The sequence below is a fragment of the uncultured Brevundimonas sp. genome (assembly GCF_947305955.1).
Lineage (GTDB): Bacteria > Pseudomonadota > Alphaproteobacteria > Caulobacterales > Caulobacteraceae > Brevundimonas.
Genome location: NZ_CAMZFB010000009.1, coordinates 1 through 54,863 on the forward strand (window position 1 = coordinate 1; position 54,863 = coordinate 54,863).

General features: G+C 62.5%; 58 protein-coding genes (1 of these 58 running past the window's edge). 38 read left to right on the forward strand and 20 right to left on the reverse strand.

All coding sequences use genetic code 11. The features are described from left to right. A partial coding sequence (locus tag Q0Y42_RS03880; protein WP_297800384.1) for a NifU N-terminal domain-containing protein occupies window positions 1–218 on the reverse strand: 218 nt, incomplete at its 3' end. Window positions 219–323: 105 nt separating this feature from the next. Here Q0Y42_RS03880 and Q0Y42_RS03885 point away from each other — a divergent pair. From Q0Y42_RS03885 to Q0Y42_RS03930, 10 genes are all read left to right on the forward strand, one after another. Next, entirely contained in the window at window positions 324–902 is a 579-nt protein-coding gene (locus Q0Y42_RS03885; protein WP_297800386.1) for a helix-turn-helix transcriptional regulator, read from the forward strand. A 73-nt stretch (window positions 903–975) separates the two neighbouring features. Next, on the forward strand, window positions 976–1,344 hold the full coding sequence (locus Q0Y42_RS03890; RefSeq protein ID WP_297800388.1) for a helix-turn-helix transcriptional regulator: 369 nt from the start codon (window positions 976–978) through the stop codon (window positions 1,342–1,344). An 18-nt stretch (window positions 1,345–1,362) separates the two neighbouring features. Further along, window positions 1,363–2,055 (forward strand): tRNA (adenosine(37)-N6)-threonylcarbamoyltransferase complex dimerization subunit type 1 TsaB, encoded by a 693-nt coding sequence (gene tsaB / locus Q0Y42_RS03895; RefSeq protein WP_297800390.1) that lies wholly within the window; start codon window positions 1,363–1,365, stop codon window positions 2,053–2,055. After that, complete coding sequence (rimI, locus tag Q0Y42_RS03900; RefSeq protein ID WP_297800392.1) at window positions 2,055–2,465, forward strand: ribosomal protein S18-alanine N-acetyltransferase; 411 nt, start codon at window positions 2,055–2,057, stop codon at window positions 2,463–2,465. The genes tsaB and rimI overlap by 1 nt, the downstream gene beginning before the upstream one ends. A gap of 36 nt (window positions 2,466–2,501) precedes the next feature. Then, a complete protein-coding gene (locus Q0Y42_RS03905) occupies window positions 2,502–2,984 on the forward strand; it encodes a Fur family transcriptional regulator (RefSeq protein WP_297800535.1) in 483 nt (160 codons plus the stop codon). Window positions 2,985–3,063: 79 nt separating this feature from the next. Continuing rightward, complete coding sequence (miaB, locus tag Q0Y42_RS03910; RefSeq protein ID WP_297800394.1) at window positions 3,064–4,467, forward strand: tRNA (N6-isopentenyl adenosine(37)-C2)-methylthiotransferase MiaB; 1,404 nt, start codon at window positions 3,064–3,066, stop codon at window positions 4,465–4,467. A gap of 67 nt (window positions 4,468–4,534) precedes the next feature. After that, window positions 4,535–5,527: a PhoH family protein gene (locus Q0Y42_RS03915; protein WP_297800396.1), complete on the forward strand. Its 993-nt coding sequence runs from the start codon at window positions 4,535–4,537 to the stop codon at window positions 5,525–5,527. Continuing rightward, entirely contained in the window at window positions 5,527–5,976 is a 450-nt protein-coding gene (gene ybeY, locus Q0Y42_RS03920) for an rRNA maturation RNase YbeY (RefSeq protein WP_297800398.1), read from the forward strand. Before Q0Y42_RS03915 ends, ybeY begins: the two co-directional genes overlap by 1 nt. Before the next feature lie 11 nt (window positions 5,977–5,987). Beyond that, window positions 5,988–7,553 carry an apolipoprotein N-acyltransferase gene (gene lnt / locus Q0Y42_RS03925; protein WP_297800399.1) on the forward strand — a complete coding sequence of 522 codons (1,566 nt, stop codon included), beginning with the start codon at window positions 5,988–5,990 and terminating at the stop codon, window positions 7,551–7,553. A gap of 157 nt (window positions 7,554–7,710) precedes the next feature. After that, entirely contained in the window at window positions 7,711–8,139 is a 429-nt protein-coding gene (locus Q0Y42_RS03930; RefSeq protein WP_297800401.1) for a helix-turn-helix transcriptional regulator, read from the forward strand. A gap of 74 nt (window positions 8,140–8,213) precedes the next feature. Here Q0Y42_RS03930 and Q0Y42_RS03935 read toward each other — a convergent pair whose 3' ends face one another. Both Q0Y42_RS03935 and Q0Y42_RS03940 read right to left on the reverse strand, forming a co-directional pair. Further along, entirely contained in the window at window positions 8,214–8,747 is a 534-nt protein-coding gene (locus Q0Y42_RS03935) for a carboxymuconolactone decarboxylase family protein (RefSeq protein ID WP_297800403.1), read from the reverse strand. 184 nt (window positions 8,748–8,931) lie between these two features. Beyond that, on the reverse strand, window positions 8,932–9,486 hold the full coding sequence (locus tag Q0Y42_RS03940) for a peroxiredoxin (protein ID WP_297800405.1): 555 nt from the start codon (window positions 9,484–9,486) through the stop codon (window positions 8,932–8,934). 316 nt (window positions 9,487–9,802) lie between these two features. On the opposite strand from Q0Y42_RS03940, the gene katG reads away from it, so the two are divergent. The 3 genes from katG to acnB all read left to right on the forward strand — a co-directional run bounded on the left by katG (window position 9,803) and on the right by acnB (window position 15,731). Continuing rightward, window positions 9,803–11,995 (forward strand): catalase/peroxidase HPI, encoded by a 2,193-nt coding sequence (gene katG / locus Q0Y42_RS03945; protein ID WP_297800407.1) that lies wholly within the window; start codon window positions 9,803–9,805, stop codon window positions 11,993–11,995. A 100-nt stretch (window positions 11,996–12,095) separates the two neighbouring features. After that, window positions 12,096–12,983, forward strand: a complete 888-nt coding sequence (locus Q0Y42_RS03950; protein WP_297800409.1) for a hydrogen peroxide-inducible genes activator — start codon at window positions 12,096–12,098, stop codon at window positions 12,981–12,983. Between the two features lie 165 nt (window positions 12,984–13,148). Beyond that, a complete protein-coding gene (gene acnB, locus Q0Y42_RS03955; RefSeq protein ID WP_297800411.1) occupies window positions 13,149–15,731 on the forward strand; it encodes a bifunctional aconitate hydratase 2/2-methylisocitrate dehydratase in 2,583 nt (860 codons plus the stop codon). Between the two features lie 83 nt (window positions 15,732–15,814). On the opposite strand, the gene Q0Y42_RS03960 is transcribed toward acnB, so the two are convergent. From Q0Y42_RS03960 to acnA, 3 genes are all read right to left on the reverse strand, one after another. Continuing rightward, the gene (locus Q0Y42_RS03960; protein ID WP_297800413.1) at window positions 15,815–16,006 is read right to left on the reverse strand and encodes a hypothetical protein; all 192 of its coding nucleotides are present in this window, start codon (window positions 16,004–16,006) and stop codon (window positions 15,815–15,817) included. 1 nt (window position 16,007) lies between these two features. Continuing rightward, on the reverse strand, window positions 16,008–16,985 hold the full coding sequence (locus tag Q0Y42_RS03965) for a hypothetical protein (RefSeq protein WP_297800415.1): 978 nt from the start codon (window positions 16,983–16,985) through the stop codon (window positions 16,008–16,010). Window positions 16,986–17,215: 230 nt separating this feature from the next. Then, window positions 17,216–19,915: an aconitate hydratase AcnA gene (acnA, locus tag Q0Y42_RS03970; protein ID WP_297800418.1), complete on the reverse strand. Its 2,700-nt coding sequence runs from the start codon at window positions 19,913–19,915 to the stop codon at window positions 17,216–17,218. A gap of 184 nt (window positions 19,916–20,099) precedes the next feature. Here acnA and ccmA point away from each other — a divergent pair, with 184 nt between their 5' ends. Next, window positions 20,100–20,720 carry a heme ABC exporter ATP-binding protein CcmA gene (ccmA, locus tag Q0Y42_RS03975; protein WP_297800420.1) on the forward strand — a complete coding sequence of 207 codons (621 nt, stop codon included), beginning with the start codon at window positions 20,100–20,102 and terminating at the stop codon, window positions 20,718–20,720. After that, the gene (ccmB, locus tag Q0Y42_RS03980; RefSeq protein ID WP_297800422.1) at window positions 20,717–21,382 is read left to right on the forward strand and encodes a heme exporter protein CcmB; all 666 of its coding nucleotides are present in this window, start codon (window positions 20,717–20,719) and stop codon (window positions 21,380–21,382) included. Before ccmA ends, ccmB begins: the two co-directional genes overlap by 4 nt. A gap of 1 nt (window position 21,383) precedes the next feature. Here the strand turns inward: ccmB and Q0Y42_RS03985 are convergent, their stop codons facing one another. The 3 genes from Q0Y42_RS03985 to Q0Y42_RS03995 form a co-directional block, all read right to left on the reverse strand. Next, window positions 21,384–21,950 (reverse strand): Smr/MutS family protein, encoded by a 567-nt coding sequence (locus Q0Y42_RS03985; protein ID WP_297800424.1) that lies wholly within the window; start codon window positions 21,948–21,950, stop codon window positions 21,384–21,386. A gap of 71 nt (window positions 21,951–22,021) precedes the next feature. Next, window positions 22,022–22,252 carry a helix-turn-helix transcriptional regulator gene (locus tag Q0Y42_RS03990; RefSeq protein WP_297800425.1) on the reverse strand — a complete coding sequence of 77 codons (231 nt, stop codon included), beginning with the start codon at window positions 22,250–22,252 and terminating at the stop codon, window positions 22,022–22,024. 25 nt (window positions 22,253–22,277) lie between these two features. After that, complete coding sequence (locus Q0Y42_RS03995; protein WP_297800428.1) at window positions 22,278–22,871, reverse strand: DUF2975 domain-containing protein; 594 nt, start codon at window positions 22,869–22,871, stop codon at window positions 22,278–22,280. 422 nt (window positions 22,872–23,293) lie between these two features. On the opposite strand from Q0Y42_RS03995, the gene rdgB reads away from it, so the two are divergent. Together rdgB and hemW are read left to right on the forward strand one after the other, a co-directional pair. Beyond that, window positions 23,294–23,896, forward strand: coding sequence for an RdgB/HAM1 family non-canonical purine NTP pyrophosphatase (gene rdgB, locus Q0Y42_RS04000; RefSeq protein ID WP_297800430.1), 603 nt, complete (start codon window positions 23,294–23,296; stop codon window positions 23,894–23,896). Then, window positions 23,889–25,067, forward strand: coding sequence for a radical SAM family heme chaperone HemW (gene hemW, locus Q0Y42_RS04005; protein WP_297800432.1), 1,179 nt, complete (start codon window positions 23,889–23,891; stop codon window positions 25,065–25,067). Before rdgB ends, hemW begins: the two co-directional genes overlap by 8 nt. Window positions 25,068–25,070: 3 nt before the next feature. Here hemW and Q0Y42_RS04010 read toward each other — a convergent pair whose 3' ends face one another. Continuing rightward, window positions 25,071–25,931 carry a metallophosphoesterase gene (locus tag Q0Y42_RS04010; RefSeq protein ID WP_297800434.1) on the reverse strand — a complete coding sequence of 287 codons (861 nt, stop codon included), beginning with the start codon at window positions 25,929–25,931 and terminating at the stop codon, window positions 25,071–25,073. Then, on the reverse strand, window positions 25,931–26,872 hold the full coding sequence (locus tag Q0Y42_RS04015; protein ID WP_297800436.1) for a diacylglycerol kinase family protein: 942 nt from the start codon (window positions 26,870–26,872) through the stop codon (window positions 25,931–25,933). The genes Q0Y42_RS04010 and Q0Y42_RS04015 overlap by 1 nt, the downstream gene beginning before the upstream one ends. Window positions 26,873–27,008: 136 nt before the next feature. On the opposite strand from Q0Y42_RS04015, the gene Q0Y42_RS04020 reads away from it, so the two are divergent. The 3 genes from Q0Y42_RS04020 to Q0Y42_RS04030 all read left to right on the forward strand — a co-directional run bounded on the left by Q0Y42_RS04020 (window position 27,009) and on the right by Q0Y42_RS04030 (window position 30,141). Next, window positions 27,009–27,362, forward strand: coding sequence for a glycine zipper domain-containing protein (locus Q0Y42_RS04020; protein ID WP_297800438.1), 354 nt, complete (start codon window positions 27,009–27,011; stop codon window positions 27,360–27,362). A gap of 139 nt (window positions 27,363–27,501) precedes the next feature. Continuing rightward, on the forward strand, window positions 27,502–27,939 hold the full coding sequence (locus Q0Y42_RS04025; protein WP_297800441.1) for an OmpA family protein: 438 nt from the start codon (window positions 27,502–27,504) through the stop codon (window positions 27,937–27,939). Window positions 27,940–28,020: 81 nt separating this feature from the next. Further along, complete coding sequence (locus tag Q0Y42_RS04030; protein ID WP_297800443.1) at window positions 28,021–30,141, forward strand: thioredoxin family protein; 2,121 nt, start codon at window positions 28,021–28,023, stop codon at window positions 30,139–30,141. On the opposite strand, the gene Q0Y42_RS04035 is transcribed toward Q0Y42_RS04030, so the two are convergent. Continuing rightward, a complete protein-coding gene (locus Q0Y42_RS04035) occupies window positions 30,127–30,606 on the reverse strand; it encodes a hypothetical protein (RefSeq protein ID WP_297800445.1) in 480 nt (159 codons plus the stop codon). The genes Q0Y42_RS04030 and Q0Y42_RS04035 overlap by 15 nt on opposite strands. Window positions 30,607–30,725: 119 nt before the next feature. Between Q0Y42_RS04035 and pgi the strand changes: the two genes are divergently transcribed. Together pgi and Q0Y42_RS04045 are read left to right on the forward strand one after the other, a co-directional pair. Beyond that, complete coding sequence (gene pgi / locus Q0Y42_RS04040) at window positions 30,726–32,327, forward strand: glucose-6-phosphate isomerase (RefSeq protein WP_297800447.1); 1,602 nt, start codon at window positions 30,726–30,728, stop codon at window positions 32,325–32,327. Beyond that, window positions 32,324–32,704, forward strand: a complete 381-nt coding sequence (locus Q0Y42_RS04045; RefSeq protein WP_297800450.1) for a DUF4260 domain-containing protein — start codon at window positions 32,324–32,326, stop codon at window positions 32,702–32,704. The genes pgi and Q0Y42_RS04045 overlap by 4 nt, the downstream gene beginning before the upstream one ends. A 60-nt stretch (window positions 32,705–32,764) precedes the next feature. Here Q0Y42_RS04045 and Q0Y42_RS04050 read toward each other — a convergent pair whose 3' ends face one another. After that, window positions 32,765–33,184 (reverse strand): hypothetical protein, encoded by a 420-nt coding sequence (locus Q0Y42_RS04050; RefSeq protein ID WP_297800452.1) that lies wholly within the window; start codon window positions 33,182–33,184, stop codon window positions 32,765–32,767. 245 nt (window positions 33,185–33,429) lie between these two features. Between Q0Y42_RS04050 and groES the strand changes: the two genes are divergently transcribed. Both groES and groL read left to right on the forward strand, forming a co-directional pair. Further along, window positions 33,430–33,717 (forward strand): co-chaperone GroES, encoded by a 288-nt coding sequence (gene groES, locus Q0Y42_RS04055; protein WP_292052885.1) that lies wholly within the window; start codon window positions 33,430–33,432, stop codon window positions 33,715–33,717. A gap of 54 nt (window positions 33,718–33,771) precedes the next feature. Next, on the forward strand, window positions 33,772–35,418 hold the full coding sequence (groL, locus tag Q0Y42_RS04060; protein ID WP_297800459.1) for a chaperonin GroEL: 1,647 nt from the start codon (window positions 33,772–33,774) through the stop codon (window positions 35,416–35,418). A gap of 68 nt (window positions 35,419–35,486) precedes the next feature. On the opposite strand, the gene Q0Y42_RS04065 is transcribed toward groL, so the two are convergent. Then, window positions 35,487–36,428 (reverse strand): LysR substrate-binding domain-containing protein, encoded by a 942-nt coding sequence (locus tag Q0Y42_RS04065; RefSeq protein WP_297800462.1) that lies wholly within the window; start codon window positions 36,426–36,428, stop codon window positions 35,487–35,489. Window positions 36,429–36,746: 318 nt separating this feature from the next. On the opposite strand from Q0Y42_RS04065, the gene Q0Y42_RS04070 reads away from it, so the two are divergent. Beyond that, window positions 36,747–38,375 (forward strand): leucyl aminopeptidase, encoded by a 1,629-nt coding sequence (locus tag Q0Y42_RS04070; RefSeq protein ID WP_297800464.1) that lies wholly within the window; start codon window positions 36,747–36,749, stop codon window positions 38,373–38,375. 70 nt (window positions 38,376–38,445) lie between these two features. Here Q0Y42_RS04070 and greA read toward each other — a convergent pair whose 3' ends face one another. Next, window positions 38,446–38,925 (reverse strand): transcription elongation factor GreA, encoded by a 480-nt coding sequence (greA, locus tag Q0Y42_RS04075; RefSeq protein WP_297800467.1) that lies wholly within the window; start codon window positions 38,923–38,925, stop codon window positions 38,446–38,448. 46 nt (window positions 38,926–38,971) lie between these two features. Between greA and Q0Y42_RS04080 the strand changes: the two genes are divergently transcribed. From Q0Y42_RS04080 to Q0Y42_RS04090, 3 genes are all read left to right on the forward strand, one after another. Next, complete coding sequence (locus Q0Y42_RS04080; protein WP_297800470.1) at window positions 38,972–40,201, forward strand: TIGR03862 family flavoprotein; 1,230 nt, start codon at window positions 38,972–38,974, stop codon at window positions 40,199–40,201. Between the two features lie 65 nt (window positions 40,202–40,266). Then, window positions 40,267–41,913, forward strand: a complete 1,647-nt coding sequence (locus Q0Y42_RS04085; RefSeq protein WP_297800474.1) for a M28 family peptidase — start codon at window positions 40,267–40,269, stop codon at window positions 41,911–41,913. 71 nt (window positions 41,914–41,984) lie between these two features. Further along, window positions 41,985–43,124, forward strand: a complete 1,140-nt coding sequence (locus tag Q0Y42_RS04090; protein WP_297800536.1) for a serine hydrolase domain-containing protein — start codon at window positions 41,985–41,987, stop codon at window positions 43,122–43,124. Between the two features lie 26 nt (window positions 43,125–43,150). Here the strand turns inward: Q0Y42_RS04090 and Q0Y42_RS04095 are convergent, their stop codons facing one another. The 3 genes from Q0Y42_RS04095 to Q0Y42_RS04105 all read right to left on the reverse strand — a co-directional run bounded on the left by Q0Y42_RS04095 (window position 43,151) and on the right by Q0Y42_RS04105 (window position 45,816). Beyond that, the gene (locus Q0Y42_RS04095; RefSeq protein ID WP_297800477.1) at window positions 43,151–43,690 is read right to left on the reverse strand and encodes a nuclear transport factor 2 family protein; all 540 of its coding nucleotides are present in this window, start codon (window positions 43,688–43,690) and stop codon (window positions 43,151–43,153) included. Window positions 43,691–43,721: 31 nt separating this feature from the next. Continuing rightward, window positions 43,722–44,687, reverse strand: a complete 966-nt coding sequence (rarD, locus tag Q0Y42_RS04100) for an EamA family transporter RarD (protein WP_297800479.1) — start codon at window positions 44,685–44,687, stop codon at window positions 43,722–43,724. 82 nt (window positions 44,688–44,769) lie between these two features. Then, window positions 44,770–45,816, reverse strand: a complete 1,047-nt coding sequence (locus Q0Y42_RS04105; protein ID WP_297800482.1) for an aspartate-semialdehyde dehydrogenase — start codon at window positions 45,814–45,816, stop codon at window positions 44,770–44,772. Window positions 45,817–45,961: 145 nt separating this feature from the next. Here Q0Y42_RS04105 and zapE point away from each other — a divergent pair, with 145 nt between their 5' ends. Further along, entirely contained in the window at window positions 45,962–47,077 is a 1,116-nt protein-coding gene (zapE, locus tag Q0Y42_RS04110; protein ID WP_297800484.1) for a cell division protein ZapE, read from the forward strand. Window positions 47,078–47,210: 133 nt separating this feature from the next. On the opposite strand, the gene mdh is transcribed toward zapE, so the two are convergent. Next, window positions 47,211–48,173, reverse strand: a complete 963-nt coding sequence (gene mdh / locus Q0Y42_RS04115; protein ID WP_292052922.1) for a malate dehydrogenase — start codon at window positions 48,171–48,173, stop codon at window positions 47,211–47,213. Between the two features lie 142 nt (window positions 48,174–48,315). Between mdh and Q0Y42_RS04120 the strand changes: the two genes are divergently transcribed. The 9 genes from Q0Y42_RS04120 to Q0Y42_RS04160 all read left to right on the forward strand — a co-directional run bounded on the left by Q0Y42_RS04120 (window position 48,316) and on the right by Q0Y42_RS04160 (window position 54,584). Further along, complete coding sequence (locus Q0Y42_RS04120; RefSeq protein ID WP_297800487.1) at window positions 48,316–49,047, forward strand: EcsC family protein; 732 nt, start codon at window positions 48,316–48,318, stop codon at window positions 49,045–49,047. Window positions 49,048–49,050: 3 nt separating this feature from the next. Beyond that, window positions 49,051–49,488, forward strand: a complete 438-nt coding sequence (locus Q0Y42_RS04125) for an HIT domain-containing protein (RefSeq protein ID WP_297800489.1) — start codon at window positions 49,051–49,053, stop codon at window positions 49,486–49,488. Between the two features lie 116 nt (window positions 49,489–49,604). Beyond that, the gene (gene sdhC / locus Q0Y42_RS04130) at window positions 49,605–50,066 is read left to right on the forward strand and encodes a succinate dehydrogenase, cytochrome b556 subunit (RefSeq protein WP_297800492.1); all 462 of its coding nucleotides are present in this window, start codon (window positions 49,605–49,607) and stop codon (window positions 50,064–50,066) included. Continuing rightward, window positions 50,063–50,452 (forward strand): succinate dehydrogenase, encoded by a 390-nt coding sequence (locus tag Q0Y42_RS04135; RefSeq protein WP_292052932.1) that lies wholly within the window; start codon window positions 50,063–50,065, stop codon window positions 50,450–50,452. The genes sdhC and Q0Y42_RS04135 overlap by 4 nt, the downstream gene beginning before the upstream one ends. Before the next feature lie 6 nt (window positions 50,453–50,458). Continuing rightward, window positions 50,459–52,243, forward strand: coding sequence for a succinate dehydrogenase flavoprotein subunit (sdhA, locus tag Q0Y42_RS04140; protein ID WP_297800495.1), 1,785 nt, complete (start codon window positions 50,459–50,461; stop codon window positions 52,241–52,243). A 14-nt stretch (window positions 52,244–52,257) separates the two neighbouring features. After that, window positions 52,258–53,061, forward strand: coding sequence for a succinate dehydrogenase iron-sulfur subunit (locus Q0Y42_RS04145; protein ID WP_292052935.1), 804 nt, complete (start codon window positions 52,258–52,260; stop codon window positions 53,059–53,061). Between the two features lie 19 nt (window positions 53,062–53,080). Next, window positions 53,081–53,401 carry a 2Fe-2S iron-sulfur cluster-binding protein gene (locus Q0Y42_RS04150; protein WP_297800499.1) on the forward strand — a complete coding sequence of 107 codons (321 nt, stop codon included), beginning with the start codon at window positions 53,081–53,083 and terminating at the stop codon, window positions 53,399–53,401. A gap of 43 nt (window positions 53,402–53,444) precedes the next feature. Further along, window positions 53,445–54,209 (forward strand): kinase, encoded by a 765-nt coding sequence (locus tag Q0Y42_RS04155; RefSeq protein ID WP_297800502.1) that lies wholly within the window; start codon window positions 53,445–53,447, stop codon window positions 54,207–54,209. A 117-nt stretch (window positions 54,210–54,326) separates the two neighbouring features. Beyond that, entirely contained in the window at window positions 54,327–54,584 is a 258-nt protein-coding gene (locus Q0Y42_RS04160) for a hypothetical protein (RefSeq protein WP_297800505.1), read from the forward strand. Here Q0Y42_RS04160 and Q0Y42_RS04165 read toward each other — a convergent pair. Further along, a protein-coding gene (locus tag Q0Y42_RS04165; protein ID WP_297800507.1) for a haloacid dehalogenase-like hydrolase crosses the window boundary here: on the reverse strand, window positions 54,581–54,863 show its 3' end. 566 nt of this gene lie beyond the right edge of the window; the window shows 283 of its 849 coding nt (coding positions 567–849); the start codon falls outside the window, past its right edge — the gene reads right to left on this strand; its stop codon occupies window positions 54,581–54,583. The genes Q0Y42_RS04160 and Q0Y42_RS04165 overlap by 4 nt on opposite strands.

A 54,863-nucleotide genomic window follows, 5' to 3' on the forward strand; every position in this document is an offset into this window, starting at 1 on the left:
GACCATGCCGGACCGCGCTCGTGGCGGGTGACCGAGATATAGTCCTCGCCGAACATGACGCCGTCCACGCCTTCCAACTCGAACAGGGCTTCCGCCAGCGCCGAGGCGGCGGCCTCTTCGATGGTGCGGTATTCGATAGACGTCCCCGGGGCGACTTCGCGGCCCGGCAGGAACTTCAACGCGTTCGGGTTCGGAGTGGGTTCGGTCTGGATGAACATGATTGCCAGATGCCCCCTCGCCTGCCGAACCGCAAGGGTCCGGCGACTTAATGTTTCACATGAAACCCTCTCGTAAGGACGCCCGCATGGTGGCAAGCTCAGCTTATGAATGAACGTGAGGAAGCCATCCGGATGGGCGAGGCTCTGGCCCATCTGCGCCGTGCGCGCGGGTTAAGTCAGGCCGAGGCCGGATCGCGTATCGGCATGACCAGTCAGGGCTGGAGCCTTTATGAGTCCGGTCGCCGCGCCGGTATTTTCCGCCCCGACGTTCAGCGCCGGTTGACCCAGGCCTTGGATGCGACGCCGGAAGACCTCGCCTTCATTCTGGCCAATGACAATACGGTCGAGGCTTCCCCCGCTGCCGACGGGGTCGCGTCCAAGGGGCGCGGGTTCGACCATGGTGCACCTGCCAGCCCGTCGACCATCAAATTCCGTATGGGCTCCGACGACATGGCACCATGGGCCTTTGCCGATACGGTTATCGAATACGCCCCCGCCCGCCTTCCCCGCCAAGGCGCGGGCTGTGTGGTTGAACTGAATGACGGGCGCCGACTGGTCGGACTGTTTGTTCAGGCCGATGAAAACCACGTCGTTGTGGCCGATCCCGCCGGCCAGAGGGTGTCCCTTTCCGGCAAGCATGTGCGTGCCGTTTGCGCTGTCATCGCCCGTTACGACCCTGACTGAAACAAAAACGTTGCAACATACCTGAGGTTGTGCAACGGTATCGTTGCAAGTTGAGTGGGGCCAAGGGGGTGTCATGACGCGACAGGTTCAGGAAGTGGACGTCTGGGTAGGACGCGCCGTGGCGCAGCGCCGCCAGCATCAGGGCCTGTCGCAATCGGCACTGGCCCATCGACTGGGCATCAGTTTCCAGCAGGTCCAGAAATATGAGGCGGGGCAGAACCGCCTGTCCGCGGGGCGGCTGTTCCATCTGGCCGAGATACTGGACTGCGCGGTGGGCGAGTTCTTTCCGGCGCAACCGCCACTGCCTGCCACCACCCCCAAAGGCTTCAGCGATCCCTCCCCCGAGGCCCGCCATCTGGTCGCGGCCTTTGACCGTATCGAGGACAAACTTCTGCGTCGTTCCATAAGTCGTATTGCCGAGGCGCTGGCCCCTGCCTCCTGACGGCGCTAGGAGGGACGTATGAAACTTATGGTCATCGACACGGCGCTCGGCGCCTGCCTCGCAGGGTGCTTTACGGTTGAAGGCACACAGGTGCAGTCATTGGGTCTGCGCCGTGAAGAGATGACCAAGGGTCATCAGGAACGTCTGGGCGGCATGGCCCGTGATGCGGCCGCCGATGCGGGCGGCCTGTCGGGTGTGGAGCGCGTGGGCGTGACGGTCGGGCCGGGCAGCTTTACCGGACTGCGCGTGGGCCTGAGCTTTGCGCTGGGCCTAGGGGCTGCGCTGGGTGCCGATGTGATCGGCATATCGACGCTGGATGCCCTCGCCGCCTCTGTGCCTCGGGACGGTCGCGTCGTCGCAGCCATCGATGCACGGCGCGGTCAGGTCTATATCCGCCGCTTTAATAACGGTGTCGCTGTATCCGAGGCCGAAGCCTTGCCGATTGCGGATGCCATTGAGGCCATTCTGGCCGATGGGCCAGCCGATCAGGTGACGATTGTCGGCTCTGGCGCGCCGGTCCTGCTGGAGGCCGATGAGCGGCTTGGGGCGGCGACCTCTATGCCCTTGGTGGCCCCCAGTGCCGAGGCTCTGGCCCGTTTGACCGCGGAGCTTGATCCGCAGACCTCGCCGCCCAAGCCGATCTATCTGCGCGCGCCGGATGCAACGCCGCCGACGCGCCTGCCCGGCCAACCGCGCACGGCAGCTTCCTGATGGATGCCCAGCTTTTAGCGGAAATCCACGCCGAGGCCTTTGATACCCCGTGGGACGAGACGGCTTTCCGCGAGCTTCTGGCCAGTCCGGGGATTCAGGTGTCGGGTGATGACCGGGGTTTTATCCTGATCCGCACGGTTGGAGACGAGGCCGAGATTCTGACGGTGGCTGTCCGCCCTGCCCTGCGCCGTCAGGGGCTGGGACACCGTCTGGTTGAATCCGCCATTGTCGCCAGTGCGGCGCAAGGGGCCGAACGCATGTTCCTAGAGGTGGCCGAATCCAATCTTGCCGCCATTGCACTCTATAGTGCGAACGGCTTTGAACAGGTCGGGCTACGCAAGAATTATTACCGCCGACCGGACGGAAGTTCTGAACACGCCAAGGTGATGGTTCTGAACTTTTCTCAATAGCTTCCATAAATGGCCAGTCCGACCTATCCTCCGCGAATGGACCGGATTGAAAAACTTTGCGCCGATCGCGGCATGCGCATGACGGAACAGCGTCGTGTGATTGCCCGCGTGCTCTCGAACGCTATGGATCACCCTGATGTGGAAGAGCTTTACCGCCGCGCATCAGCGATCGACCCGCATATTTCGATCGCCACGGTCTATCGTACCGTCCGCCTGTTCGAAGAGGCTGGCGTCGTCGAAAAGCACGACTTCGGCGATGGCCGCAGCCGCTATGAAGAAGCGGGCGATGACCACCACGACCACCTGATCGACACCAAGACCGGTGAGGTCATCGAATTCTTCGATGCCGAGATCGAGCGTCTGAAGAACGAGATCGCGCGCAAGCTGGGTTTCGAATTGGTCGGCCACAAGCTGGAACTGTACGGCCACGCCATTCCGGGCGCTGAACCGACCGAGCGCGAGGGCCTGATCTTCAAGCGCGAGCGGGCTCCGGGCACGACCGAAGGCCCGTCCGAGTGACAAAGATTTTGCGGGGCATGGGGCGGACCAAAGCCGCCTGTGCCTTGCAGATGCCCAAAGACGGCATCATAAGCCGCCTATGACCGATACTCTCGATCCGACTGTGGCTGTGCCGGACGCCGTCCGTGCCGAAGGTGACGCGCCCAAGCGCCTCTTCATCAAGACCTACGGCTGTCAGATGAATGTCTATGACAGCGAGCGCATGGCCGATGTCCTGCGCCCGTTGGGTTATGCGACGACCGACACGCCCGAAGGCGCCGACTTCGTCATTCTGAATACCTGCCACATCCGCGAGAAGGCCGCTGAAAAGGTCTATTCGGAACTGGGCAAGCTGCGCCAGATGAAGGACGAGAAGGCCGCCAACGGTCATGGCTCGATGACCATCGCCGTGGCCGGCTGCGTGGCCCAGGCCGAGGGCGAGGAGATCATGCGCCGCCAGCCTGCGGTCGATCTGGTTGTCGGCCCGCAGGCCTATCACCAGCTGCCGGAGCTGCTGACCCGCACCGCCCGCGCCCGCGGCGAGCGCATCGGTGCCGACTTCGCGCCCAACGAAAAGTTTGACGCCCTGCCCGTCGCGCGTGGCACCGATGGCGTCACTGCCTTCCTGACGGTTCAGGAAGGCTGCGATAAATTCTGCACCTTCTGCGTCGTGCCCTATACGCGCGGTGCCGAATGGTCGCGTCCAGTCAAGGCCGTGCTGGAAGAGGCCCGCGCACTGGCCGACCGCGGCGTGCGCGAGATCACCCTGCTGGGCCAGAACGTGAATGCCTATGACGGTGAAGGTGTGGACGGAAAGCCGTTCACCCTCGCCAAGCTGGCCTATGCGCTGGCGGAAATCCCCGGCATCGACCGCATCCGCTATACGACCAGCCACCCGAACGACATGTCGGATGACCTGATCGCGGCCCACGGCGACCTGCAGGCCCTGATGCCCTATCTGCACCTTCCGGTGCAGTCGGGCTCGGACCGCATACTGCGCCTGATGAACCGCAAGCACGGTCGCCAGAAATATTTCGACCTGATCGACCGCATCCGCGAGGCGCGCCCCGACATGGCCATGTCGGGCGACTTCATCGTCGGCTTCCCCGGCGAGACGGACCGCGATTTCGAGGACACGCTGGATCTGGTGCGTCGCGTCAACTACGCCAGCGCCTTCTCCTTCATGTATTCGCCGCGTCCGGGCACCCCTGCGGCGACCATGGCCGCACAGGTGCCGGACGATGTGGCCAAGGCGCGTCTGCATGCGCTGCAATCGCTGTTGACCGAACAGCAGGTCGCCTTCAACCAGTCGCTGGCGGGCCGCGTCCTGCCGGTTCTGTTCGAGAAGAAGGGCCGCCACGGCCAGCAGGCGATTGGCCGTTCGCCCTATCTGCAATCCGTCCACGTCGAGGACGCCGATCACCTGATCGGCCAGATCGTCGAGGTCGAAATCCTCAGCGGTCAGCAGAACAGCCTCACCGGCAAGCTGATCCAAACCCGCTGATAGCCGTTTCCCTGAAAGCCTGCGCCGCCGTCCGGCGCGTGGCCTTAAGGGTTGAAAGGAAAGCCTGATGGCACGCGAGTCCGAGTTTCTGTCTCTGAGCGACAAGGCCCTGCGTGCCGTCATCGGCCCAGGCAGCCGTCACATGGCGCTGATCGAGGATGCCTTCCGCGTCCTGATCGAGACGCCCGGTGGCGGCGTGTCGATCAACGGCTCGCCGCGCGACCGCGCACAGGCCAAGCGCGTGATCGAAAATCTGGCGACCGCCGCCGATCGTGGGGCCGAGATCGGCGAGGCCGATATCCGCACCGCCGTAGGCCAGTCGGTCAAGGCCCCGCGTCCCGGTCAGGGTCGCACCGTCCCCGAGGCCGCTTCCCTCCCCGTAGGGCGCCGTGGGGCGATCGCACCCAAGACCCCGTCTCAGGCCCGCTATCTGGAACTGCTGGGCCGTTGCGAGCTGACCTTCGGTGTCGGCCCGGCCGGTACGGGCAAGACCTTCCTCGCTGCCGCTTACGGCGCCTCCCTGCTCAAGCGCGGACAGGTGGATCGTCTGGTTATCACCCGCCCCGCTGTCGAGGCCGGGGAGAAGCTGGGCTTTCTGCCGGGCGATCTGAATGAAAAGGTCGATCCCTACCTCGCCCCGATCTGGGAGGCGCTGAACGACATCCTCGGCGCCGATGACGTGGCCCGCCGCCGCGAGAAGGGCGAGATCGAAGCCGCCCCCATCGCCTTCATGCGTGGCCGCACCCTCAGCCACGCCTTTGTCATCGTCGACGAGGCCCAGAACACCTCGCGCATGCAGATGAAGATGGTCCTGACCCGTCTGGGCGAAGGGGCCAAGATGGTGGTGACGGGTGACCCGACGCAGATCGACCTGATGAACCCGCGTGACAGCGGCCTTGCCCATGCGCTGCGTATCCTCAACGGCGTCGAGGGCGTAGGCATCCACCAGTTCAAATCCGAGGACGTGGTGCGCCATGCCCTCGTCGAGCGCATCGTGCGCGCCTATGACAGTGACGCGGCCCGCAGCCGCCCGTTCAACGAGTTGGAAACCGAAGACTGATGATCGAAGTCGAGCTGGAAGCAGAGGCCTGGACCAAGGCCCTGCCCGACGTCGAGGCCATTGTGACCCGTGCCGCCACCGCGGCGCTGGGCAAGGCCGAGGGCGATGTGGTGATCCTGCTGGCCGACGATCCCACGGTTCAGGACCTGAACGCCCGTTTCCGCCAGAAGGACAGGCCCACCAATGTGCTGTCGTTTCCGGCGGCGGAAACGGCCTTTCCGCATCTGGGCGATGTGATCCTCGGCTATGACTATTGTGCCGCCGAGGCGGTAGCCCAGAACAAGACCTTGGCCGATCACCTTAGCCATCTGGTCGTCCACGGGGTTCTGCACCTTCTCGGCTATGACCATATCGAGGACGACGAGGCCGAAGAAATGGAAGGCGAGGAGCGGCTTATCCTCGCCGGAATGGGGATCGCCGATCCCTATGCCGCAGACCACCAAGCATAAGAGGGCGATCCATGGCACGGAATCCTGCGGACCTATGGGATAGGGGCTGGATCCGTATCCTCTGTGCCCTGTTGGCCGGTGTGGCGGCGGCCTTGGCCCATCCGCCCTTTGGCATCCTTCCCGGCCTTCTGGCCTATCCGGCCCTGATGATCCTGAGCGAACGGTCGCGTCGCCTGCGCGGCGGGTTCGCCATGGGGTGGTGGTTTGGCTTCGGCTATTTCCTCGTGGGCTGCTGGTGGGTGGCCGAGGCGTTCTTCGTCAATCCGGCGCAGGCGTGGATGGCCCCGATTGCCGTCTCTGCCCTCCCCGCCGGTATCGGCCTGTTCACCGGTATCGCCACCCTTCTCTATCGTTGGCTCAAGCCCCAAGGCGCGATGCGGTTCGTGGCCTTTGCGGTCCTGTTCTCGGCTCTGGAATGGACGCGGGGCCATGTGCTGACGGGCTTTCCGTGGAATCCGGTTGGAGCCAGCTGGCAGGCGGGATCGGCCATGTCGCAGATGGCGTCGGTCGTCGGCGTCTATGGGCTGGGGCTGCTGACCCTTGTGGCCGTCGCTGCGTTTGGTCCGTTGATGACGAACTGGCGCCAGCGCTCGGCACAGGTTTCGGCTCTGGTCGGCGCTGTGCTGCTGGCCCTTATGTTCGGCTATGGCACCGTGCGTCTGAACACCGTGAAGGTCGAGCCGTCCCCTGTGATGGCGCGGATCGTTCAGGCCAATGTCGCGCAGGAGACCAAATGGTCCGAGGACGCCTATAACGACATTGTCGAGCGCTATATCGCCCTGACCTCGGCACCCGCCGAGCGTGTGCCGGATGTGGTGATCTGGCCGGAAAGTGCCCTGCCCAACCTCGCCAATAATGTCCTCGCAGGACCTGAGGCCATGCGTATCGCAGGGGCCCTTCAATCCGGACAAACGTTGCTGGCCGGCTTGAGCCGCGCCGATCCGGCACCGGAGGGCGGCTTTATCTATTTCAACTCCCTGATAGAGCTGAACAGCCTTGGCCGCGACGGCATGGAGGTGGGCGGCATCTATGACAAATATCGTTTGGTGCCGTTTGGCGAGTACCTGCCCTTAGGGGAGCTGATGGGGCAGCTGGGTATCCGCAGTCTGGTGCAGATGCCCGAGGATCTGTCGGGTGGGCCAAAACCGCAGCCGCTGGTGCTGCGCTCCTTGCCCGCTGTGCAACCGCTGATCTGTTATGAGGGCCTGTTCCCCGGCTTTACCAAGGCGTCCGGACCCGAACGCCCGCAATGGATCGTCAATGTGTCCAACGATGCTTGGTTCGGACAGACTTCGGGACCGATCCAGCACCTCAATCTGGCCTCCTATCGCGCGATCGAGACGGGCCTGCCCATGGCGCGGGCTACGCCCACGGGCGTCAGCGCCATGATCGATCCGCTGGGCCGTATCGTAGAGGGCAGCAGAATATCGCACGGTGAAGCTCGATTTGTAGATGTAATGGTGCCTGCGCCTCTGCCCGAGACCCCCTTCGGCAGATTTGGCGGTTTTGGTTATCTGGCGATCATCGCAATTCTATCGCTGGTAGTAGCGATTAGATACTTTAGATACCGACGGTAGGTGTCTGAGGAATAACGAGAACGCCGATTCCGGTTCTCGTTATTCTTGTAATGAGGTAAAAAAAAGCCGTTATTCGAGCTTAGATGTCAAAAATTGGGTGACAATGGTCGCAATGCGACGCATGGGTGAAACTTCACAGTATTGAGAGAGTTGCTGCATGGTCAGAGGCGCGGGGGAGAGCGGGCCGCATCCGGTAGACCGCCATGTTGGGCGTAAAGTCTGCGAGAAACGGATTGCTCTGGGATACAACCAAAGCGATCTAGGGCGCGCTTTGGGTCTGACATTCCAACAGATTCAAAAGTACGAAAAGGGTGCCAACCGTATTTCGGCATCCAAGCTTTGGGACATCGCGCGCTTCTTCAACGTCGATGTTAGCTATTTCTTTGATGGCCTGACGGCGCGCGCTGGCGTTGCCGAGGAGGGCGGCGAGTTCATCCACGACTTCCCCGCCACGCGTCAGAGCATCGAGATCGGCCAACTGGCCCCGCGTCTGAACCCGCGTCAGCAAAAGCTGGTTCTGGAAATGATGCGCGAGATGGTCGCTTCCAGCGAACCGCAAGAAGCGCTTCAGGCGGTTGGCGGCTAAGCCGGACAAATCCGAATAGAAAAAGGGGCGGGCCCATCAGGACCCGCCCCTTCATTTTTGAGATGGTCGTTGCCTTATTCGGCAGCGGCAATCGCCGAGGCGATGATGCGGCTGGCGGCGTGGACGACGGCACCGATACGCAGTGCGGCCTGAACCTGAACAGCGGCCATGCCGTGCTTGCGCAGTTCGCCTTCGTGGGCGTCAAGGCAGCCACCGCAGCCGTTGATGGCCGACACAGCCGTGGCCCACAGCTCGAAGTCCAGCTTCTCGACGCCCGGATTGGCCAGGGCGTTCATGCGCAGCTTGGCCGGCAGGGTCTGGTACTCATGGTTCTTCATGAGGTGCAGGGCGCGGTAATAGATGTTGTTCATGCCCATGATGGCGGCCGCGGTCTTGGCGGCGTTCATGGCTTCCGGCGACAGGACGGTCGCAGCTTGGGCTTCGATCAGCTTGACCACTTGCGGCACGCCGATGGCGTGGGCCGAAGCGAGGAAGCAGCCCCACTTCTGCTGGTCGTTCAGAACGGTTTCGTTCGCGAGCGACGAAAGGTTCAGCGAGATGTCCTTGGCATAGGACGGGATCAGTTCGCGCAGGGCATCGATGGACATGGGGTGAACTCCGAAAGGGAAAAGCTGTCGCGCGATCTGCGCGCCAAATCGGTTGCTGGCCCGGGATCGGGCAGTGAAAAGGCGGCAACGGTCACCCGCCGCCGCCCTCTCGACTATTCCGGACAATACAAACGCGTCCGGAACGCGCGGCCATACTCACGCGGCCGCAGTATTCGGCACTGGCTTAGGCAGCCAGGGTTTCGCCGCCAACCGGACGGTTGCAAGCGCACAGTTCGTCGGTTTGCAGGGCGTCAACGACGCGCAGGGTGTCTTCCGGCGAACGGCCAACGTTCAGGTTGGTGACGTAGACGTGTTGGACAACGTTGTGCGGGTCGACAACGAAGGTCGCGCGCAGAGCCACGCCGTTTTCTTCGTCCAGAACGCCCAGTTCACGAGCGAACTTGCCGCCGCAGTCAGCGAACTGCCACATCGGCAGCTTGTTCAGGTCGGCGTGGTCGCGGCGCCATGCCAGCTTGGTGAACTCGTTGTCGGTCGAACCGCCCAGAACCACGGTGTCGCGGTCTTCGAATTCTTTGTTCAGCTTGGCGAAAGCGGCGATTTCGGTCGGGCACACGAAGGTGAAGTCCTTCGGGTAGAAGAAGATGACCTTCCACTTACCTTCGAACGACTCTTGGGTGATGGCTTCGAAAGCCGAAACGCCGTCTTCTTCGTGGCTGTTGAAGCCCGGCTTCACGCCAGTGATTTTGAAATCCGGAAGTTTTTGACCGACGCCCAGCATAGCGGGAGCTCCATGTAAAATTCGTGTGAGTAGCGAGTGCCACATCGCTTTGATGCGGACGCTTAGTCAGATGGGCTCTCGCAGGTGCGAAGTCAAATCGATGATTTTGTTGGTTTGTATAAGTTATCGTTATGAAAGGCATTCTCTGCCGCTATGGGTGCATAGCAGGCATAATTACAACCTATAGGTAGGCGCGAAATGTTGCATTGCGGCGGTATCTATAAATTTTTCTATTAGTCAGAACCATTATTATCGATTTTGATTTTGCGAATCCCTTCGATAGCGTCAGTCGCATAGACATATCGAGGAGAGCCCAATGGACGGAAATCAAGGCGGATGCCCTGTGCACGGCGGTGGTCAAAGCCGCACCCTGCAAGGCCGCACCAATCGCGATTGGTGGCCCAACCAGCTGTCGCTGGAAATCCTTTCGCAGGACAGTAACAAGGTCGACCCGAACGATGCGGGCTTCGACTATGCCGAAGCGTTCAAGGCCCTCGATCTGGAAGCCGTCAAGGCCGACCTCAAGGCTCTGATGACCGACAGCCAGGACTGGTGGCCGGCCGACTATGGCCACTATGGCCCGTTCTTCATCCGCATGGCGTGGCACTCGGCCGGCTCCTATCGCACGGGCGATGGTCGTGGTGGTGCCAACACCGGCCAGCAACGCTTTGCCCCGCTGAACTCGTGGCCGGATAACGCCAACCTCGACAAGGCGCGTCGCCTGCTGTGGCCGATCAAGCAGAAGTACGGCAAGTCGCTGTCCTGGGCCGACCTGATGATCCTCGCCGGCAATATGGCGATCGAGTCCATGGGCGGCCCGATCTTCGGTTTCGGTGGTGGCCGTGTGGATACGTGGGAGCCGCACCGCGACGTCTATTGGGGTGCCGAAGGCGAATGGCTGGGCCAGACCCGTATCGACGCCGAAAAGGGTCTGGAACTGGAAAGCCCGCTGGCGGCCATCCAGATGGGTCTCATCTATGTGAACCCCGAAGGTCCGGGCGGCGTGCCCGATCCCCTGCTGTCGGCCCGCGACATCCGCGAGACCTTCGGCCGCATGGGTATGAATGACGAGGAAACCGTCGCCCTGACGGCGGGTGGTCACACCTTCGGCAAGTCGCACGGCAATGGCGATGCCTCGCTGGTCGGTGCCGATCCGGAAGGTGCCGACATCACGGCTCAAGGTCTGGGCTGGCTTTCCAAGCACGGCACCGGCAAGGGTGACGACACCATTACCTCGGGCATCGAGGGTGCATGGACCCCGACCCCGCGTACGTGGGACGACAGCTTCTTCCACATGCTGCTGGACTATGAGTATGAGCTGGTCCGCAGTCCGGCGGGTGCCCAGCAGTGGCAGCCGATCAACCCGGCACCGGAAGACATGGCCCCGCAGGCGCATGACGGCTCCAAGCGTGTGCCGACCATGATGACCACGGCGGACATGGCCTTCAAGATGGATCCGGGCTTCCGTGCCATCTCCGAGAAGTTCCGCAATGACCAGGCCGCGTTCGAGGATGCCTTCGCCCGCGCATGGTTCAAGCTGACCCACCGCGACATGGGTCCCAAGGCCCGCTACCTCGGTGCTGACGTTCCGGCCGAAGACCTGATCTGGCAGGACCCGATCCCCGCACAGGTCGGTCCGGTGATCGATGCGGCCGACATCGCTTCTCTGAAGCAGAAGATTGCGGCCTCGGGCCTGAGCGTCTCCGAACTGGTTTCGGTGGCTTGGGCTTCGGCCTCGACCTATCGCGGCTCGGACTATCGTGGTGGCGCCAACGGTGGCCGTATCCGTCTGGAGCCGCAGCGTAGCTGGGACGTCAATGAACCGGCCAAGCTGGCCAAGGTTCTGGCCGTCTATGAAGGCATCAAGGCTGGGTTCGACGGGGCCAAGACCGTGTCGATCGCCGATCTGGTCGTTCTGGGTGGTTCGGTCGGTATCGAGCTGGCCGCCAAGGCTGCCGGCCTGTCGATCGAAGTGCCCTTTACCCCGGGCCGCACCGATGCCACGCAAGAGCAGACCGACGTCGACGGCTTCTCGGTCATGGAGCCCAAGGCTGACGGTTTCCGCAACTATCAGCCGAAGCTGTTCAACGTCTCGCCGGAAGAACTTCTGGTGGACCGCGCCCAGCTTCTGGGCCTGACCGCGCCGCAGATGACGACTCTGGTCGGTGGTCTGCGCGTTCTAGGCGCCAACCACGGCGGCTCCAAGGACGGCGTGTTCACGAACCGCGAGGGCCAACTGACCAACGACTTCTTCGTCAACAGCCTCGATATGGATGTTGTGTGGAGCGGTGTTGAGGGCCAGCCGAACAAGTTCGTCGGCACCTCGCGCTCGACGGGTCAAGCCAAGTGGACCGGCACCCGCGCCGATCTGGTGTTCAGCTCGAACTCGGTGCTGCGCGCTCTTGTCGAGGTCTATGCCGAGAAGGGTGGCGAAGAGAAGTTCGTCCGTGATTTCGTCGCTGCCTGGACCCAGGTGATGAACGCCGACCGTTTCGACCTGAAACGCTAAGCGCCCATCCGCAAAATCGGGGCTCTCCACATGGGAGGGCCCCACCCCTTCCCCCATAAAAAATTTTGAACTTAAGCCGATGAATCCCTATGTCGGCTCTATGCTCCCCTCACTCAGACAACTTCAGTATCTCAAGCTGCTTGCCGAGCATGGCTCCTTCAGCCGTGCCGCAGAGGCGGCCCACGTCAGCCAGCCTGCATTGTCTTCCGGTGTTCAGGAGCTGGAGCGTATTCTTGGCGCGCCGGTGGTAGAGCGCACGCGTGGTGCCGTTCTTCTGACCGCTGTCGGTGCCGAGGCCGTCAAACGCGCCGAAGATGTTCTGGCCCGTACCGAAGATCTGGTCGAGGCCGCCCGCAATGCCGGAAAGCCGCTGTCGGGCCGTTTCCGTCTGGGCGTGATCCCGACCGTGGCCCCCTATCTGCTGCCGCAAAAGCTGACAGGTCTGCGCGATCAATACCCTGCCCTTCGCCTGTTTATTCGCGAGGATCTGACGCCCAAGCTGATCGCGGGGCTGAAGTCCGGACAACTGGACGCTGCGGTCATCGCCCTGCCCTATGACGCGCCGGGCATCGACCACGCCCATATCGCCGATGATGAAATCCTCGCGGCGGCTCCTGTGGGTCATGCGCTCGATGGCGAAGGTCCGATCCCGCAGGGTGCCCTGCGCGCCGAGGATCTGATCCTTCTGGAAGACGGACACTGTCTGCGTGATCAGGCTCTGGCCGCCGTCAACATCGAGGCCCCGCGCGGCGAGGACGTCTTTGCCGCCACCACCCTGCCGACCTTGGTCCAGATGGTGTCATCCGGCCTTGGGGTCAGCTTCCTGCCCCAGATGGCGGTCACCGCGGGCCTGACGGACAATAAGGGCGTGGTTGTGCGCCCGATTTCCGAAGACGCCCCCCACCGCGAAATCGTGGTGGCATGGCGTTCGGGGTCCAGCCGCGCCGCCGAGGCGCAACTGCTGGCAGAAGCCCTTAAGATCTCCTGATTACAGGAGAATTTGTCACCCAGCATTCGAACGTACGACGTACATCGAATACCGTTCCGGTGACCCTCTATTGCGACCCTATTCTTTATGTGGGAAAGGCCTCGCACACATATTTTGGCGGCCTTTTGCGAGGCTGTCGGGGATACCACACACAGGTCAACGCTGATGCTGCAACACTATCGCGAACACGTTGCCGAACGTGCGGCTCTGGGCATTCCGCCCCTGCCGCTTTCGGCCCAGCAAACTGCTGAACTGATCGAACTGATCAAGGCTCCGACCGCCGAAGCGTCGTCGGAAGAACTGATCGAGCTGCTAGCTCACCGTGTTCCGCCGGGCGTTGATGACGCCGCCAAGGTCAAGGCCTCCTTCCTGTCGGCTGTGGCCCACGGCGACTTCGAGGTTCCGAACCTGTCGCGCGAATACGCCACGCAACTGCTGGGCACCATGGTTGGTGGCTATAACGTCAAGCCGCTGATCGACCTGCTGTCGGACGAAGTGGTCGGCACCGTCGCGGCCGAGGGTCTGAAGAAGACCCTGCTGATGTTCGACTTCTTCCATGACGTGAACGAACTGGCCAAGGGCGGCAACGCCAACGCCAAGGCCGTGATCCAGTCGTGGGCCGACGCCGAATGGTTCACCTCGCGCGACAAGGTCGCCGAGAAGATCACCGTCACCGTCTTCAAGGTGACCGGCGAGACCAACACCGACGACCTGTCGCCGGCACCGGATGCTTGGTCGCGTCCGGACATCCCGCTGCACTATCTGGCCATGCTGAAGAACGCACGTCCGGGCATCACGCCTGAACAGGACGGCGTCCGCGGCCCGATCCAATTCATCGAAGACCTGAAGAAGAAGGGCCACCTCGTCGCCTACGTCGGTGACGTTGTCGGCACCGGCTCGTCGCGTAAGTCGGCCACCAACTCGGTGATCTGGGCCACCGGCCAGGACATCCCGTTCGTGCCGAACAAGCGCTTCGGCGGTGTGACCCTGGGCGGCAAGATCGCCCCGATCTTCTTCAACACTCAGGAAGACTCCGGCGCCCTGCCGATCGAAGTCGACGTGACCAACCTGAACATGGGCGATGTCATCGACATCTACCCGTACGAAGGCAAGATCGTGAAGGACGGAGAAACCGTCGCCACCTTCGAGCTGAAGTCGCAGGTCCTGCTGGACGAAGTCCAAGCCGGTGGCCGTATCAACCTGATCATCGGCCGTTCGCTGACCGCCCGCGCCCGTGAGGCTCTGGGTCTGGCTCCGTCGACCGAATTCCGTCTGCCGGTCGTGCCGAACGACACCGGCAAGGGCTACACCCTCGCTCAAAAGATGGTCGGTCGCGCCTGCGGCCTGCCGGAAGGCCAAGGCATCCGTCCGGGCACCTATTGCGAACCGCGCATGACCACGGTCGGCTCGCAGGACACCACTGGCCCGATGACCCGCGACGAGCTGAAAGACCTCGCCTGCCTCGGCTTCTCGGCCGACATGGTGATGCAGTCGTTCTGCCACACCGCTGCCTATCCGAAGCCGGTCGACGTCAAGACCCACCGCGAACTGCCGCACTTCATCTCGGATCGCGGCGGCGTGGCCCTGCGTCCGGGCGACGGCGTGATCCACTCGTGGCTGAACCGCCTGCTGCTGCCGGATACGGTCGGCACCGGCGGTGACTCGCACACCCGCTTCCCGATCGGCATCTCCTTCCCGGCTGGCTCGGGTCTGGTCGCCTTCGGTGCGGCCACCGGCGTGATGCCGCTGGACATGCCGGAGTCGGTTCTGGTGCGCTTCAAGGGCGAAATGCAGCCGGGTATCACCCTGCGCGACCTCGTCCACGCCATCCCGTACTACGCCATCAAGCAAGGTCTGCTGACCGTCGCCAAGGCTGGCAAGATCAACGCCTTCTCGGGCCGCATCCTCGAAATCGAGGGCCTGCCGAACCTGAAGGTCGAGCAAGCCTTCGAACTGACCGACGCCTCGGCTGAGCGTTCGGCTGCCGGTTGCACCGTCAAGCTGAACAAAGAGCCGATCATCGAGTACATGACCTCGAACATCGTGCTCATGAAGAACATGATCGCCGACGGCTATCAGGATGCCCGCACCCTGCAACGCCGTATCGACGCCATGGAAGCCTGGCTGGCCAACCCGAACCTGCTCGAAGCCGATGCCGACGCCGAATACGCGCACGTCATCGAAATCGATCTGGCCGAGATCAAGGAGCCGATCCTGTGCGCTCCGAACGATCCGGACGATGCCCGCCTGCTGTCGGAAGTGCAGAACACCCAGATCGATGAAGTCTTCATCGGTTCGTGCATGACCAACATCGGCCACTTCCGCGCCGCCTCGCTGCTGCTGAAGGGCAAGAAGGACATCCCGACCCGTCTGTGGGTCGCCCCGCCGACCAAGATGGACGCCTCGGAACTCACCAAGGAAGGTCACTATTCGACCCTCGGCGGTGCTGGCGCCCGTATGGAAATGCCGGGCTGCTCGCTGTGCATGGGTAACCAGGCTCAGGTGAAGGAAGGCGCGACCGTGGTTTCGACCTCGACCCGTAACTTCCCGAACCGTCTGGGCAAGGGCTCGAACGTCTTCCTGTCGTCGGCCGAACTGGCCGCCGTGGCCTCCAAGCTGGGCCGCCTGCCGACCGTGGAAGAGTACATGGCCGAAATGGGCGTCATCAACGAGAACGCCGCCGACGTGTACCGCTACATGAACTTCGACCAGATCGAAGAGTATGCGGACCGTGTTGCTGCTGAGTAAGCCCTAGGCTCAACGGTTAGCGTTGAAATGAAAAGCCCCCTCGGATCACTCCGAGGGGGCTTTTTAAAACTCGACTTAAGTGGTCAGGCAGCTTCTAGAGACTTTTTGAGCCGCGCTTTGTCTTTGGCTTCTTTAGCTTTTTGGGCGGCGAGTTGCGCTGACTTCACTGCTATTTCTCGTGCGAGATCTGCTGCTCCACCGTTGCCCCGATACAGCTTGGCAGCACGGGCAGTTAATTCGTCATACATGTTTGACCCCTCTGCGTATCGTTCCATGTTAGTCTTTCTCACGAAGATTATTAAGTGATAAAAGCGTTGCAAGTGTGTTGCTGAGGTGACGAATAGGTCGGACAGCTTCGTCTTCAGTGCCATCTTCTTTAGGCACAAAACGCCCAGGTTGGTCACTGGTTGCAACAACCACCCCTAGAGGTAGGCTTGAGGGGTGCGATCCAGATAGTTGGATGGGGAACGACGCAATCGATCTGTATTTTTTTGCATCTTCCCCATTTGGGGGCTGCTTATCGATTGGTGCATCGAAAAGACCCCGGACATTTGGGTCAAGTGTGTCGGAGATAACTATAGCTCGCTTACTTGCGAAAGTTTTCCCTACGTGACCTTCGCCACTTAGCCAGCTTCGATGGGGCTTATCTTCATCAGCCTTAGTTGGTCTACGACAAGCCACGCATTTAAGCTGTTGAGATGATGTGTCCCATAAATATATAGAAAAATTCCATTGCTCGTCCTTCATTCCAAAAAGGCTTTCTTTTGACGCAGATAGAAGGTCTAGCAGAGCTATGTATTCTTCTTTTAGTTCTTTGCTATCGACATCTAGTAGATGGCTATCTATAGCTTGTCTCATAATATCGATTGTCATCGTTGAGATAGATGTCTTTTCAATTTCTTTAGTTAATGCTTCGTTTTCCTGCTCAATTTCTATAAGCTTTTGTTCAAATTCTGCCAGGTCTTCCGCAGATTTTTTGGCATCTTTAAATATAGTTAGAGAAGATGTTTCTGTAATGAGTAACAATAACGCTACCAATGCGCCCGTGATAATAAATATGATTTGCGCCGTAACGGCACTTGCTTTTAAAGCTTCCCCAGCATCGCTTTCTGCTATTTTTGCTACAGCAGTTAGGACGGGAAGCAATATTAAGCTAATCTGAAGGCACTTTCGTAGCGTTTTTATTGCGCTTAGAAAGTTCGCAATATGAATATCTAGGTTCTTGCGTGCACTTACCGATTTGGCGTCGACCATACCTTCCCCTCCCCTAAAGCGGTACGTAACCTGCGTCGCAACTCCTGTCGACAAATCATCGGTATTTTAGAGCAAAGGCCCGAGGATTGCTCCTCGGGCCTTTCTGTTGTGCGGGTTTCGCATTCTTAGTGGGGCCGTGGTCAAAAGGCTCCGCCTTTTCGACCCGACACGGCCCGTCTTTGTGGGCCGCGATCGTCGGCCCCCGTGGGGGCCGACCGACCCGACGTGGCTTACTTCTCGCCAGCCAGATTACGGAGCACGTAAGGCATAACCCCACCGGCCTTGAAGTAGTCCAGCTCGGTCTGGTTATCGATGCGGCAGCGGACCGGGAAGCGGGCCATCTTGCCGTCTGCCGGACGGAACAGTTCGACCCACAGGTCTTGGCGCGGCTTCAGCTTGCCGATGTTGGCGTCGGTCAGGCCACGGATGGTGACGATCTCTTCGCCGGTCAGGTTCAGCTTCTGCCAGCCCTCTTCCTTGAACTGCAGCGGAACGACGCCCATGCCGACCAGGTTCGAGCGGTGGATACGCTCGAAGCTTTCGGCGATGACGGCGCGAACGCCCAGCAGACGGGTGCCCTTGGCCGCCCAGTCACGCGACGAGCCGGTACCGTACTCCTTGCCCGCGAACACGACCAGCGGACGGCCTTCGCCCTGATAGCGCATGGCGGCGTCATAGATCGACATCACTTCCTTGGACGGGAAGTGCTTGGTCACGCCGCCTTCGATTTCCGGCGTGATGCGGTTCTTGATGCGGATGTTGGCGAAGGTGCCGCGCATCATGACTTCGTGGTTGCCGCGACGGGCACCATAGGAGTTGAAGTCCAGCGTATCGACGCCGTGGCCGGTCAGATAGGCACCTGCAGGCGAGGCCTTCTTGATCGCGCCAGCGGGCGAGATGTGGTCGGTCGTGATGGAGTCACCGAAGATGCCGAGAATGCGGGCTTCGACGATGTCCTCGACCGGAGCCGGTTCCATCGACAGGCCTTCGAAATACGGCGGGTTCTGCACATAGGTCGAGTTGTCGTCCCATGCGTAGGTCTGACCACCGGTGACCTCGATAGCCTGCCAGTGCTCGTCGCCCTTGAAGACGTCGGCATAGCGGTTGGCGAACATCTTGGGGGTAACGGCCTTGCGCTGGATGGCAGCGATTTCCTCGGTCGTCGGCCAGATGTCCTTCAGGAAGACGTCCTTGCCGTCCTTGTCCTGACCGATCGGCTCCTTGGTGATGTCGATGCGCATCGAACCGGCGATCGAATAGGCCACCACCAGCGGCGGCGAGGCCAGATAGTTGGCCTGAACGTCGGGGTTCACGCGGCCTTCAAAGTTGCGGTTGCCCGACAGCACCGAGACAGCGACCAGAGCGTTGTCGTTGATCGTCTTCGAGATTGCCGGATCCAGCGGGCCCGAGTTGCCGATGCAGGTGGTGCAGCCATAGCCGACGAGGTTGAAGCCCATGGCGTCGAGATCGGCCTGAAGGCCCGAGGCCGTCAGATAGTCGGTCACGACCTGCGAGCCCGGTGCCAGCGAGGTCTTGACCCACGGCTTGGGCGACAGGCCCAGCGCCTTGGCCTTGCGGGCCACGAGGCCAGCGGCGATCAGCACGCTCGGGTTCGAGGTGTTGGTGCACGAGGTGATGGCGGCAATGACGACATCGCCGTCACCGACGGTGAAGTCCTTGCCCTCGACCGGAGCGCGGGCGGCATCGGCGGCGCGGGCGAAGGTGCCGGTCAGGTGGCCTTCGAACTCCGATGCGGCAGTGGTCAGCTCAACGCGGTCCTGCGGACGCTTCGGACCGGCCAGCGACGGCACGACCGTCGAGATGTCCAGTTCCAGAACGTCGGTGAAGACCGGATCTTCGGAGGTTTCGTCGATCCACAGGCCCTGGGCCTTGGCATAGGCCTCGACCAGAGCCACGCGGGCCTTTTCGCGGCCGGTGGCCAGCAGATAGTCGAGGGTGGCTTGCGAGACCGGGAAGAAGCCGCAGGTGGCACCGTATTCCGGAGCCATGTTGGCGATGGTGGCCTGATCCTCGATGGTCATGCCGGTCAGGGCGTCACCGAAGAACTCGACGAACTTGCCGACCACGCCCTTCTTGCGCAGCATCTGGGTGACGGTCAGCACCAGATCGGTCGCGGTCGCGCCTTCCGGCAGCTTGCCGGTCAGTTTGAAGCCGATGACTTCCGGGATCAGCATCGGGATCGGTTGGCCCAGCATGGCCGCCTCGGCCTCGATGCCGCCAACGCCCCAGCCCAGAACCGACAGGCCGTTGATCATGGTGGTGTGGCTGTCGGTGCCGACCACGGTGTCCGGATAGGCGACGGTCTTCTTGCCTTCGTCACCGGTCCAGACGGTCTGGGCAAGGTGTTCGAGGTTCACCTGGTGGCAGATGCCGGTGCCCGGAGGAACGACCCGGAAATTGTTGAAGGCCGACGAGCCCCAGCGCAGGAAGTTGTAGCGCTCGATGTTGCGCTCGTACTCGCGCTTGACGTTCTGGTCGAAGGCTTGCGGGCTGCCGAAGTGGTCCACCATGACCGAGTGGTCGATGACCAGATCGACGGGGTTCAGCGGATTGATCTTGGCCGGATCGGCGCCCAGCTTGGCCATGGCATCGCGCATGGCGGCAAGGTCAACCACGGCCGGAACGCCGGTGAAGTCCTGCATCAGCACGCGGGCCGGACGGAAGGCGATCTCGTGCTCGACGGTGCCCTTGTTTTCCAGCCATGCGGCGACGGCCTTGAGGTCGTCTTCGGTGACGGACACGCCGTCTTCGTTGCGGAGCAGGTTCTCCAGCAGCACCTTCATCGAGCGCGGCAGGCGCGAGATACCGGCCAGACCGGCTTCCTCTGCGGCCGGAAGGCTGTAATAGGCGTATTTCTTGCGTCCGACCGTAAGGTCCTGACGGGTCTTGAGGCTGTCAATCGACGGCATGTGAGGGTCCTCTGACAAATGCCGCCCGGAAATTCGGTTGCACCTTCGCGCGTCGGACGAAAGGGCACACAGGTCCCTTGCGCGCGCGGCGAAAGCCTGCTGCGGCGTATTGGCATATAAGCATGCCCGTGGGGCACGTCCATGTATCCACACACATGACGGGGATATTGAGAGAGGTTCGCAAGTGCTGGACGGTCTGAGGATTGCCGAACTGACCCTGTCGCGCGGGGAAAGGGTGCTGTTCCAGCGCCTTTCTCTAGAGGTATCGCGCGGTCAGGCGGTCAGTCTGACGGGCGGCAATGGTGCCGGTAAATCCACCCTGCTGAGGGCGATTGCGGGGTTTGTGCGGCCCGATGGCGGGCGCATCGACTTTCTGAACAAAGGCACCGAGGTCGAACCCGAAGACGCACGGCGATCCGCTCTGCACCTGACCGGCCATTTGGAAGGTTTGAAACCCACCCGAACGGCCTGTCAGGAAATGACATTCCAGAACCGCTTTCTGGGCGGCTCCGAAGACGGTCTTGCCAAGGCGATAGACCAGCTAAAGCTCGAGCCCCTGCTTGATCTGGAAACGCGGCGTCTGTCTGCGGGTCAAAAGCGCCGCGTGGCCATGGCTCGCCTGATTTCGGCTCCGCGTCCCCTGTGGTTGCTGGACGAGCCGCTGGCCCCGCTGGATAGCGTGTGGCGCCAGAGCATGGGTGATCTGATGCAGGCGCATCTTGATGGCGGCGGCATGATTATCGCGGCGGTTCACGACCCCCTGCCCTTCGACACCGTGTCGCTCGATCTGGGAGGTCGGGCATGAGCGGATTGTTCAGCCTGTTTCGCCGCGAACTGGCACTGGCTTGGGGCGGTGGTGGCGGCCCGCTGCTGGCCTGCGGATTTATGATCTGTTTTGCCGCCATGCTGCCCCTGGCGGTCGGCGGGGATTTGTCAGGACTGGCACCGATTGCATCGGGCGCGGCGTGGGTCGCGCTGGCGGTGGCGTCGCTGTTGTCGTTGGAGCGTCTGTTCGAGCGCGATCTGGAGGATGGATCGCTCGATATCCTCTCGCTCGGCACGGTGCCGCTTGAGGGCGTGGTCGTGGTCAAGGCTGTGGCCCAATGGCTCGCCAATGGGGTGCCGCTGGCGCTCATGGCCCCCGTCGTGGCTCTGGTGCTCGGGCAGGATGCGGGGCTGATCGCCCTGACAGGCTTGACGTCGCTGATCGGCGGGCTGGGCTTTGCCTTTACGGGGGCATTGGCAGCGGCACTGGCCTTGGGGGCCAAGCGCGGCGGGGTGCTGATCGCCGTGATCGTCCTGCCGCTGTTCATTCCGCCGGTGGTGTTCGGGGCAGGAGCCTTGGCGCGAGCGGCCAATGATCAACCTATCGGGCCTGCCCTCGCCCTACTGGCCGCCTATGTCCTGTTTGCCATGGTGATCACCCCGCTGGCCGGGGCGGCAGCAGTACGAAACGCCCAGTCGTGACCTAGCGCTGACGCAGAGTGACGTAGAAGGCGCCGTTGCCGCCGTGCCTTTGGTGGGCGATGGAATAGCCGGACACGATCAGGCGCAGATAGGGGCTGGCCATCCATTCCTCGAACGAGGAGCGGATGACGCCGCCGCCCTGACGGCCCTGTCCGGTGATCACCAGAACCGAGCGCATCCCCCGCGCCTGACAGCTCATCAAAAAGGCGCGCAGTTCGTCCTCGGCTTCAAACCGCCCAAAGCCATGCAGGTCGATGCGGGCCTCGATCGGGTCGCGCTCACGCGACAGGCGCTTTTTGCGGTTCGGCTCGATGATCTCAGGGGCGGGCCGCTCGGCCTTGGCGCGTGGCAGGGGGCGCGAGGCAACGGGCATGACGGCCATAATGCTCTCGCCTGCCGAGGCTGAGGTGACGGCAGCGGTCTTGACCGCCTTCTTGCGCGGGGCGCGGGTCTTGGCGGGCTTGGTTTCGGTGTCAGGCTCGCCCAGCATGGCCGTCATCTCGGCCAGAGCCGCCTCGACCGCGTCAGGGGCGATATAGTCCGGCTTTACGGGCGTTTTGGGCGTCACGGTTCGCGTCACCCGTTTCCACAGGCGCCGATCGTCCTCGCTGGGCTTGGGGGGGCGGCGCGCCACAGACCCTAGTCTTCGATGATTTCGAGGGGCGGTCCCGGTTCATGCACCAGAAGATCGCCCGGTTGGCAGTCAAGCTCGCGACACAGGGCATCCAGTGTCGAAAAGCGGATGGCCCGGGCCTTGCCTGTCTTCAGGATCGACAGGTTGGCGACAGTCACACCGACGCGGTCCGCAAGCTCGGTAAGAGACATGCGGCGTTCGGCAAGTTGACGGTCGAGTCGGACGCGGATGGCCATGATGGGTTCTTCTAGCGGGTAAAAGTCAGATCGTCAGTTCTGTTTCGCGGCGCAGGCGGGCGCCCTCGCGGAACAGCTCTGCCAGTGTCAGGGTGATGAAGATGGCGAATGCGGGTGTGATGAACTCACCGACGCTCGGCTCGCTGATGGCGCCGACCGCCAGATGTTTGGCGATCAGGGTCCGTGCGCACCATGCGATCAGGGTCACGATACCCAGCGCCAGACCGACGAGACGAAGGCGCACCACATTGCCTGGCCTAAAGGCGTCACCGGCCAGCATGGACAGGAACAATTGTCTGAGATTGCGTAGGATAAAGACGAAGCCGCTGAAATAGAGGCTCACAACACCGACCACAAACAGCACGAGCGTGCGCGTCAGCGGCATCTGGCGGGTATTGGCCCCGTCCTCGATGGCGATGCTGAAGTTTGTGAGCGGAAGAAAGATCGAGATCACAAAGACGATCGCAAACAGGATCGTCAGACAGATGGATGCCGCATAGGCAATGTCGATAATCGACTTGAGCAGTCGGGTGGGGGCGGCCCAGGCTGGCCCGTCGTACAGGCTTAGCGCTTTGAACCGTGGCAGCCGCTTGGCGATTGGTCCCGGACCCGTGGGCATGGCGTATTCGCTTTGATGGAATGGACGACGCTGCGCCGGATTGAACTTACGACGCAGCGTCTCTTTTCACTGTCTTTGTTGCTTCCGTCAAAGCCAGCCCTCTCACAGGGCTTGGATCAGGGTAGCCAGGGCAGCAGCCGGCATGGCAGCCAGCAGGACCGTGTTGAGGAAGATGGCGCCCAGTTTGTCCATCGTCATCGAGGCTTTCATCGCTTGCATCGTTCTATCTCCGTTTGGGGCAAATAATTTTGCCGTTTCGTGGTGTCGCTAGGTGATTGACCCGACCATCTGGTCTGATCGAGAACGTTGCGACCCGCCGTTCTTGAGAATGAACATACTGGGACCCTCGGGAATAAGCACGTTACATATCGTTTAACGATATTAAACTTTCGCAAGGTCTATTTCAGGTCTATAGGTGGCCCATGAAACTCCGTCTTATCAAAGGGATGCGGCTGGTGGCTGCGACCCACAATCCGGGCAAGGCACGCGAGATCGCGGCGCTGCTGGATGGAAATTACGAGATTGTCACCGCCGGAGCGCTTAATTTGCCCGAGCCGGACGAGACAGAGTCAACCTTTGTCGGCAATGCCATGCTGAAAGCCCGCCATGCGGCGGCGCTGAGCGGCGAGGTCTGTCTGGCGGATGATAGCGGTCTGTCCGTGGCGGGTCTTGATGGCGCGCCGGGCATCTTCTCCGCGCGCTGGGCCGGTCCGGGCAAGGATTTTGCTGTTGCCATGCAAAAGGTGCACGACCGCCTCGAAGAGGCTGGTAGTCGCGACCGCTCGGCGTGGTTCACCTCGGCACTGGCCGTGGCGTGGCCTGACGGGACCTGCGTCGTCGTGGAAGGGCGCGTGGATGGCGAGATCGTCTTCCCGCCGCGTGGCGACAAGGGGTTCGGCTATGATCCCATCTTCCAGCCGCATGGCTATGACCTGACCTTTGGCGAGATGGATCCGGAAGCCAAGGATGCCATCAGCCACCGTGCGCTGGCGTTCGAACGCCTCAAGGCCGCGCTGATTGACTGATCGGTCTGCGGTCCCGCTGGTGCCAAAGACCGACGGGCTGGTCGCTCTTTATGTGCACTGGCCCTACTGCGCCCGCATCTGTCCCTATTGTGATTTCAATGTCGTGCGCGATCGCGGGCGGCACGAGGAACAGGTGCGGCTGGTGGAGGCCATTCGCGCGGATATCAGGGCGCAGGCCGAGCTTCTGGGGCCGCGCCAGCTCGCCTCTGTCTTCTTTGGCGGGGGGACGCCGTCCCTGATGGACCCGCAGGCGGTCGCCGACATTTTGGATGATGCCCGCGCGCTGTTCCCGCCCGCAGGCGAGATCGAGGTGTCTCTGGAAGCCAATCCAACCGATGCCGAGGCGGGCCGCTATGCCGCGCTGGCCGACGCAGGCATCACGCGCCTGTCCATGGGTATCCAGTCGTTTGACGATGCGGCGCTCAAAATTCTGGGACGGGACCATTCGGCGGCCTCGGCGAGGCGGGCTGCGGCGACGGCTGCCGCCATCTTTCCGCGCCTGTCCATCGACTTGATCTATGCCCGACCCGATCAGTCGATTGCCGACTGGAAGGCCGAGCTGGGCACAGCCTTTGATCTGGGGTTCGAACACATCTCGCCCTATCAGTTGACCATAGAGCCAACGACGGCCTTCGGGCGCGCCTATGCCCGCGGTCAACTGACCCCACCCGACGAGGATCTGGCCGCCGCCCTTTACGAGACGACCCAAGAGGTTCTCGAGCAGCAGGGTTTCGCGGCCTATGAGGTATCCAACCACGCCAAGGGCGTGGCGGCGCGCTCGCAGCACAATCTGCATGTCTGGCGCGGCGGCGACTATATTGGTGCCGGTCCCGGTGCCCACGGTCGTCTCGGCTTGGGCGAGGGGCGCACCGCCACCGTCGCCCACCGCAGGATCGCCGACTACATCGCGGGCGTTCAGTCCGGCCAGCCATGGACAGAGCGCGAAACCCTGTCCCCGCTGGAGGCGGACGAAGAGCGGCTACTTCTGGGGCTCAGGACCGTCGAGGGCGTCGAACTGGAGGTTCTGCGCCGTCTCGAGCTGGACCATGGGAATGGCCCCATGGCCGAGATGATCGAGGAAGGCTTCCTTGAAACCTTTGGCGAGCGTCTGCGGGCAACGCCGATGGGGCGGCCTGTGCTGGATAGTGTTCTGAAGCGGTTGCTGACCTGAGGGTCAGGGCGACGTCAGGGTCTGTTCCAGCGTGCCGGGGATATCGGGATCGGGCGCGGTTAGCGGCGATCGCGTGTCCTGACGACGTTTCAGTGTCCACTGCTCGCCATCGACAAAGCCGTTGCCGTCCCACTTCACCACGGTGACCACCAGCGTATGGGCATCCCATTCGATGCGGTTGAAGCTGGGCGGATAGTTGTCCCGCTCGCGCAACGACAGGGTGCCGCAGCCAATGGCGTAACAGCGCCGGTCCGACATATCGATCGGCAGGGCAAACGGCACATGGACGTGTCCGGTGGTGATCAGGTCCACGCCCGCCTCGGCAAAGATACGCGCGGCACGATCACCCCTTTTGACCGCTCCTGTCATCGGCGTGTCGATCATCTCGACCAGCGGGTGATGGCAGGCCAGAATCCTCAGGGTGTCGGGCGTGGTCTGGCGCAGTGCCTCTGCGGCACGGCGGGTCTGTTCCAGATCGATCACGCCCTTGGACCAGTTCAGACGCGCCTGCCAGCCACGGGCGGTGGTCACGCCCCGCACCATCAGGCCGGGTGAGGTGAACTCGTGGTCATGGGCCGGATGTCCGGTCGAGGTCTCGAAAGCCTTCCACGGCCAGAAGACCCGCGCCATTACGTCCCAATAGGGCACGTCGTGGTTGCCCACACTGACGAAGACGGGGTGCGGCAGGGCATCCAGCCATCGTGCGGCGGCCTCGAACTCCGACCGCTTTCCGGACTGGGTAATGTCGCCTGTAATCAGGTTCAGATCGGCCTTAAAGGCATGGGCATAGTCCAGCGCCGCCGCGACGGCCGGCTTGCACTCAATACCGAAATGGATGTCCGAGAACTGGAGGATGGAGCCCATTAGTCCGCATCTTCCAGAGCTTCTGCCGACAGTGCCAGCGCGGTGAAGGCATGCTCTACAAAGCGGACCTCCCCTTCCTTGCCGACCGGAACCGTCTCGCCGTCGATAACCGCCGGAATACGCGAGCGGCCCCAGATGCGGACCTTGCGGGTGCGGTGGGTTTCCACGGCGGCATCATTGCGCCAGTCGGTAAAGACGGCATTGGCTGCCAGACGAAGCGCCTGACCCGTGTCGGACGTCTTCATAATGGCCGCTTCCAGACCTGGATCATTCTCGTCAAAGGCCTTGGAGATCAGCGGGGTAATCAGCACCAGCGCCTCGGCCTTTTCCTCGACACCCTTGCCCAGATCAAAGCGGATCCGGCCCGAGAAGGCGCGGCGGAAGGCCAGACGGGCTTGGCTGATGGCCTTGCCGATCTTGCCCGAGCGGATGGCTTCGCGGGCGGGTGCCCACAGGGCTGGAGCCCCCATGATCGCGGCACAATAGAAATGCTCGTCGCCCAGAGCGCCGCCGGCGACCTTGCGCGGCTCGCCCTCTTCCAGTGTACGGCGAAGAGCCTTTTTCCAGTCACCGGTGCCATAAAGCGCCTTGGGCAGCATGTTCATGGTGCCGCCTGGAAGGGTCGCGACCAGAATATCCTTCTGGCCGGCCAGAGTGGCCACCGAACGGGCCGTGCCGTCTCCTGCCAAAACCAGCAGGGCGTCGGGGCGTTCGGCGATGGCATCGTCGATGGTCCGGGCAAAGCCCTCGCCTTCCAGAACGCGCACATCGGCTTCGACATCATATTCGTCGAGGATGGCCCTAGCGTCATCGGCGGCCCTGTTGCCGACACCGCCCGACATCGGATTGATCAGCATGATGATCTTGTCGAGCTTGACCGCCTGGGTCACGGCCTTTGGCCCTTCGGGCGAGGTTTGTTCGGGAGCGTTGGTATCGGACATGGGCTGCGAACGTGCGGCGTGATGCGAAGTTCCTGCAAAGCCGGACGATCAGCGGCCAACCGACCGGAACCGACACGCGGGCCACCCGTTGGTGAAGCTAGCGGGGCTGCAACAATGACCGTGAGAGGAGTTCAATATGAACAAGGCAATCATCGCAATGGCAGGTGCGGGTCTTCTGATGTCCGCCTGTGCCAGCGATCCGTATTACGGCGGCGGTACCACCAATAATCAAGCTGTCCGTCAGGGTGCTGCCGGTGCCGCTATCGGTGCCGTGGCCGGTGCCATCATCGGCAATAACGTTGGCGACGGTAATGCCGGTCGCGGTGCCGCCATCGGTGCCGTTCTGGGCGGTGCAGCGGGTGCTGTGCGTGGTTCGGCCCAGGACCGCGCCAACCAGCAGCGTTATCGCGACAGCCAAGGTCGCTATTACTACTGCTACGATGGCCGCCAAGCAGAGTGCTATTGGGAAAACGGCCAGCGTCGTTACTGATCGCATCGATTTAGCAGCGGGACATCATGTTCGCTGCCGGATGGGCGGTCTCTGTCACGGGGCCGCCTTTTCCGTTTTTGGGGTTTGAAAGGGAGAGGCTGGGGCTATGCCGAAACTTCATAAAGGTACGCGTGCTGTCTTGTCCGGCGGAGCTGTTGTGGCGGTTCTGGCCGTCGCGGCCTGTGCGCCGAGCGGCAACTATGCGACGCGCGATGCGCTGGTCGCGCCGGTGAACTGTTCCAATCAGACCGTCGAGGTCTATTTCACCGAAGGCCAGTCGAGCTTGACGCCGACGGCTCTGCAGGCCCTGTCCATGACGCGCAACCTGTTGTCGGACTGCGCGATCCGTAAGGTTGCCGTGACGGGGCTGTCCGACGCCAGCGGTGGTGCGGCTGTCAACCAACAGCTTTCGGAGCAGCGCGCGCAGGCTGTGCGTGATGCCCTTGCCTCCTTTGGCTGGCCCATACCTGTGTTCGAGGTCGATGCGGTCGGCTCAGAAGGGGCACGCACCGGCAATGTGAACGAGCCGCTGCGCCGCCGGACGGTGGTGAATATCGAGGCCGAGCCGCGCCGCTAAGGCAAGATGCCTGAACACTCAAAGGGTGCGTCGTCTTTACGGTCGCATCCTCGGGGTGGATCGGCTTAGATGCCGCCGATCATGATCCAGTCCCTTCGCTTCCTTGCCATCATCCTGATTGGCCTTGTGCTGACCATGGGCCTGCAGGCGCGTGCCGCCAGCACAGGCCCCAAGGTCGACAGCCGCATCACGGCCGAGCTTGTGCCTATGAGCCAGTGGGTCGTGCCCGGCTCGACTGCCATTGTCGCGGTGCGTCAGGATATCAGCGAGGGGTGGCACACCTATTGGCGCAATCCGGGGGACTCCGGCGGTGCGACCGAGATTGTCTGGACCCTGCCCGAGGGGGTGAAGGCGGGCGATATCCTGTGGCCGGTGCCGCAGAGAAAATCCCTGATGGGGCTGATGAGCTATGTCTATAGCGGCGTCGCCTATCTTCCGGTGGCGGTGGAAATCCCGTCCGGTCTTGCCGCGGGCGATACATTCCGCGCCGTCGCCAATGTCCGGTTTCTGGTGTGCAGCGATCAGATGTGCGTGCCGGTGGATATGGAACTGGCGACCGATCTCAAGGTCGGAACGGGGGCCCCACCGCTCAATCCGCGCTTTGGTCAGGATATTCAGCAGGCCCTGCTGGATGTGCCGCAACCCTCGGAAATTCAGGCCACGGCCAGTCTGAAGGACGGCCAGCTGATCCTCTCTGCTGCGGGCGGGGCGCTGGCAACGTCCAAGCCGCAATGGGCCTATTTCTATCCGTTTGAGGGGCGTGTGCTGGACCATGCCGCCCCCCAACGCGTCGAACGTGGCGAAAAAGGTCTGCGTTTTACCGCGCCGACGGGGCGCCAGACACGAAATGGCGTCGAGGGGGCCGTCTCCGGCATCATCGCCACCGATCTAGGCAGCTGGGAGGTGACAGCCCTTCCTGCCGAACCTCTTGGGGGCACATCCGGCACCTTGATTGCCAGCGAGCCGTCAGACGCCTCGCAAGGGGCGGGCTTTATGAAGGCCGCGCTGTTTGCACTGCTCGGCGGGCTAATCCTGAACCTGATGCCTTGCGTTTTTCCTGTGCTGGCTATGAAGGCTGCGGCCCTGTCGCGCTCAGCCCATGATCCAGTGGCTCTGCGTCGGGACGGACTGGCGTTCACGGCAGGCGTCCTGCTGTCCTTCCTCTTGCTGGCCGGTAGCCTTCTGGCGCTTCGGGCGGCGGGACAGGGGATTGGATGGGGTTATCAGCTCCAGTCGCCCGCAGTGATTGCCGCCCTGTCGCTTCTGATGCTGGCGGTGGCGCTCAATCTGTCGGGCGTGTTCGATTTCGGTGGTGCCCTACAGCGACTGGGCGGGCATGGCCGCGATGGCGTGTTCGGGGCCTTTATGACCGGTGTACTGGCGGTGGTGGTCGCGGCACCGTGCACGGCACCCTTTATGGCGGTGGCTGTGGGGGCGGCTCTGGTCCTGCCGTGGCCCTTGGCGCTGACGGTGTTCTTAATGTTGGGTCTGGGGCTGGCCCTGCCCTATCTGGTGATCAGCCTGATGCCACAGGTGTCCCGCGCCATGCCGCGTCCGGGGCCGTGGATGGAGCGCCTGCGCAATATTCTGGCCCTGCCCATGTATGGCACGGCTCTGTGGCTGGGCTGGGTCTATAGCCGCCAGACCGGAAACCAGCTGCTATTCCTGATCCTTGCGGCTGGTCTTCTGGCCGTGGCCTTGGCCGCCTATGGTTTTGCGGCCCGACGCGGAAAAGGTGGTGCCGTGAAAGTGGTCGCGGTCATCGTTGCCCTTATCGCCTGCGTCAGCGCGGTCATGGCCATGCGGGTGCCTGTCGCCGCCCTGTCCACCCGCACCGAGACGGCTCTGCCGTCCCGGCCATGGTCGAAGGCTGCAGTGGACGCCGCCTTGGCCGAGGGTCGTCCGGTTCTGGTGAATTTCACGGCGGACTGGTGCGTCACCTGCAAGATCAACGAGCGCACTGCCCTGTCATCGGAGCGTGTCGCAAGCGCACTGGCCGACAGCCGTACCGTCTATCTGGTCGGTGACTGGACCCGTTCGGACGCAACCATCACTGCCGAGCTTCAGAGGCACGGCCGCTCGGGCGTTCCGCTCTATCTCATCTATACGCCCGGTCAGGCAGAGCCCAAGGTTCTGCCGCAGGTGCTGTCGGAAGGGCTGGTGGTCCGCGCGGTATCAGAGGCGGGATCAGCGAGCCGATGAAGGACTGTGCGGCGGGGCGAGAATGACTTCCACATTGTCATTCAAGAGATAGACCATCTCCTCCAGCGCCAGCTTGCGCTCGTCTCCGGCGCTGGCGGCCTTGACGGCAGCCAGTTTGACGGGGAGATCTTCGGCAATGCCGCGCAAGATACAGGTCAGGTCACCGTCCGTTCCACGCTGGCGCATATCCAGATGGGCTGCCATATTGGCTTGAGCGAGGGCGCTAATGCGCTGGCTGAAATCGATAAAGCCTGCGTCCGTCGTCAATTCGGACTGGGTGAGATAGGGGGGCGAAAGCCACTGCGAGGCAACGGACTTCAGCGACGCCGCCTCGTCCGTAATGGCCTTGAAGGCAGGTTCGGCGCTTACTGAAGACGCGGCCATTTCGGCAGCGGGCGCAGCAGACACCGCGCTAGGTTCGGACGCGAAAAGAAGCGCTGCCGCGACGGCAAGGTTGCATGTCATCCGAAATTCCGATCCAAACCCGACTCTTGGAAGGCCTGCAGGAACTGCCCCCATGGCCGAGTTTTTATATACCGACGGTAAACGAGGATTGAAAACTGTTGGACGATCTTAGATCTATCTTGAGCAGGGATGAGGCCTGGGCGCTGCTCGAAGGCCTTGCCGCGCGCGACAAGGAAGCCTTGATCGTCGAACAGTTCGAGCGCGACCCTGACCGTCTGGACGCGATGTCTCTGACTGCCGCAGGTCTTTTCGTCGATCTGTCCAAACAGAGCTGGACCCGCGAGGGGCTGGACGCCTCTCTCGCGCTCGCCAGAGCGTGTCGGGTGGAGGAATCCCGACAGTCCCTGTTTGCGGGCGAGCCGGTCAACACCACCGAGGGGAGGGCCGTTCTTCACCCGGCCCTCAGGGCCGCGCGGGGAAAACCCTTCAAGGCCCTGGGTCAGTCGATCTCGGAAGAAGTCTGTGTCCAGCGCGAGGCGCTGAAAGCCTTTGCTACCGGCGTGCGTAACGGCTCGATCACCGGGGCGACGGGCAAGGCCATCACGGCGGTGGTCCATATCGGTATCGGTGGATCCGACCTTGGTCCGCGTGTGGTCTGGGAAGGCTTGCGTCCTCGCCTGCCTGAGTTTCAGGTCCGTTTCGTCGCCAATATCGATCCGGCCGACCGTCAGGAAGCCTTGGCGGGTCTCGATCCCGAGACGACGCTTGTCATCATCGTATCAAAGACCTTCACCACGCTGGAAACGCTGGCCAATGCCACAGCGGTCCGCGATTGGCTGCGGAGCGAACTCCCGGCCGGCGCCGAGATCGAGAAACAGATTGTCGGCGTGACCGCCGCGCCCGAGCTGGCCGAGGCTTTTGGTTGCCACCGGACATTCACCTTCAGTGACTGGGTTGGGGGACGTTTCTCGCTATGGTCGCCGGTAAGCCTTTCCTGCGCGATCGGTTTGGGCTGGGACGTCTTTGAGGCGCTGCTCCAGGGTGCCGAGGCGATGGACGTGCATTTCCGATCGGCTGCGCTGGAACGGAATGCGCCCGTACTGATGGCTCTTGCGCAGATATACAATGTGAATGGTTTGGGTCGCACGGCGCGGTCGGTGGCACCCTATGCCTATGTCCTTCGCCGTTTTCCTGCCTATCTCCAGCAGTTGGAGATGGAGTCCAACGGCAAGCAGGTCACCCGTGACGGCCATCCTATCGATCACCTGACCTGTCCCGTGATTTTCGGGGAAGTCGGCTCCAACGGCCAGCACGCGTTTTTCCAACAGCTACACCAAGGCCCGCAGATCGTGCCGACGGAGTTCATCGTTGTCCGTCAAACCCATGATGACGGGCCGGAACAGAAACTCTGGGCCAATGCACTGGCACAGTCACGCGCCTTGATGGTGGGACATTCCACCGCTGCGGCCTATGTCGAGATGATCTCGCAAGGGCTGCCGGAAAACGAAGCCGTCCGTCTGGCCCCGCACAAAACATTCCCGGGAAACCGCCCCTCCACCACCATCGTGATGGACAGTGTAACCCCGCACACCCTCGGCGCCCTGATCGCCCTTTACGAGCACAAGACCTTTGTTGAGGGCGTCATCTGGGACGTGAACAGTTTCGACCAGTGGGGTGTGGAACTGGGCAAGTCCATGGCCCGCTCGGTGTTGACCGTCGCGGGCGGCGGAGAGGCCTCGCTCGATCCATCGACCTTGGCGCTGTTGGACAAACTCAAATGATGACGGTGGCCGTCCGCTGGCAAAAGCTGGAAGGGCTGGCGGTCTTTATTGCGGGCCTTTTGGCCTATGACCGGTTGGATGGAAACTGGTGGGTATTTCTGGGTCTGTTTCTGGCACCGGATCTGTCGATGCTGGCCTATGCGATCAATGCCCGAGTGGGGGCCTTTGCCTATAATCTGGCGCACAGCCTCACATTGCCACTGGTGCTGATGGCCACAGGCTTTGCCCTGGCCAATCAGGCCTGTGTTCTGGGGGCCCTGATCTGGATCAGCCACATCGGTTTTGACCGTGCCCTCGGATATGGACTGAAGTCGCCGCTCGGCTTCGACCTCACCAGTATGGGCAGGATCGGCAAAGCCGCCCGCGCGGAACAATAAAAAAGACCCGGCAGGAGGGGGACGCTGCCGGGTCTTCATTTGTCGGGTTAAGCGCTTGGCTTACCAGCGACGGTCGTAGCGGTAGCCGCGGTCGTTGCGGCGATCATTCTGGCGATAGCCATAGTCGCGGCGGTCATAACCGCGATAGTAGCCGTCGCGGCTGTTGATGCCGTGCTCGCGCTCCCAGTGGCCCTGGTTACGATAGCAGCGGCCACCGCGGTAATAGTTGCAGTCGCTGCGGCTGTCGGACGAGGCGGCACCGAGGGCTGCGCCAGCCAGAGCGCCACCGGCGACATAGCGGCCGTCACCGTTACCGATGATGGCACCGGCCAGGCCGCCCACGACGGCACCGATGACGGCGTCCTTGCCGCTGTCGTTACCACGGTCATGGTAGCGTTGGGCCGAGGCAGGCGAGGCCATCAGGGTCAGGGCCAGAGCCGGTGCGATTGCTGCGACGCCGATCTTGGACAGGGTCTTCATAGCGGGCTCCTTTCAAAGCCGGTGTTGAACTTGATGACAGGTATAGACCCGTCAATCTGAACGACCCCAAGGGTGTTCGTTCATTTTCCAGTCATGTTCGAAATTTCCGCGATTTTTTATTCGGAGCGCCCCTTGACCCCCCTTGTGAGCGTGCCTAACTCCCCGCCGTTAGCACTCGAGGGGGCGGACTGCTAAATCCCTTCCCTCCTGCTGCTAAGGCAGACATTTAAACTGGAGATCATCAGATGGCGTTTCGTCCTCTCGGCGACCGCGTGCTGGTCAAGCGCGTTGAAGAAGAGTCCAAGACCAAGGGCGGGATCATCATCCCGGACACGGCCAAGGAAAAGCCGCAAGAAGGCGAAGTGATCGCGGTTGGCCCGGGTGCCCGTGACGAAGACGGCAAGCACATTGCCATGGACGTCAAGGTCGGCGACCGCATCCTGTTCGGCAAGTGGTCGGGCACCGAAGTGAAGATCGAAGGCGAAGACCTGATCATCATGAAGGAATCGGACATCCTGGGCGTGCTCGCGTAAGCACCCGGCGTTTCGAAATTCCTTAGATAAACCAGTTATATAGGAGCAGAACTCATGGCTGCTAAAGTCGTACAGTTCAACACCGATGCCCGCGACAAGATGCTCAAGGGCGTCAACATCCTGGCCAACGCCGTCAAGGTGACCCTGGGCCCGAAGGGCCGCAACGTCGTGATCCAGAAGTCGTTTGGCGCTCCGCGCTCGACCAAGGACGGCGTCTCGGTTGCCAAAGAGATCGAGCTGGAAGACGCCTTCGAGAACATGGGCGCCCAGATGATCCGCGAAGTCGCTTCGAAGGCGAACGACAAGGCGGGTGACGGCACCACCACCGCAACCGTTCTGGCTCAGGCCATCGTGCAAGAAGGCCTGAAGGCCGTTGCCGCCGGCATGAACCCGATGGACCTGAAGCGCGGTATCGACAAGGCTGTCGACGCGGTTCTGGAAGAAGTGAAGACCATCTCGAAGCCGGTTTCCAACAACTCGGAAATCGCCCAGGTCGGCACCATCTCGGCTAACGGCGACGCTGAAATCGGTGCCCTGATCGCCCAGGCCATGGACAAGGTCGGCAACGAAGGCGTCATCACCGTCGAAGAAGCCAAGACCGCTGAAACCTCGGTCGACATCGTCGAAGGTATGCAGTTCGACCGCGGCTACCTGTCGCCGTACTTCATCACCAACGCCGACAAGATGGAAGCCGTTCTCGAAGAGCCGCTCATCCTGCTCCACGAGAAGAAGCTGACCTCGCTGCAGCCGATGCTTCCGATCCTGGAAGCTGTCGTGCAATCGGGCCGTCCGCTGCTGATCATCGCTGAAGACATCGAGGGCGAGGCTCTGGCCACCCTGGTCGTCAACAAGCTGCGCGGTGGTCTGCGCGTTGCTGCCGTCAAGGCTCCGGGCTTCGGTGACCGCCGCAAGGCCATGCTGGAAGACATCGCCATCCTGACCGGCGGCGAAGTCATATCGGAAGACCTCGGCATCAAGCTGGAAACCGTTACCCTCGACATGCTGGGTAAGGCCAAGAAGGTCGTCATCACTAAGGAAGACACCACCATCGTTGAAGGTGTCGGCTCCAAGGACTCGATCGAAGCCCGCGTGGCCCAGATCAAGCGCCAGATCGAAGACACCTCGTCGGACTACGACCGCGAGAAGCTGCAAGAGCGTCTGGCCAAGCTGGCCGGTGGCGTTGCCGTCCTGCGCGTCGGCGGCGAGACCGAAGTCGAAGTGAAGGAAAAGAAGGACCGCGTCGACGACGCCCTGAACGCAACCCGCGCCGCTGCCGACGAAGGCATCGTCCCGGGCGGTGGTGTGGCCCTGCTGAAGGCCTCGAAGGTTCTGGCCAACATCGAAGTGGCGAACGCTGACCAAAAGGCTGGCGTGAACATCGTCCGCCGCGCTCTGCAGGCTCCGATCCGTCAGATCTCGGAAAACTCGGGCGTCGAAGGCTCGATCGTGGTCGGCAAGGTTCTGGAATCGACCGAAGCCACCTTCGGCTTCAACGCCCAGACCGAAGAGTACGGCGACCTCGTCCAAATGGGCGTGATCGATCCGGCCAAGGTCGTGCGTTCGGCCCTGAAGTCGGCTGCCTCGGTTGCCGGCATCCTGATCACCACCGAAGCCGCTATCGCTGATGCTCCGAAGAAGGCCGCTGCTGCTGGCGCTCCGGACATGGGCGGCATGGGTGGCATGGGTGGCATGGACTTCTAAGTCCTGCTTCTCAGAGCAAGCCAAACGGAAGGGCGGGATCGAAAGGTCCCGCCCTTTCTCTTTGCGCCTTATGCCGTCTGGCCGATCTGGACGCCTGCACGGCGGGCTTCCTGCACGATGATGGGATCGGCTTGGGCCTCCTGCAGGATCCAGTCCCTGAAGCGCGCGATCTTGGGCACCAGCCGCCGCCCCGTCGGGTAGCAAAGCCAATAGGCGCGGGCGATGGAACAGGTCTCGCGGAAGGGCGCGATCAACTGGCCATTGCGTAGCTCGCGGGCGAACAGGATGGGCGAGGCCAGCACAATCCCCTGCCCCGCCATGGCTGCGGCGACCTCCATCATCTGGCTGTCGGCCATCATGCGCGGGCTGTTGGCGGGTTGGCTGACATCGACCCCTGCCTCGACGAACCAAGCGGCCCATTCGTTGTCATCACCCAACAGCGGACCTGTCTTCAGGTCGGACGGCTGCTTGGGCTTGAGACGTTCATAAACCTCGGGCGAGCACATCGGCGTCGCCACAGCCGGAAACACCAGGCGCGCCTCCATCCCGCTCCATTGGCCCGATCCGTACCTCAACCCGACATCCATGCCGTCATCCGACAGGTTGGACAGGGCGATCCCCGTATCCACGCGTACAGCCAGATCGGCATTGGACAGCTGGAACTGGCCCAGCCGCGCCGCCAGCCATTGTGTCGCTAGCGTCTGGAGCGCGGTGACGCTGAGGATGTTGTTGTTCAGCTCCAGCACATCGCTGACCCCGCGTCTCAGCAGGGCCATGGCCTCGCTGGTCGGGCGATAAAGGCGCTCTCCCTGATCCGTCAGGGCGATAGAGCGGGCGCGGCGGACAAACAGGGCATGGCCCAGCCGGTCCTCGAGGTCGCGTATGCGCCAACTGACCGCAGCCTGCGTCATCCCGAGCTGGGTGGCGGCCTGGGTAAAGCTTTGAAGTCGCGCAGCTGTCTCAAACACGCGAAGGGCATCCACGGGAATGCTGCCGAGAATGTCTTTCATAAGGCCACCTTATGCATAGAGCGGGAGTCTCGTTTGCACGGATAACGGCGTCTCGCCAATAGGGCCCGTAAATCTTGCAACGAAACGGAGCCACACAATGGAAGAGCCACACAGAACGCATAAGGAGCCCGCATGGGGATGGCTGGGTGCCCTGATAGCTGACAGGGGCGTCACCGCGCCCATGAGCCTAAAGGCCAAGCTTGTAACCAGCGCGACACGGCGTCGCGCCGACTGCCCGACAACGGTGACGGGAGTTGCTCCGCGCACGCGGCGCACCGCATAAGCCTTTCAAACCGTTTTTTGAGGGGACCCCGACACATGCCCATTTGCCGAAACTCTGCACTGGCCCTCGCGGCCCTTATGGTCGCCAGCGGCCTCAGCGTCGCCGCGCCTGCGGATGCCCAGACGCGCCGCGCTACGACGGCGGTTTCGGCACCTGCGGGGGCCCAGCCTCGCTATACCACGCCGCGAGAAGTGGCGTTCAGCACCGCCATGCCCGCCCCCTCGGACGTGCTGGTGATCTTTGCGGGTTCGGAAGACGATCTGGCCAATCTGGGTCTGGACGAGGCCACCTTGTCGGCAGTCCGCCAGGGCCTGACGGCCGCCCGCTTCAGCTATGGCAACCGTAAGTCGGTTACCCTCTACGGCACGGCGGGCTGGAGCCGCATCCATGTTCAGGGACTGAAGACCGACGCCACCCTGTCGGACTATCAGACCGCAGGCACGATTGCCGGTCGCGCCCTGATTTCCGAAACCTCGGCCATCACGGTCGCGGCCAAGGGTCTGGCTGCCGAACAGGTGGCTGAAATCACGACCGGTATGGGCATCGGCCAATATCGCGTCGACTTCTACAACACCGAAGCCCGCGCTGCCGTCATGCCCGGTGACATCACCGTCGTGACGGACAACGCCAATGCCGAGGCGCTTTATCGCGGTCGCGGCGCGCACGTTGTTGATGCCGTCTTCTGGACCCGCAACATCTCCAACGAGCCGGCCAATATCGTCTATCCGGAAGTCTTCGCCCAACGCACGCGCGAGGCATTCGCCGGCGTGCCGGGTGTGACCGTCGAGGTTCTGGACGTGGCGGCGATGGAGCGTCTGGGTATGGGCGCTCTGCTGGGCGTGGGCCGTGGTTCGCCCCGTCCGCCTGCGCTGGTGGCCGTGCGCTATCGGGGTCAGGGCGCGTCGGGCGCTCCGGTCGCTCTGGTCGGTAAGGGCATTACCTTTGACTCCGGCGGCATCTCCATCAAGCCCAGCGCCAATATGGGCAATATGAAGATGGACATGTCGGGTGCTGCTGGTGTGGTCGGGGCTGTCATGGCGCTGGCCAAGGCGGGCGCTCCGGTGGATGTGGTCGCTGTGGCGGCCGTCGCCGAGAATATGCCTGATGGCAATGCCATCCGTCCGGGCGATGTGTTGACCGCCATGAACGGCAGAACCATCGAGATCATCTCGACAGATGCCGAGGGCCGTCTGGTTCTGGCCGATGCCCTGCATTGGGCCGAGGTAACCTATAACCCCGCCGCCATCATCGATGTGGCCACCCTGACGGGGGCTGTCGGCGGGGCCTTGGGTCCGGACTATGCGGGCCTGTTCACCCGTCACGATGCACTCGCCGAGCAGCTGCGCGCGGCGGGCGAGGCCTCGGGCGAGAATGTGTGGCAACTGCCGCTCCACCCGTCCTACGAAAGCCGCATCGCCTCTCCGATTGCGGACATGCGTAACAGCGGCGAGCCGGGACCGGGCGCGGGCATGGGCGCTGTCTTTGTCGCCAACTTCGTCAGCCCCGAGACCCCTTGGGCCCACCTCGACATCGCCAACATGGCCTATGGCGCAGCCAATGATGTGCGTCCGGCAGGTTCGGCCGGTTGGTCGGTGCGCCTGCTGGAACAGTTCGTCCGCGACTTCCAGCCGATCGCTCGCGAAAAGGGCAAGGGCGGCTACTAAGTCCGTTCCATATCAAAAGGAAAAGGCGGGCCTAGCGGTCCGCCTTTTTCTTTTGAGGCTGTCTTTAGGCTTATGCGTCGACGGCGATAATGGCCACGGTCTGGCCGGCCAGCTCGGCCTCGTCATCGACCCTCTTGCCCATCAGGACGCGTGCCAGTGGCGAGACGTGGCTGACCGATCCGGTCTTGGGGTCTGCCTCGTCCTCTCCGACGATACGAAAGGTCTGGGTGCGGCCATCCTCGCGCTCGATTGTCACCGTGCCGCCAAAGCGGACACGGCCATCGACGGGGCGCTCGACCAGCTGGGCCGAGGCACGGCGCGATGACCAATAGCGCAGATCGCGCGTGGCGCGGGCCATGGCGGTGCGGTCCGCCTCGATGGAGCCTGTCACCTGCGCGGCGGCATAGGCGGCCTTGGCGGCCGCCAGTTCGGCCTCGATCATCTCCAGCCCCTTGGCTGTGACGAGGTTCGGATGCGGCGAGATCGGGCGGTCCACCAGGTCGGCGGCGGTCGCTTCCAGATCTTCTTCACGGGTAAAGGCAACGCTCATGCGATCGAATATGCCGTTTTCGGGCAATCCGGTCTAGGAAGGGGCCATGAACGCCACCTCCCCCCTCACCACCACTGTTGCCGTGATCGGCGCCGGACCCGCAGGGTTGATGGCTGCCGAGCAACTGGCCCAGAGCGGATATCAGGTCACCGTCTACGACCAGATGCCGTCTGTCGCCCGCAAATTCCTGATGGCGGGGCGTGGTGGCCTGAACCTGACCCACAGCGAGCCGCGTCCGCGATTTGATGGCCGCTATGGCGCGCTTGAAAGCCGAGTGGCAACGTGGCTCGACCGGTTTGATGCCGAGGCGCTGCGCCAATGGGCCGATAGCTTGGGGGCTGAAATCTTTGTCGGCTCTTCGGGGCGGGTGTTTCCCAAGGCGATGAAGGCATCTCCTCTGCTCCGCGCATGGCTGGGCAGGCTGGATCAGCTGGGTGTCGCGGTCCGTACGCGCAGCCGCTGGACCGGATGGGATGGCGATAGCCTGACAATTGAAACGCCGGACGGTGCCGAACAGATCACAGCGGATGCTGTTGTGTTGGCCATGGGCGGGGCCTCATGGGCGCGTCTGGGTTCGGATGCGGCATGGGTGCCGTGGCTGAAAGCCAAGGGTGTGGAGGTCGAAACCTTCCGCCCCTCCAACGTCGGCTTTGAAGCCAAATGGTCGCCCGTTCTGGCAGAAAAATATGCGGGCCAACCGCTGAAGAATATCGCCGTCTCCCACAAGGAGAGCCATGCGCGGGGCGAGGCCATGGTGGCGCAATACGGCTTGGAGGGCGGGGCCGTCTATGCTCTGTCCTCGGCTATCCGTGAGGACATAGCGGCCAATGGCGCGGCGACGATCCATATCGATCTGCGGCCCGATCTGGACCATCAGACGCTGGTGACACGCCTGTCCAAACCGCAGGGCAAGAACAGCCTGTCCAACCATCTTCGCAAGGCGCTGAAGCTGGACGGCGTGGCTGTGGCCCTGATGCGCGAGGGTGGCCCCCTGCCGCATGACATCGATGAACTGGCGCGCCTGATCAAGGCGGTGCCTGTCACGCTGAACGCGCCGCGTGGACTGGACCGTGCCATCTCCTCGGCGGGCGGCATTTCGGCCAGCCAATATGGGCCGGACATGATGCTGACGGCCCTGCCGGGCGTGTTCGTGTGCGGGGAAATGCTGGACTGGGAAGCCCCCACGGGCGGCTATCTGCTGCAAGCCTGCTTTGCATCGGCAGTGGTGGCTGCCGATGGCGTGGCGGCCTATCTGGAAGGCCGCGCGGGGCAATAAGTCCTCGACACCTGCGCGTGATCTGATGCAGCGTAGAACTACGGTTTCTGCGTAGGAGAAAGATCATGTTCCGTACCGCCGCTGTGGCCCTGGCCACCGTACTGCTGTCCAGTTCGGCCCTCACCTCGGCTGCGGTCGCACAGGAACGTGTCGATCCCGAACGTCTCAGCAATCTTACCCGCGTCCTCGCCTCGGACGAGTTTGAAGGTCGCGCTCCGGGCACGGACGCTGAGACCATGACCGTCGAATGGATCGCCCAGCAGTTTGCGGCTCTGGGCCTTGAACCGGGTGGTCCCGACGGTTCGTGGTTCCAGACGGCAGAGGTATCGCGCACCTCCCAAGACGGCCCTGCCGTCCTGACGGCTTCGGCGGGTGGGCGCACGGTGACCTTTGCCCGCGCGGACGACATTATCGTCGGCTCGGATCGACCGGTTGACCGCATCTCGCTGAAGGACACACCGGTGGTGTTTGCGGGCTATGGCGTCAGCGCGCCTGAGCGGGGCTGGGATGATTTCAAGGACGTCGATGTGCGCGGCAAGGTCATCCTTGTCATCGTCAACGACCCCGATTTTGGCGCACCCGAAGGCCACCCTGTCGCCAATACCTTTGATGGTCAGGCCATGACCTATTACGGGCGCTGGCCGTACAAGTTCGAGGAAGCGGCAGCGCAAGGCGCGGCGGCTGTATTCGTCATCCACGACACGGCGGGTGCGGGCTATCCGTGGTCGACGCTAGCAGGGTCCTCGACGGCACCGGACCTCGATATCGTCCGCGCCGATCCGGAAAAGGAGCGCGTGGCGGCCCAAGGCTGGATTTCCGGCGAGGCGACGCAAAAACTGCTGCAACTGGGCGGTCTGGATCTTGATGCCCTGCGCGTTGCAGCCCGCAGCCGTGACTTCCGTCCGGTCGAGCTGGACGGCGTGACCATGAATATCGAGTTCGGCCAAAAGGCTGACCGTATCCAGACCCGAAACGTCATCGCCCGCATCACCGGAACCGAGCATCCGCAAGAGACGGTGATGTTTGGCGCGCACTGGGACGGCTATGGCCGTGGCACGCCCAAGAACGGCGACGACATCTATAACGCTGCCGTCGACAATGCGACGGGTGTGGCGGGTATTCTCGAGATCGCCCGCCTTTTTGCAGCGGGTGAAAAGCCCAAACGCTCGGTCGTTTTCGTGTCGTGGGCGGCCGAGGAGACCGGCCTGTTGGGCGCTGAATACTATGCGGCCAACCCCGTCTATCCGCTGGAAACCACGGTCGCCAACATCAACATGGACAGCTTGCTGCCGGGTGACGAGATCGATCCGAACATCGTGGTGATCGGTGCGGGCAAGTCCGATCTGGATGGCCGTCTGTTGCCATTCGCGGCGCGCGAGGGCCGTCGCCTGATCCCCGATCCGGCCCCGCAGGCGGGTGCCTTCTATCGCTCGGACCACTTCCCGCTGGCCCGCTCGGGGGTTCCGGCCCTGTTCGCCGCTGCGGGCTTTACCGGCCATAACGAGGCCAGCCGCGACTATGTGGCCAACCGCTATCACACCCCTCAGGACGAATGGACACCGGACTGGACCATGAAGGCCGCCGCTGCGGATGTGCAGCTGATCTATGAGGTAGGCCGCCAACTGGCAGACAGCCGCGACTGGCCGCAATGGGTGGCGGGCAGCGAGTTCGAGGGCGTTCGCAAGCAGTCCGAAGACCGCCGCCGCCCCTGATCCATCCGGTCCCCTGCGGTCGATTGCGATCGTAGGGTGACCTTGGTTCCGGCACGCGGTAAACCGTGTCTATGACGACCGAAATCCACGGCATCTGCCCCGACCAATTCGCCGCTGTGAAGGACGCCTTTGCAGCCAATTTCACCGACGCGCCTGAAGGGCTGAACGAGGTCGGTGCGCGCTTTTCGATTACCATCGAGGGCGAGACGGTCATCGACCTGTGGGGCGGATCGGCGGATACGGCCGGACAGGTGCCGTTCAGCCAGACGACGCTGGTGCCGATCTTCTCCAGCGGCAAGGCGGTGATGGCGCTGATGATGGCGCGTCTGGTCGAAGAGGGACGTCTGTCCTACGAGGACAAGGTTGTCGACCACTGGCCCGAGTTCGGCCAGAACGGCAAGGATCAGCTGACCATCGGCCAGTTGATGAGCCACCAGTCCGGCCTGCCGGGCTTTGACGAACCGGTCGATCCCTCAATCTGGTATGACCCGCCCGCCGTGGTCGCGCGTCTGGCCGCGCAGAAGCCGATGTGGGAGCCGGGCACGGCGTCGGGCTATCACCCCATTTCCATTGGCCTGATGGCGGGCGAGATTTTCCGCCGTCTGGATGGCCGCACCATGGGCACGGCCCTGCGTGAGGATTTCTGCGAGCCGTTCGGCCTTGATCTGTGGATCGGCACGCCCGTCAGCGAGCACGACCGCGCCGCCGAGATGAAACGCCCCAGCGCCCTGCCCAATCTGGGGCAGCTGGACCCGCTCAAGATGGCGGCCTTCGTCAATCGCGGCGCAGCACCGGGCGGGCGTGGCTCGGCTGAATGGCGTCAGGCGGAAATCCCGTCGGCCAATATGCATGCCTCGGGGGCCGATCTGGCGCGTCTTCTGTCGATCATCGCCAATGGTGGCCAGTTGGGCCGCGAGACCTTCCTGTCGGCTGAAACCCTTGCGGCCCTGTCCAAGGAACGCATCCACGGACCGGACAAGATCCTGCCGTTCGATCTCAGCTGGGCTGCGGGTCTGATGCGTAATGAGGGCCTGAATATCTTTGGCCCCAATGCCGATACACTTGGCCATTGTGGCTGGGGCGGATCGCTGGTGTGGGCGGATGCCAAGGCCCGCATTTCGGGGGCCTATGTCATGAACCGCCAGTCGCCCCACCTGCTGGGCGATCCGCGCGCCGTGCGTCTGGTCAATGCGGTTTACGGGGCGCTCTAAGCGCCCCTTTTTACTGCGCCGTCAGCCTATTGGGCTGGAAGGGCGATCTGGTCGTGCAGGATTTCCCAGCCCGAGGCACTGCGGCGCAACAGGCGGGTGAACAGGGCGCGCTGGTTCTGGCCGTTGACGGTGATGATCATTCGGCCCGAAGTCACCGCCGTATAGTCGTCCAGCTGTAGCGTCTCGAACCACTCATAGTTCATCGTGCCCAGGCCGCCGGCGCGCGCGCTGCGGGCTTCCAGCCATGCACGGACCGGCTCCGGCCCCTTCAGAGGCTCGTCGCCATAGAGCACCAGCAGGGGCTGGTCCTCGGCATAGAATTTCATGATCTGGTCGACATCGCCCGATGACCAAGCCGCCGCCGCATCATCGAGGGTGTCGCTGATCTGGGTGAACAGCTGGGCCGTATGCTGGCTGGGCGACAGGCTGACTTCCTCGCGCGCTTCCAGTGCCGGAGGCTGGTTGGAGGTGCGGACAATCTCGTCCTGCGTCGTGGCGCAGGCAGGTGCGCCTGCGAGCAGGATCGACGACAAGGCGAGTGCGGGCAGCAGGCGAGATGAGATCATGATCTGTCTTAATCCGTTATCGGTGCAGAACTCAACGTTGCGCGACGTCGTCGACATCCTCGACCAGACCCGGTTCCGGCTCGGCAACCACGGGCGCGGCGTCCTTGCGGCGGGCCGAGGTCAGTGCGCCATAGATGAACACACCCACAGCCGCCCAGATAAAGACGAAGGACAGGATACGCAGCGGGTTCAGCGGCTCGCCCTGAACCGTGCCGATGACGAATACGATGGTCGGGGCCAGAAACTGCAGGAAGCCCATGCTGGAAAGCGGGATACGTCGCGCTGCCCACGAAAACAGCATCAGCGGAATGACCGTGATGGGACCGGCTGCCAGCAGCCAGAACATGGACGCCGCCGATGCGGTAAAGTGGCCGTTTCCGCTGCTCTCCAGCCAGATCATATAGGCCAGACCCGGCAGGGTCAGGACCAGACATTCAATAAACAGCCCCGTCTGGGCATCGGCCTGAACCCGTTTGCGAATGATGCCATAGACCGCAAAGGTCAGGGCCAGACCCAGTGAAATCCACGGCGCATGGCCCAGTGCGACGGTCTGGATCACCACACCGATAGCCGCCAGACCCATGGCGATCTTGCCCGCACCGGAAATCTTCTCGCGGAAAATCCAAGCGCCTGCCGCCATGTTCAGCAGCGGGTTCAGATAATAGCCCAGCGAGGCATCCAGCGTGCGGCCGCTGTTCACCGCCAGAATATAGATGATCCAATTGCCCGCGATGATGGCGGCGGACAGCACCAGCCAGCCCAGCGTCTTGGGGTTACGCAGGATAGACAGCGTCTGTCCCCACTGCTTGGCGAGGATGACCAGCAGCAGCGCCCACACCACACCCCAGACGGCGCGGTGGCCCATGATCTCCCACGCCGATGCGCCTTGATGCGACATCTGCTGGAAGGCCAGCGGGACAAAGCCCCAGATGAGATAGCACAGGACACCGGCGGCAATGGCGGTCTGGGTGCCCGAGGGCGCGTTTTGGGTCGTCACGAGACACTCTTGGGGACCGGCGCATCCGGTCTGAAGGCGAACACAGGAAAAACGCCCCGTGTTTCCACGGGGCGCTGAAGGATCAGACGATCAGGGTGCGAACGCCGGACTTCGGCGTGATCGTTCCTGTCTCGTCCAGAAGCTGGGCGATCTGGACGGCGTTGAGCGCCGCACCCTTGCGAAGGTTGTCGCCGACGCACCAGAAGGTGATGCCGTTCTCGACGGTCGGGTCCTTGCGGATACGCGAGACATAGACCGGATGCTCGCCAGCCACGTCGACCGGCGTGACATAGCCGTCGTGCTCCAGCTTATCGACGACCAGCACGCCCGGTGCCTCGCGCAGGATGTCGCGGGCCTCGTCCGGCTCGATCGGACGATCGAACTCGACCGTGACGGTCTCGGAGTGGCCGACGAACACCGGCACGCGCACGCAGGTGACGGTCAGCTTGATGTCCGGATCAAGCATCTTGTGGGTTTCGTCCCACATTTTGGCTTCTTCGTCGGTATAGCCGTCGTCACGGAACGAGCCGATGTACGGAATGACGTTGAAGGCGATCTGCTTGGGGAATTTCTTCGGCGTGGTGTCGCCAAGGCCATAGACAGCCTTGGTCTGGTTCCACAGCTCGTCCATACCTTCCTTACCGGCACCCGAAACCGACTGATAGGTCGAGACGACGCAGCGCTTGATCTTGGCGGCATCGTGCAGCGGCTTGAGCGCCACGACCAGCTGCGCGGTCGAGCAGTTGGGGTTGGCGATGATGTTCTTCTTCTTGGCGTCCTTGACCGCGTCCGGGTTCACTTCCGGCACGATCAGCGGCACGTCGGGGTCCTTGCGGAAGGCCGAGGAGTTGTCGATCACGATCGGGCCGAGCTTGCCGATCTTTTCCGACCATGCGCGCGACACGTCGCCGCCTGCCGACATCAGAACGATATCGACCTGCGAGAAGTCAAAGGCCTCGATGTCTTCGCACTTGATGGTCTTGTCGCCCCAGGCGACTTCCATGCCTTTCGATTTTCGTGAAGCAATCGCGTGCATTTTCTCGACGGGAAAGTTCAGTTCCTCGAGAATGGCCAGCATTTCCCGACCGACATTGCCGGTGGCGCCTACGATGGCGACGCGATAGCCCATGATAAAATCTACCTTCTGGGATGGTTGCAAAGAGAGCTTGTCATGTGGTGCTTTCGAGTGTGCGGTGCAACCAAAATTATCCAAGCCGGACTGATTTAACGAACTGCGGCTTCCAACAGGGGGCTCTGAGGGCTATTTCGGCGGCATGACTTCGCGCATCCGTAATGCTTATGACATCCGCCTCGAAGAGGGGGTGATCAACCCCGATCCCGCTCAGGAAAGGCTGATTGCGGAGTTGGAGCGGCTGGAAAACGATCTGGCCAAGAAGGGATTGTTCGGCTCTGTGCCGGAAGTGCGCGGCATCTACATCTGGGGTCCGCCCGGTCGCGGCAAGTCCATGCTGATGGACCTGTTCTATTCCTCGACGCCGGAACAGCGCAAAGTCCGCGCCCACTTCCACGCCTTCATGGCCCGCATCCATGATCTGGTCCGCCAATGGCGCGAGGGCGACAAGCTCCAGCGCAAGGCCGTGTTCGGCACGCACAAGGGCGATGATCCCATCCCGCCGATTGCCGGACTGATCGCCTCCGAGACGCGCCTGCTGTGCTTTGACGAGCTTCAGGTCACCGATATCGCCGATGCCATGATCCTCGGGCGCCTGTTCGATGCCCTGTTCGAGCGCAAGGTGGTGATGGCCATCACCTCCAACCGCGCGCCGGAGGACCTGTACAAGAACGGTCTCAACCGCCAGCTCTTCCTGCCCTTTATCGACATCCTGCGCCAAAGGCTGGTGGTGACCGAAACGGCGGGGGCCAAGGATTTCCGTCTCGATCGCCTGTCGGGCGACAAGGTGTGGTTTGCCACTGACAGCGAGGGTGCTGTTCAGGGCTTTGAGAGCCTGTGGTCCGACCTGAAGGGTGGCGAGACCGAAGAGCCGACGACCCTGACGGTGCTGGGCCGCGAAGTGGTGGTCGAACGCACCGTGGGCGGTATGGCCCGCGCGACCTTTGCCGATCTGTGTGGGCGACCGCTGGGCCCGCAGGACTATCTGGCCATCGCTCGCCGCTTCCATACGGTCTTTCTGGAGCGCGTCCCGCGCCTTGGTCCGAACAACCGTCAGGAAGCCCGCCGCCTCGTGACCCTGATCGACGCCCTCTATGAGGCCAAGACCCGACTGGTGGTGCTGGCCGAGGCCGAGCCGGAAGTCCTCTACCCCGAAGGCGACGGCGCCTTCGAGTTCGAACGCACCGTCTCGCGCCTCAACGAAATGCGCAGCCAAAGCTGGCTCGAACACGAGCCAGAGGCTCTGAAATCCCACTGACCGACACAGAAAAAGGGCCGCTCCAGAAACTGGAGCGGCCCTTAATCTTATCCAGCGCGAGATCGCTCAAGCAGTGAGCGACCGCGTCGCGAGCGGTAGCGATCTCTCGCTCCGCCCGCGCAGCGGGCCAGTATTAAGCCAGCGACGGATCGGCAGCCTTACAGGCTTCGATCAGGCCTTGGACCGATGCGACCGACTTGGCCAACATCTCTTTTTCTTCGTCGTTGGTGGTGAACTCGACGATCTTCTCGACGCCAGCAGCGCCGATCAGGGCCGGAACGCCGACGTACAGGTCGTTCAGGCCGTATTCGCCCGAGACGTAAACAGCCGACGGCAGGACGCGCTTTTGGTCCAGCAGGTAGGACTTAGCCATGGCGATGGCCGATTCAGCCGGAGCGTAGAAGGCCGAGCCGGTCTTCAGCAGGGCAACGATTTCGCCGCCGCCCTTACGGGTGCGCTCGACGATAGCGTCCAGATCAGCTTGCGACAGGAAGCCGGCAGCCACAGCGTCCGGCAGCGGCAGACCGCCAACGGTCGAGTGACGAACCATCGGGACCATGTCGTCGCCGTGACCGCCCAGGGTCCAGGCGTGGATGTCTTGAACCGACACGCCGGTCTTTTCAGCCAGGAAGTAGGCGAAACGAGCCGAGTCCAGAACGCCAGCCATGCCGACGACCTTTTCCTTCGGCAGGCCCGAGAATTTCTGCAGAGCCCAGACCATGGCGTCCAGCGGGTTGGTGATGCAGATCACGAAGGCGTTCGGAGCGTATTGCTTGATGCCTTCACCCACGGCCTTCATGACCTTGAGGTTGATGCCGATCAGGTCGTCGCGGCTCATGCCCGGCTTGCGCGGCACGCCAGCGGTGACGATGCAGACGTCTGCGCCAGCGATGTCGGCGTAGTCGTTGGCGCCCTTCAGGGCCACGTCTTGACCGAAGACGGCCGAAGCTTCGGCGATGTCCAGACCTTTCCCTTGCGGGGTGCCTTCAGCGATGTCGAACAGAACGACGTCGCCCAGAGCTTCGCGAGCTGCGATGTGGGCAAGGGTGCCGCCGATCATACCGGCGCCGATAAGGGCGATCTTTGCGCGAGCCATTTAAGGTCTCTCCAGTCGATGTTGCGTGTGCGAAACACTATTCGATGGCGGGCGGTCTAGACCCGCTAGGGAGCGGGAGCAAGTCTCCCGCGTTTGGGCTTTGGTCTTCAATACGGCGTCCCACCACAAGGTAGCTTGGCTTATGAACTCCCAGTCCACTCCGACCGCTTATGAAAACAAGGCGTTAGCTCAAGCTTTGAGCTGGCGGACGCGTCAGCACAAACAACCGGGGCTGTGGGACAGATCGACCCGTGCCACGCAGGACAAGATCAACAACATCATTCCCGAGCCTGTTCACAAGACGGTCACAGCGGTCATGAAACAGATGACCAAGGCCATCATGACAGGATCGGGCTGGATCGCGGGCGGGCCGCGTACCGAAGGCACGCTGGAAGAGCGAGAAAAGGCCATCCTCGATCTGATGAAGACCTATCGCACCACGGCGGGCATCGAGGGGGCCGTGGCCGGTGCGGGCGGTTTTGTGCTGGCGGCGGCGGACCTTCCGACCCTGATGGCGATCAAGATCAAGCTGCTGTTTGAAATCTGCGCGGCCTATGGCTTTGACAGCCGTGATCCGGCCGAGCGGCTCTTTATCCTGCGCATCTTCCATCTGGCCTTTGCCAGCGCGAGGCAACGCCCCGCTGCTCTGGCCGCGTTGGAGGCCAGCATTCCCGAGACGGACGATGAGCCGGTCGAGATCGACTGGCGTAGGTTCCAGCTCGAATACAGGGACTATATGGACGTCGCCAAGCTGTTGCAGCTTCTACCCGTGATCGGCGCGCCCGTCGGGGCGGTGGTCAACTGGCGGCTGACCTCGCGTCTGGCCAAGACGGCGGTTCAGGCCTATCGACTGCGCTGGTTCAACGAGGTCTAGATTATGGTCCCAGCCGATGCCTTTAAAGCCGCCCCTGCCTTCGAGGCGGCCTCCCTTCATGTGACCGACTGGCCGCTGTGTCAGGTCCGTCTCCAGAATGACGGGCGTTTCTGCTGGCTGATCCTATTGCCTCGCGTAGAGGGCGCGGTCGAGCTTGCGGACCTGACGACCGATCAGCGGGCGCAACTGATGGAAGAGGCTGTCGAGGCGGGCCGTCTGGTCGCAGCGATGGCGCAGGCCGAAGGCGCGCCGATCGACAAGATCAACACTGCGGCAATAGGCAATGTGACCTCGCAACTGCATGTCCATGTGGTGGGCCGACGCCGCGATGACCCTCTGTGGCCCGATCCTGTCTGGGGGCGGCCCGGGGCAATTTTTTGTGAACCCGCGGTCCTTGAAGGCCGTATCGCGGCGGTCAAATCCCATCATCTTACCGCCTGACGAACTTTATGATCCGACTATCGGCGTGGGTTCGTTGACATCGCCTGCTGCACGGCACAAAAGCCTTTGCAACAGTCTGACCCTGAATTTCCACAGGTTTTTTGAGAATCATTCGCATGTCGAACCATCAGGCAGCGGGTGGGGCTAACGGCGACCGCACCGGCCGTTATGTCCGCCACCCCAACGGGCACGTCACGCCGATGTCGCCCTTCACTTCGATCTGGCGCTGGCACATCACCATGGTGGCCTCGATCCTGTTCCGCGTGACCATTGGCGCGGCCACGGTCGGCGCGGTTCTGGTCCTGTGCTGGCTGGCCACCGCCGCTAATGGCGCAGAGGCCCTGACCAAGCTGCAGGTCTGCCTCGCCTCGCCGCTGGGCCTGATTGTCGGCTTCGGCCTGACCGTCGTGCTGTTCTCGTTCTTCCTGAACGGCGCCCGCCACCTGATCAACGACTTCGGCCACGGCCTGACCGTGAAGTCGGCCAACCTGCTGTCGCGCATTGCTGTGTGGGGCCCGCTGGTTCTGGCCGTGCTGTTCTGGGTCGCCCTGTTCGCAACCGGAAAGGTTTCGCTGTGAGCGCTGCACCTAAGTTCAAAAACAATGTGAAGATCTCCGAGCGCCACGGTGCCGGTGAGTGGAAGCTCGAAAAAGCGCTTCTGCTGCTTCTGATGCCGCTGAGCCTGTGGGTTGCCTCGACCGGCTTCACCCTCGCCGGTGCCGACGCTGCCACGGTCGCCGCATGGTTCGCCAACAAGCTGAACATCGGTCTGGCCATCGTCACGGCTCTGGCCTTCTTCGGCTTTGCCTACCTCGCCTGGAAGGTGATCATCGAGGACTACGTACCTGCGCCGTCGTCGCGCAAGTCGCTGAGCGTCGTCGCCCTGATCGTCTTTGTTGCGCTGGCTGCTGCCAGCATCTTCTTCATCGTGCGCGCCGCCGCTGCGCTGGCCGCAGGAGCTTAATCGACCATGGCTGCTTACGAGCTTATCGATCACGAATACGACGTCGTTGTCGTCGGTGCGGGTGGCTCCGGCCTCCGTGCCGCTCTCGGCGCCGCCCAGCAGGGCCTGAAGGTCGCCTGCGTTACCAAGGTCTTCCCGACCCGCTCGCACACCGTGGCCGCCCAGGGCGGTATCTCGGCTTCGCTGGGCAACATGGGCGAAGACAGCTGGCAATGGCACATGTACGACACCGTCAAGGGGTCGGACTGGCTGGGTGACCAGGACGCTATCGAATATCTGGTCCGTAACGCGCCGCAGGCCGTTTACGAGCTGGAACACTGGGGTGTGCCGTTCTCGCGTACCGAGGAAGGCAAGATCTACCAGCGCGCCTTCGGCGGTATGACCCGCAACTTCGGTGAAGGTCCGGTGCAGCGCACCTGCGCCGCCGCCGACCGTACCGGCCACGCCATCCTGCACACCCTGTACGGCCAGTCGGTCCGTCGCGAAGTGAAGTTCTTCGTCGAATACTTCGCCCTCGACCTGATCATGCAAGACGGTGCCTGCACCGGCGTGACGGCTCTGCAGCTGGACAACGGCCAGATGCACCAGTTCCGCGCCAAGATGGTCGTTCTGGCCACCGGCGGTTACGGCCGTGCCTACTTCTCGGCCACCTCGGCCCACACCTGCACCGGCGACGGTAACGCCATGGTGCTGCGCGCCGGCCTGCCGCTGCAGGATATGGAGTTCGTGCAGTTCCACCCGACCGGCATCTACGGCGCAGGCTGCCTGATCACCGAGGGTGCCCGCGGTGAAGGCGGTTACCTGACCAACTCCGAAGGCGAGCGTTTCATGGAACGCTATGCCCCGACGGTTAAGGATCTGGCTCCGCGTGACATGGTCTCGCGCTCGATGACCATCGAAATCCGCGAAGGCCGCGGTGTTGGCCCGAACAAGGACCACATCTACCTGCACCTGGACCACCTGGATCCGGCCATCCTGCACGCCCGCCTGCCGGGTATCTCGGAAAGCGCCAAGATCTTTGCTGGCGTGGACGTGACCAAGGAGCCGATCCCGGTTCTGCCGACCGTCCACTACAACATGGGCGGTATCCCGACCAACTATCACGGCGAAGTGCTGACCCTGCGCGACGGCAACCCCGACAGCGTGGTTCCGGGCCTGATGGCCGTGGGCGAAGCCGCCTGCGTCTCGGTGCACGGTGCCAACCGTCTGGGCTCCAACTCGCTGACCGACCTTGTGGTGTTCGGCCGCGCCGTCGGCCTGCGCTGCGGTGAAGTCGTCGACAAGAACGCCAAGGTGCAAGACGCACCGAAGTCGCAGATCGACGCCCACATGGCCCGCTTCGACCGCTTCCGTTACGCCTCGGGCTCGACCCCGACCGCAGAGCTGCGTCTGTCGATGCAGCGCGCCATGCAGTCGGACGCCGCTGTGTTCCGTACCGGCAAGACGCTGGAAGAGGGCGTTCAGAAGCTGCGCGCCATCGACGCAGCGGGTTCGGACATCAAGACCACGGACCGTGGCCTGATCTGGAACACCGACCTGATGGAAACCCTCGAGTACGACAACCTGATTTCTCAGGCTATGGTCACCATCGAGGGCGCTGCCAACCGTACCGAGTCCCGCGGCGCTCACGCCCGTGAAGACTTCCCGGATCGCGACGACACCAACTGGATGAAGCACACCCTGGCGTGGAAGCGTCCGGGCGAGAACGTCCAGATCGATTACCGTCCGGTTCACAACTACACCATGTCGGACGAGGTCTCGTACATCGAGCCCAAGGCCCGCGTGTACTAAGGAGGATTTGAAACATGGTTCAACTCAACCTCCCGCGCGGCTCCAAGCCGACCACCGGCAAGGTCCACAAGGCTCCGGCCGGCGCCAAGAACGTCAAGACCTACAAGGTCTATCGTTACGACCCGGAAGTGGACGCCGATCCGCGCTGGGACGTCTATGAGGTGTCTTCGGACGACCACGGCCCGATGCTGCTGGACGCCCTGATCCACATCAAGAACACGATCGACCCGTCGCTGTCGTTCCGCCGTTCGTGCCGTGAAGGCATCTGCGGTTCGTGCTCGATGAACATCGACGGCAACAACACCCTCGCCTGCACCAAGGGCTGGGACGAGTGCAAGTCGCACAACATCACCATCGCTCCGCTGCCGCACCAGCCGGTAGTGAAGGATCTGGTGACCGACCTGTCGCTGTTCTACGCCCAGTACGACTCGATCCAGCCGTACCTGCAGTCCGACCTGCCGGATCCGGAAAAGGAACGCCTGCAGTCGCCGGAAGATCGCGAGAAGCTCGACGGTCTGTACGAGTGCATCCTGTGCGCCTGCTGCTCGACCTCGTGCCCGAGCTACTGGTGGAACCAGGAAGAGTACCTCGGCCCGGCAGCCCTGCTGGGTGCGTACCGCTGGATCTCGGACAGCCGCGACGACGCCACCCAGAAGCGCCTCGACGATCTGGAAGACCCATTCAAGCTGTACCGCTGCCACACCATTATGAACTGTGCGCAGGTCTGCCCGAAGGGTCTGAACCCGGCCAAGGCGATCGCCGAAACCAAGAAGCTGATGGTTTCGCCGTCGCGCAAGAAGGAAAAGGCGTCCGCGTAAGCGGGCGCTTTGCCTCCCCTTGGCGAAGATCAAATACATCGAGTTCGACGGCCGCGAGCATGAGATCGAGGTCAAGAACGGCCTTTCGGTCATGGAAGGCGCGGTGCGCAACAACATCCCGGGCATCGATGCCGACTGTGGCGGGGCCTGCGCCTGTGCAACCTGCCACTGCTACGTCGATGAGGCGTTTCTGGATGTGACGGGCCGTCCGTCGGCGATGGAAGAGTCCATGCTCGACTTCGCCGAGAATGTGCAGCCCAACAGCCGCCTGTCCTGCCAGATTAGGGTCTCTGATGACCTTGATGGCCTGATTGTCCGGCTGCCGGAAAACCAGCACTGAGATGATAGACCCCCGACTGTCCGAGGCCGTCGGGGGTTTTCTTTTGTCCCGACTGCGCTCTGACCGGCCCGTCCTCATCGGTATTGCGGGCAGTCAGGGATCGGGCAAATCGACCCTCGCCGCCCATCTGGCCAAGACCCATGGCGGCGTTAGCTTGTCGCTGGATGATGTCTATCTGACCCGTGACGAACGGATGAATTTGGGGCGGCGGGTGCATCCCCTGTTCCTGACGCGAGGGGTGCCGGGGACGCATGATCTCGACTTGCTGTCAGAGGTGCTGGAAGCCTTGTCCGGTGCATCTGACGATACCGAAACCCCCTTGCCTGTTTTCGACAAACTGGCTGACGAGCGGTTACCGATAGAGCAATGGCCTGTCCATCGTGGACGCCCGCGCTTCATTATTCTGGAAGGATGGTGCCTTGGCGCGGTGCCGGAGCCTGAAGAACGGTTGCGCGAGCCAGTGAATGCACTGGAGGCCGAGGCCGACCCCGAACGGCATTGGCGCGATGCGGTGAATGACGCGCTGGAGGGCCGCTATGCCGACCTGCACCGGCGTCTGGATGGGCTCTGCTACCTGCGGGCACCGGACTTCGAGACGGTGCTCGACTGGCGCTGCGAGCAGGAGGCGGGCTTGCTGGGTGTGGATTCTATACCGGCGGGGCGGCGTGGCGCGATCCGCCGTTTCGTAGCCCATTTCCAGCGGCTGACACTCTGGATGATGCAGGGCGGCATCATGGCCGACCTGGTTATAGAACTGGACCGTTCACGCCATGTGGTTGCCATCGCCCAAGGCGATACCACCTGTTAGAATGATCCAAAGTAACGGCCCGCTTTCCTGGGCCTTGTCAGGTCTGTTGTTGTGTTTGGTTTGTTCAAGCGCGGCGGAAACGCATCGTCTTTAAAAGCTCTGGCCGGGCATGGCACTGTGCTGACCGGACAGATGGAACTGCCCTGTCGCTTGAAGGCGGCGTCTGACAGCCGTCTGGACGTGGGTCTGGAGCGTGGCTCGGGGCTGTCGGGGGCCATGATCGTGGTCGATCATACGCGTGGCCTTGCGCTGGACGTCAGGGTCGCCCAAGCCAAGGGAAGCGACATCACCTTTGATATCGTCCGCAGCCACGACCTGCGCGGTTTGGTCCCTGCGCGGCTGGGCCGCGCGCGGGACCTTTATAACCGTCGTTAGATGCCGGCGGGCATGGTGCCCGCATTGATGGCGATACGGCCGATCAGGCCCTTCACAATCAGGTCCAGCGCCGAGCCTTCGGTATAGTCGGCAGCCGCCACGAAGTTCACGCGGTCTTCCGAGATCAGGGAATAGACCTTCTTCTGGTCCTTTTCGTTCGAGCGCGGGTCATAGACGGCGATGGAGAAGCCGCCCTTGGTGTGCATCATCTTCATGGTCGGCACATCGGTGTCGCCGTCGCCGAGGAAGATCATGCGGTCGAACGGGATCGGACGGTCT

Bases quoted from the DNA above. Each gene is read 5' to 3' on its own strand.
- Q0Y42_RS04020 (WP_297800438.1), top strand. From the start codon at position 27,009: ATGAACAAGGCAATCATCGCAATGGCAGGTGCGGGTCTTCTGATGTCC.
- Q0Y42_RS04050 (WP_297800452.1), bottom strand. From the start codon at position 33,184: ATGAAGACCCTGTCCAAGATCGGCGTCGCAGCAATCGCACCGGCTCTG.
- rdgB (WP_297800430.1), top strand. From the start codon at position 23,294: ATGAAACTCCGTCTTATCAAAGGGATGCGGCTGGTGGCTGCGACCCAC.
- Q0Y42_RS03965 (WP_297800415.1), bottom strand. From the start codon at position 16,985: ATGGTCGACGCCAAATCGGTAAGTGCACGCAAGAACCTAGATATTCAT.
- Q0Y42_RS04085 (WP_297800474.1), top strand. From the start codon at position 40,267: ATGTTCCGTACCGCCGCTGTGGCCCTGGCCACCGTACTGCTGTCCAGT.
- zapE (WP_297800484.1), top strand. From the start codon at position 45,962: ATGACTTCGCGCATCCGTAATGCTTATGACATCCGCCTCGAAGAGGGG.
- Q0Y42_RS03930 (WP_297800401.1), top strand. From the start codon at position 7,711: ATGGTCAGAGGCGCGGGGGAGAGCGGGCCGCATCCGGTAGACCGCCAT.
- Q0Y42_RS04045 (WP_297800450.1), top strand. From the start codon at position 32,324: ATGATGACGGTGGCCGTCCGCTGGCAAAAGCTGGAAGGGCTGGCGGTC.
- Q0Y42_RS04120 (WP_297800487.1), top strand. From the start codon at position 48,316: ATGAACTCCCAGTCCACTCCGACCGCTTATGAAAACAAGGCGTTAGCT.
- Q0Y42_RS04145 (WP_292052935.1), top strand. From the start codon at position 52,258: ATGGTTCAACTCAACCTCCCGCGCGGCTCCAAGCCGACCACCGGCAAG.
- Q0Y42_RS04080 (WP_297800470.1), top strand. From the start codon at position 38,972: ATGAACGCCACCTCCCCCCTCACCACCACTGTTGCCGTGATCGGCGCC.
- Q0Y42_RS03905 (WP_297800535.1), top strand. From the start codon at position 2,502: ATGGACCGGATTGAAAAACTTTGCGCCGATCGCGGCATGCGCATGACG.
- greA (WP_297800467.1), bottom strand. From the start codon at position 38,925: ATGAGCGTTGCCTTTACCCGTGAAGAAGATCTGGAAGCGACCGCCGCC.
- Q0Y42_RS04010 (WP_297800434.1), bottom strand. From the start codon at position 25,931: ATGGGCTCCATCCTCCAGTTCTCGGACATCCATTTCGGTATTGAGTGC.
- groL (WP_297800459.1), top strand. From the start codon at position 33,772: ATGGCTGCTAAAGTCGTACAGTTCAACACCGATGCCCGCGACAAGATG.
- Q0Y42_RS03935 (WP_297800403.1), bottom strand. From the start codon at position 8,747: ATGTCCATCGATGCCCTGCGCGAACTGATCCCGTCCTATGCCAAGGAC.
- katG (WP_297800407.1), top strand. From the start codon at position 9,803: ATGGACGGAAATCAAGGCGGATGCCCTGTGCACGGCGGTGGTCAAAGC.
- Q0Y42_RS04095 (WP_297800477.1), bottom strand. From the start codon at position 43,690: ATGATCTCATCTCGCCTGCTGCCCGCACTCGCCTTGTCGTCGATCCTG.
- Q0Y42_RS03990 (WP_297800425.1), bottom strand. From the start codon at position 22,252: ATGGCCATCCGCGTCCGACTCGACCGTCAACTTGCCGAACGCCGCATG.
- Q0Y42_RS03890 (WP_297800388.1), top strand. From the start codon at position 976: ATGACGCGACAGGTTCAGGAAGTGGACGTCTGGGTAGGACGCGCCGTG.
- Q0Y42_RS04070 (WP_297800464.1), top strand. From the start codon at position 36,747: ATGCCCATTTGCCGAAACTCTGCACTGGCCCTCGCGGCCCTTATGGTC.
- lnt (WP_297800399.1), top strand. From the start codon at position 5,988: ATGGCACGGAATCCTGCGGACCTATGGGATAGGGGCTGGATCCGTATC.
- sdhC (WP_297800492.1), top strand. From the start codon at position 49,605: ATGTCGAACCATCAGGCAGCGGGTGGGGCTAACGGCGACCGCACCGGC.
- ybeY (WP_297800398.1), top strand. From the start codon at position 5,527: ATGATCGAAGTCGAGCTGGAAGCAGAGGCCTGGACCAAGGCCCTGCCC.
- ccmB (WP_297800422.1), top strand. From the start codon at position 20,717: ATGAGCGGATTGTTCAGCCTGTTTCGCCGCGAACTGGCACTGGCTTGG.
- miaB (WP_297800394.1), top strand. From the start codon at position 3,064: ATGACCGATACTCTCGATCCGACTGTGGCTGTGCCGGACGCCGTCCGT.
- rimI (WP_297800392.1), top strand. From the start codon at position 2,055: ATGGATGCCCAGCTTTTAGCGGAAATCCACGCCGAGGCCTTTGATACC.
- Q0Y42_RS03915 (WP_297800396.1), top strand. From the start codon at position 4,535: ATGGCACGCGAGTCCGAGTTTCTGTCTCTGAGCGACAAGGCCCTGCGT.
- mdh (WP_292052922.1), bottom strand. From the start codon at position 48,173: ATGGCTCGCGCAAAGATCGCCCTTATCGGCGCCGGTATGATCGGCGGC.
- Q0Y42_RS03960 (WP_297800413.1), bottom strand. From the start codon at position 16,006: ATGGAACGATACGCAGAGGGGTCAAACATGTATGACGAATTAACTGCC.
- Q0Y42_RS04065 (WP_297800462.1), bottom strand. From the start codon at position 36,428: ATGAAAGACATTCTCGGCAGCATTCCCGTGGATGCCCTTCGCGTGTTT.
- Q0Y42_RS03885 (WP_297800386.1), top strand. From the start codon at position 324: ATGAATGAACGTGAGGAAGCCATCCGGATGGGCGAGGCTCTGGCCCAT.
- Q0Y42_RS04030 (WP_297800443.1), top strand. From the start codon at position 28,021: ATGATCCAGTCCCTTCGCTTCCTTGCCATCATCCTGATTGGCCTTGTG.
- Q0Y42_RS04125 (WP_297800489.1), top strand. From the start codon at position 49,051: ATGGTCCCAGCCGATGCCTTTAAAGCCGCCCCTGCCTTCGAGGCGGCC.
- sdhA (WP_297800495.1), top strand. From the start codon at position 50,459: ATGGCTGCTTACGAGCTTATCGATCACGAATACGACGTCGTTGTCGTC.
- Q0Y42_RS03950 (WP_297800409.1), top strand. From the start codon at position 12,096: ATGCTCCCCTCACTCAGACAACTTCAGTATCTCAAGCTGCTTGCCGAG.
- groES (WP_292052885.1), top strand. From the start codon at position 33,430: ATGGCGTTTCGTCCTCTCGGCGACCGCGTGCTGGTCAAGCGCGTTGAA.
- Q0Y42_RS04035 (WP_297800445.1), bottom strand. From the start codon at position 30,606: ATGACATGCAACCTTGCCGTCGCGGCAGCGCTTCTTTTCGCGTCCGAA.
- Q0Y42_RS04105 (WP_297800482.1), bottom strand. From the start codon at position 45,816: ATGGGCTATCGCGTCGCCATCGTAGGCGCCACCGGCAATGTCGGTCGG.
- tsaB (WP_297800390.1), top strand. From the start codon at position 1,363: ATGAAACTTATGGTCATCGACACGGCGCTCGGCGCCTGCCTCGCAGGG.
- acnA (WP_297800418.1), bottom strand. From the start codon at position 19,915: ATGCCGTCGATTGACAGCCTCAAGACCCGTCAGGACCTTACGGTCGGA.
- acnB (WP_297800411.1), top strand. From the start codon at position 13,149: ATGCTGCAACACTATCGCGAACACGTTGCCGAACGTGCGGCTCTGGGC.
- Q0Y42_RS03995 (WP_297800428.1), bottom strand. From the start codon at position 22,871: ATGCCCACGGGTCCGGGACCAATCGCCAAGCGGCTGCCACGGTTCAAA.
- Q0Y42_RS03940 (WP_297800405.1), bottom strand. From the start codon at position 9,486: ATGCTGGGCGTCGGTCAAAAACTTCCGGATTTCAAAATCACTGGCGTG.
- Q0Y42_RS04090 (WP_297800536.1), top strand. From the start codon at position 41,985: ATGACGACCGAAATCCACGGCATCTGCCCCGACCAATTCGCCGCTGTG.
- Q0Y42_RS04015 (WP_297800436.1), bottom strand. From the start codon at position 26,872: ATGTCCGATACCAACGCTCCCGAACAAACCTCGCCCGAAGGGCCAAAG.